At 47.4% G+C, this 57,671-nt stretch carries 49 protein-coding genes and 1 other RNA gene (2 of these 50 cut by a window edge); 5 read left to right on the top strand and 45 right to left on the bottom strand.

Translation table 11 applies throughout. The features are described 5' to 3' along the window. From ftsZ to KJS65_RS01495, 25 genes are all read right to left on the bottom strand, one after another. Positions 1 to 1,016: the 5' portion of a cell division protein FtsZ gene (ftsZ, locus tag KJS65_RS01615; protein WP_213648292.1), read on the bottom strand. The gene continues 97 nt to the left of window position 1, outside the view; only the first 1,016 of its 1,113 coding nucleotides appear in the window; the start codon lies at positions 1,014 to 1,016; the stop codon falls past the left edge of the window. 63 nt (positions 1,017 to 1,079) lie between these two features. Continuing rightward, complete coding sequence (gene ftsA, locus KJS65_RS01610; RefSeq protein ID WP_136606495.1) at positions 1,080 to 2,357, bottom strand: cell division protein FtsA; 1,278 nt, start codon at positions 2,355 to 2,357, stop codon at positions 1,080 to 1,082. 272 nt (positions 2,358 to 2,629) lie between these two features. Then, positions 2,630 to 3,400, bottom strand: coding sequence for a cell division protein FtsQ/DivIB (locus tag KJS65_RS01605; RefSeq protein WP_213648291.1), 771 nt, complete (start codon positions 3,398 to 3,400; stop codon positions 2,630 to 2,632). 58 nt (positions 3,401 to 3,458) lie between these two features. Beyond that, positions 3,459 to 4,742, bottom strand: a complete 1,284-nt coding sequence (gene murA / locus KJS65_RS01600) for a UDP-N-acetylglucosamine 1-carboxyvinyltransferase (protein WP_136606497.1) — start codon at positions 4,740 to 4,742, stop codon at positions 3,459 to 3,461. 391 nt (positions 4,743 to 5,133) lie between these two features. Then, the gene (murG, locus tag KJS65_RS01595) at positions 5,134 to 6,243 is read right to left on the bottom strand and encodes an undecaprenyldiphospho-muramoylpentapeptide beta-N-acetylglucosaminyltransferase (protein WP_213648290.1); all 1,110 of its coding nucleotides are present in this window, start codon (positions 6,241 to 6,243) and stop codon (positions 5,134 to 5,136) included. 5 nt (positions 6,244 to 6,248) lie between these two features. After that, on the bottom strand, positions 6,249 to 7,346 hold the full coding sequence (spoVE, locus tag KJS65_RS01590) for a stage V sporulation protein E (protein ID WP_213648289.1): 1,098 nt from the start codon (positions 7,344 to 7,346) through the stop codon (positions 6,249 to 6,251). 49 nt (positions 7,347 to 7,395) lie between these two features. Further along, positions 7,396 to 8,817 (bottom strand): UDP-N-acetylmuramoyl-L-alanine--D-glutamate ligase, encoded by a 1,422-nt coding sequence (gene murD / locus KJS65_RS01585; RefSeq protein ID WP_213648288.1) that lies wholly within the window; start codon positions 8,815 to 8,817, stop codon positions 7,396 to 7,398. Between the two features lie 3 nt (positions 8,818 to 8,820). Then, entirely contained in the window at positions 8,821 to 9,786 is a 966-nt protein-coding gene (mraY, locus tag KJS65_RS01580; RefSeq protein WP_213648287.1) for a phospho-N-acetylmuramoyl-pentapeptide-transferase, read from the bottom strand. Positions 9,787 to 9,807: 21 nt separating this feature from the next. Further along, on the bottom strand, positions 9,808 to 11,214 hold the full coding sequence (locus KJS65_RS01575) for a UDP-N-acetylmuramoyl-tripeptide--D-alanyl-D-alanine ligase (protein WP_213648286.1): 1,407 nt from the start codon (positions 11,212 to 11,214) through the stop codon (positions 9,808 to 9,810). Beyond that, complete coding sequence (locus KJS65_RS01570) at positions 11,211 to 12,698, bottom strand: UDP-N-acetylmuramoyl-L-alanyl-D-glutamate--2,6-diaminopimelate ligase (protein WP_213648285.1); 1,488 nt, start codon at positions 12,696 to 12,698, stop codon at positions 11,211 to 11,213. Before KJS65_RS01570 ends, KJS65_RS01575 begins: the two co-directional genes overlap by 4 nt. A gap of 53 nt (positions 12,699 to 12,751) precedes the next feature. Further along, positions 12,752 to 14,704, bottom strand: a complete 1,953-nt coding sequence (locus tag KJS65_RS01565; RefSeq protein ID WP_213648284.1) for a stage V sporulation protein D — start codon at positions 14,702 to 14,704, stop codon at positions 12,752 to 12,754. A gap of 85 nt (positions 14,705 to 14,789) precedes the next feature. Further along, positions 14,790 to 17,084, bottom strand: coding sequence for a penicillin-binding transpeptidase domain-containing protein (locus KJS65_RS01560; protein WP_213648283.1), 2,295 nt, complete (start codon positions 17,082 to 17,084; stop codon positions 14,790 to 14,792). 19 nt (positions 17,085 to 17,103) lie between these two features. Continuing rightward, entirely contained in the window at positions 17,104 to 17,532 is a 429-nt protein-coding gene (locus KJS65_RS01555; protein ID WP_213648282.1) for an FtsB/FtsL family cell division protein, read from the bottom strand. A gap of 64 nt (positions 17,533 to 17,596) precedes the next feature. After that, positions 17,597 to 18,547, bottom strand: a complete 951-nt coding sequence (gene rsmH / locus KJS65_RS01550; RefSeq protein WP_136606507.1) for a 16S rRNA (cytosine(1402)-N(4))-methyltransferase RsmH — start codon at positions 18,545 to 18,547, stop codon at positions 17,597 to 17,599. 21 nt (positions 18,548 to 18,568) lie between these two features. Continuing rightward, complete coding sequence (mraZ, locus tag KJS65_RS01545; RefSeq protein ID WP_136606508.1) at positions 18,569 to 19,006, bottom strand: division/cell wall cluster transcriptional repressor MraZ; 438 nt, start codon at positions 19,004 to 19,006, stop codon at positions 18,569 to 18,571. A 217-nt stretch (positions 19,007 to 19,223) separates the two neighbouring features. Next, positions 19,224 to 20,495, bottom strand: a complete 1,272-nt coding sequence (locus tag KJS65_RS01540) for an adenosylhomocysteinase (protein WP_213648281.1) — start codon at positions 20,493 to 20,495, stop codon at positions 19,224 to 19,226. 27 nt (positions 20,496 to 20,522) lie between these two features. Next, positions 20,523 to 22,154: a bacillithiol biosynthesis cysteine-adding enzyme BshC gene (gene bshC, locus KJS65_RS01535; RefSeq protein ID WP_213648280.1), complete on the bottom strand. Its 1,632-nt coding sequence runs from the start codon at positions 22,152 to 22,154 to the stop codon at positions 20,523 to 20,525. A 232-nt stretch (positions 22,155 to 22,386) separates the two neighbouring features. Continuing rightward, a complete protein-coding gene (locus tag KJS65_RS01530; protein WP_213648279.1) occupies positions 22,387 to 23,316 on the bottom strand; it encodes an ABC transporter ATP-binding protein in 930 nt (309 codons plus the stop codon). Beyond that, a complete protein-coding gene (locus tag KJS65_RS01525; protein ID WP_136606512.1) occupies positions 23,313 to 24,308 on the bottom strand; it encodes an ABC transporter ATP-binding protein in 996 nt (331 codons plus the stop codon). The genes KJS65_RS01530 and KJS65_RS01525 overlap by 4 nt, the downstream gene beginning before the upstream one ends. Before the next feature lie 14 nt (positions 24,309 to 24,322). Next, positions 24,323 to 25,270, bottom strand: a complete 948-nt coding sequence (locus KJS65_RS01520) for an ABC transporter permease (RefSeq protein WP_136606513.1) — start codon at positions 25,268 to 25,270, stop codon at positions 24,323 to 24,325. Positions 25,271 to 25,272: 2 nt separating this feature from the next. Then, positions 25,273 to 26,205, bottom strand: coding sequence for an ABC transporter permease (locus tag KJS65_RS01515; protein WP_136606514.1), 933 nt, complete (start codon positions 26,203 to 26,205; stop codon positions 25,273 to 25,275). Between the two features lie 204 nt (positions 26,206 to 26,409). Beyond that, complete coding sequence (locus KJS65_RS01510; protein ID WP_136606515.1) at positions 26,410 to 28,068, bottom strand: peptide ABC transporter substrate-binding protein; 1,659 nt, start codon at positions 28,066 to 28,068, stop codon at positions 26,410 to 26,412. 144 nt (positions 28,069 to 28,212) lie between these two features. Further along, entirely contained in the window at positions 28,213 to 28,611 is a 399-nt protein-coding gene (locus tag KJS65_RS01505) for a DUF3397 domain-containing protein (RefSeq protein WP_306432949.1), read from the bottom strand. Continuing rightward, entirely contained in the window at positions 28,608 to 29,588 is a 981-nt protein-coding gene (locus KJS65_RS01500; protein WP_213648278.1) for a ketopantoate reductase family protein, read from the bottom strand. The genes KJS65_RS01505 and KJS65_RS01500 overlap by 4 nt, the downstream gene beginning before the upstream one ends. Positions 29,589 to 29,790: 202 nt before the next feature. Then, the gene (locus KJS65_RS01495) at positions 29,791 to 30,441 is read right to left on the bottom strand and encodes an RsfA family transcriptional regulator (RefSeq protein ID WP_213648277.1); all 651 of its coding nucleotides are present in this window, start codon (positions 30,439 to 30,441) and stop codon (positions 29,791 to 29,793) included. A 463-nt stretch (positions 30,442 to 30,904) separates the two neighbouring features. Here KJS65_RS01495 and KJS65_RS01490 point away from each other — a divergent pair, with 463 nt between their 5' ends. Both KJS65_RS01490 and KJS65_RS01485 read left to right on the top strand, forming a co-directional pair. After that, complete coding sequence (locus KJS65_RS01490; RefSeq protein WP_136606519.1) at positions 30,905 to 31,141, top strand: DUF2626 family protein; 237 nt, start codon at positions 30,905 to 30,907, stop codon at positions 31,139 to 31,141. Positions 31,142 to 31,337: 196 nt separating this feature from the next. Beyond that, positions 31,338 to 32,438 (top strand): coiled-coil domain-containing protein, encoded by a 1,101-nt coding sequence (locus KJS65_RS01485; protein WP_213648276.1) that lies wholly within the window; start codon positions 31,338 to 31,340, stop codon positions 32,436 to 32,438. A 28-nt stretch (positions 32,439 to 32,466) separates the two neighbouring features. On the opposite strand, the gene KJS65_RS01480 is transcribed toward KJS65_RS01485, so the two are convergent. After that, a complete protein-coding gene (locus KJS65_RS01480; RefSeq protein WP_213648275.1) occupies positions 32,467 to 33,723 on the bottom strand; it encodes an extracellular solute-binding protein in 1,257 nt (418 codons plus the stop codon). Positions 33,724 to 33,907: 184 nt separating this feature from the next. Then, positions 33,908 to 35,239 carry a PhoH family protein gene (locus KJS65_RS01475; protein ID WP_213648274.1) on the bottom strand — a complete coding sequence of 444 codons (1,332 nt, stop codon included), beginning with the start codon at positions 35,237 to 35,239 and terminating at the stop codon, positions 33,908 to 33,910. A gap of 106 nt (positions 35,240 to 35,345) precedes the next feature. Here KJS65_RS01475 and KJS65_RS01470 point away from each other — a divergent pair, with 106 nt between their 5' ends. Beyond that, positions 35,346 to 35,918, top strand: a complete 573-nt coding sequence (locus tag KJS65_RS01470; protein WP_213648273.1) for a YhcN/YlaJ family sporulation lipoprotein — start codon at positions 35,346 to 35,348, stop codon at positions 35,916 to 35,918. Between the two features lie 273 nt (positions 35,919 to 36,191). On the opposite strand, the gene KJS65_RS01465 is transcribed toward KJS65_RS01470, so the two are convergent. The 5 genes from KJS65_RS01465 to KJS65_RS01445 all read right to left on the bottom strand — a co-directional run bounded on the left by KJS65_RS01465 (position 36,192) and on the right by KJS65_RS01445 (position 41,056). Continuing rightward, positions 36,192 to 37,271: an LCP family protein gene (locus KJS65_RS01465; protein ID WP_213648272.1), complete on the bottom strand. Its 1,080-nt coding sequence runs from the start codon at positions 37,269 to 37,271 to the stop codon at positions 36,192 to 36,194. A 93-nt stretch (positions 37,272 to 37,364) separates the two neighbouring features. Then, a complete protein-coding gene (locus KJS65_RS01460; protein ID WP_136606524.1) occupies positions 37,365 to 37,661 on the bottom strand; it encodes a YlaH-like family protein in 297 nt (98 codons plus the stop codon). Between the two features lie 46 nt (positions 37,662 to 37,707). Next, the gene (gene typA, locus KJS65_RS01455) at positions 37,708 to 39,549 is read right to left on the bottom strand and encodes a translational GTPase TypA (RefSeq protein WP_136606525.1); all 1,842 of its coding nucleotides are present in this window, start codon (positions 39,547 to 39,549) and stop codon (positions 37,708 to 37,710) included. Positions 39,550 to 39,716: 167 nt separating this feature from the next. Continuing rightward, on the bottom strand, positions 39,717 to 40,226 hold the full coding sequence (locus KJS65_RS01450; RefSeq protein WP_213648271.1) for a hypothetical protein: 510 nt from the start codon (positions 40,224 to 40,226) through the stop codon (positions 39,717 to 39,719). A 170-nt stretch (positions 40,227 to 40,396) separates the two neighbouring features. Beyond that, positions 40,397 to 41,056: a TerC family protein gene (locus KJS65_RS01445; RefSeq protein WP_213648270.1), complete on the bottom strand. Its 660-nt coding sequence runs from the start codon at positions 41,054 to 41,056 to the stop codon at positions 40,397 to 40,399. Positions 41,057 to 41,230: 174 nt separating this feature from the next. Between KJS65_RS01445 and KJS65_RS01440 the strand changes: the two genes are divergently transcribed. Next, the gene (locus KJS65_RS01440) at positions 41,231 to 41,926 is read left to right on the top strand and encodes a TerC family protein (RefSeq protein WP_213648269.1); all 696 of its coding nucleotides are present in this window, start codon (positions 41,231 to 41,233) and stop codon (positions 41,924 to 41,926) included. A gap of 44 nt (positions 41,927 to 41,970) precedes the next feature. Here the strand turns inward: KJS65_RS01440 and thiI are convergent, their stop codons facing one another. The 6 genes from thiI to KJS65_RS01410 form a co-directional block, all read right to left on the bottom strand. Continuing rightward, positions 41,971 to 43,197: a tRNA uracil 4-sulfurtransferase ThiI gene (gene thiI, locus KJS65_RS01435; RefSeq protein WP_213650587.1), complete on the bottom strand. Its 1,227-nt coding sequence runs from the start codon at positions 43,195 to 43,197 to the stop codon at positions 41,971 to 41,973. A 2-nt stretch (positions 43,198 to 43,199) separates the two neighbouring features. After that, a complete protein-coding gene (locus KJS65_RS01430) occupies positions 43,200 to 44,354 on the bottom strand; it encodes a cysteine desulfurase family protein (protein WP_213648268.1) in 1,155 nt (384 codons plus the stop codon). Between the two features lie 127 nt (positions 44,355 to 44,481). Next, on the bottom strand, positions 44,482 to 45,207 hold the full coding sequence (locus KJS65_RS01425) for a lytic transglycosylase domain-containing protein (protein ID WP_213648267.1): 726 nt from the start codon (positions 45,205 to 45,207) through the stop codon (positions 44,482 to 44,484). Between the two features lie 190 nt (positions 45,208 to 45,397). Continuing rightward, positions 45,398 to 45,793, bottom strand: a complete 396-nt coding sequence (locus tag KJS65_RS01420; RefSeq protein ID WP_213648266.1) for a hypothetical protein — start codon at positions 45,791 to 45,793, stop codon at positions 45,398 to 45,400. A gap of 69 nt (positions 45,794 to 45,862) precedes the next feature. Further along, positions 45,863 to 46,084, bottom strand: a complete 222-nt coding sequence (locus KJS65_RS01415; protein ID WP_136606531.1) for a DUF1540 domain-containing protein — start codon at positions 46,082 to 46,084, stop codon at positions 45,863 to 45,865. 203 nt (positions 46,085 to 46,287) lie between these two features. Beyond that, complete coding sequence (locus tag KJS65_RS01410) at positions 46,288 to 46,794, bottom strand: YpuI family protein (RefSeq protein ID WP_213648265.1); 507 nt, start codon at positions 46,792 to 46,794, stop codon at positions 46,288 to 46,290. Positions 46,795 to 47,035: 241 nt separating this feature from the next. On the opposite strand from KJS65_RS01410, the gene KJS65_RS01405 reads away from it, so the two are divergent. Further along, on the top strand, positions 47,036 to 48,925 hold the full coding sequence (locus tag KJS65_RS01405) for a S8 family peptidase (protein ID WP_213648264.1): 1,890 nt from the start codon (positions 47,036 to 47,038) through the stop codon (positions 48,923 to 48,925). Positions 48,926 to 49,537: 612 nt separating this feature from the next. Here KJS65_RS01405 and rnpB read toward each other — a convergent pair. The 7 genes from rnpB to glyS all read right to left on the bottom strand — a co-directional run. Then, positions 49,538 to 49,947, bottom strand: an RNA gene (gene rnpB / locus KJS65_RS01400) — RNase P RNA component class A. Positions 49,948 to 50,039: 92 nt separating this feature from the next. After that, on the bottom strand, positions 50,040 to 51,161 hold the full coding sequence (locus KJS65_RS01395; RefSeq protein WP_213648263.1) for a Nif3-like dinuclear metal center hexameric protein: 1,122 nt from the start codon (positions 51,159 to 51,161) through the stop codon (positions 50,040 to 50,042). After that, positions 51,137 to 51,913 carry a tRNA (adenine(22)-N(1))-methyltransferase gene (locus KJS65_RS01390; protein WP_213648262.1) on the bottom strand — a complete coding sequence of 259 codons (777 nt, stop codon included), beginning with the start codon at positions 51,911 to 51,913 and terminating at the stop codon, positions 51,137 to 51,139. The genes KJS65_RS01395 and KJS65_RS01390 overlap by 25 nt, the downstream gene beginning before the upstream one ends. A gap of 277 nt (positions 51,914 to 52,190) precedes the next feature. Then, a complete protein-coding gene (rpoD, locus tag KJS65_RS01385; protein ID WP_136606537.1) occupies positions 52,191 to 53,327 on the bottom strand; it encodes an RNA polymerase sigma factor RpoD in 1,137 nt (378 codons plus the stop codon). A 41-nt stretch (positions 53,328 to 53,368) separates the two neighbouring features. Beyond that, positions 53,369 to 55,189, bottom strand: a complete 1,821-nt coding sequence (dnaG, locus tag KJS65_RS01380) for a DNA primase (RefSeq protein WP_213648261.1) — start codon at positions 55,187 to 55,189, stop codon at positions 53,369 to 53,371. Between the two features lie 49 nt (positions 55,190 to 55,238). Next, entirely contained in the window at positions 55,239 to 55,697 is a 459-nt protein-coding gene (locus tag KJS65_RS01375) for a YaiI/YqxD family protein (RefSeq protein ID WP_213648260.1), read from the bottom strand. Between the two features lie 181 nt (positions 55,698 to 55,878). Beyond that, positions 55,879 to 57,671: the 3' portion of a glycine--tRNA ligase subunit beta gene (gene glyS, locus KJS65_RS01370; protein WP_213648259.1), read on the bottom strand. It continues 283 nt past the right edge of the window; the window shows 1,793 of its 2,076 coding nt (coding positions 284–2,076); its start codon lies beyond the right edge, outside the window; the stop codon is at positions 55,879 to 55,881.

Raw genomic sequence — 57,671 nt, 5'->3', positions numbered from 1 at the left:
CGGTTGTCTGTAGGCTCGGATGGCGCTACTCCCGGCTTGCGAGGAGGCGCGGTTGGAGCACCACGATGATCAAACCCGGTAGCAATAACCGTTACTTTAATTTCGTCTTTCATGCTTTCTTCAATGATCGCACCGAAGATCATGTTCACTTCCGGGTCTGATGCCGAAGTGACGATCTCTGCCGCCTCATTCACTTCGTAAAGTGACAGGTTGGCACCGCCCGTAATATTCATGATGACGCCGCGTGCTCCTTCAATCGAAGTCTCCAGCAGCGGACTCATGATTGCTTTACGTGCAGCCTCAGCTGCGCGGTTCTCGCCTGTTGCAAGTCCAATCCCCATCAAAGCTGAACCGCGTTCAGTCATGATCGTTTTCACGTCGGCAAAGTCAAGGTTGATCAGACCAGGAACCTGGATCAAGTCGGAGATGCCTTGTACGGCTTGACGAAGCACATTATCTGCTTCCCGGAACGCTTCTATCATCGGCGTTTTCTTGTCAACGATTTCTAAAAGTCGGTCGTTCGGAATAACAATAAGCGTATCGACCTTTTCTTTCAGACCTTCAATGCCCAGCTCGGCTTGAGAGGAACGCTTGCGTCCCTCAAAAGTAAACGGGCGAGTCACCACGCCTACGGTCAATGCTCCGCATTCCTTGGCGATCTCTGCGATCACTGGAGCAGCACCTGTTCCGGTACCACCACCCATACCTGCGGTAACAAACACCATGTCAGCACCCTTAAGGGTGTTCATAATCAGATCACGCGACTCTTCGGCCGCCTTTTTTCCCACTTCTGGGTTGGCTCCGGCACCAAGACCGCGAGTCAGTTTATCCCCGATTTGCAGTTTATGTTCCGATTTGGCCATATGCAAAGCTTGAGCGTCTGTATTCACGGTAATGAATTCCACACCTTGAACGCCATTCTCGATCATACGGTTGACAGCATTGCTTCCGCCGCCACCCACACCTATTACTTTAATCTGAGCCAAGCTCTCCATTTCAAAATCAAATTCCAACATATTTTCCCATCTCCCCCTCATTGTGCATGAATGGCCCGTCCACTAATTCATTGTGGAACCTGCTTATATGAAATCACTGAATATATTTTTCAATCGTTCAATAAGGCCTGGTTTCTGGGCAGTTTCCGGATTCGAAGCAGGACTCGCTTTAGGGCGGTTCACTGTTTTCTTGTTGCCCGCACTGCTCACGTTTGCGCTGCTGCCGCTGCGTACACGGATACTGCGGATGACGTTATGTAGAATGCCAACGCCACTGGTATAACCAGGGTCGCGAACGCCGATATAATCCGGCACGGCAATTCTGACGGATGCTGCAAGCTCGCCCTGGGCAACCTGTAATACTCCCGGCATGGATACAGTGCCACCAGTAAGTATATAACCCCCTGGGAGCTCAGCGTAACCAAGACGCTTCACTTCTTCACTAATCAGATGGAAAATTTCCTGTACACGTGGCTCAACAATCGCCGCCAAATCTTCTTGGGTAAATTCCTTTTCCACGTTACTGCCGATGCGGACCACCTTGAAAGTAACATCAGGAGCGGCATCAGCCATCAAAGCACAGCCATATTTCAGTTTGACCTTTTCTGCCTGATCCGTAAGCGTCCGCAGACCATAAGCAATATCATTGGTCACAAATTCACCGCCGATAGGCAAAGTGGAAGTTGAAACCATGGTTCCGTCTTCGAAAATTGCGATCGTTGTAGAGCCGGCGCCGATATCAACAAGTACAGAACCCATCGTTTTCTCGTCTTTAGACAAGGCAAGCTGCCCTGCCCCCAAGGACATGAGAACCAAATCCTTGATTTTAAGACCTGATTTTTCAACACAGCGCAAAAGATTATGTATAGCTGTCTTAGCGCCGGTAATGATGATGGCTTCCACTTCCAGACGGACGCCAATCATGCCGCGCGGATCTTGAATTCCCTCCAGCCCATCTACTACGTATTGTTTTGCAACTACATCAATGATTTCCCGGTCAGGCGGAAGTGCTACGACCTCTGCGGCTTTAAGCACACGTTCAATATCTTCCTCGCCAATTTCCCGATCCTCGTTCGATACTGCCACAACACCGTGGCTTGATTGAAGTCCGATATGATTCCCCGAAATGCCGACATAAACCTCCGATATTTGAATACCGACCATACGTTCCGCATGATCAACGGCACTACGGATGGATTGTACAGTCTGGTCAATATCTACAATTGCACCTTTACGTATTCCTTCCGAGTCGGCAGATCCAACTCCAATAATATTAAAGGTTCCATTATTCACTTCCCCAATAATAGCACGAACTTTGGATGTACCGATGTCCAAACTAACAATGATGTCATTGTTGCTCAACCGTGGCACCTCCTGTTTTATAAAATAACTTCCAATAAATAAAACACTCAATTCTACATATTCAACAAAGAATAATCTTTCCCTCTTTTTTCTACAAATTTTTCGGCTGCCAACATTTAGTAGAGCAGGGTAAAAATCAGAAGAAAAAAGAGGGAGTTTTCAAGATAGAACAAACCAGGGATTCCCCCTACCGATAACGTTTATCGGTATTTTGATAAACAAATTTTAGTTTATTCTATACAGTTAACCCATAAAATCAATTGTAGCATTTTTTAATTGTCATGAGTAGTGGCATTTTGGTCTGTTCCATCTTCGCCAAGAGGTTGAAAAGGTGTATACGTATCGGCTTCCAGCATCGTTATGGTTCCCGGCTGGGCTGTCTCGATGACCTGGTTCAGATATTCCACCTTGTCGCTCAAAAGCGAGATAGCAGTGATGACGACAAATCGGGATCTTGTATACAGCTTGATTCTGTCCGGAAAAGAAGCGGTCGGTGATGGAATAATCTCCGATATGTCTGAGGTCAGCTCATTCGGAATCTTCCCGAGAACTTTACACAGCTCCACCTTATTCGGATCAGATGTGTTCCATTTCGTAAGAATAGGCTTTTCTACGGCAATACCACTGCTGTTCACAGAGACCTTGGTCCCGTTCGCGAGAATTGCATCAAGATTGCCCTCAGCACCCAGTTCGTAGGCAACTGTAGGATACTCTTCTATTCTGACGCTGATTTTACCGGGAAAATGCTTGTCCACTACAGCCTTTTGAATCGATTTAATTTGTAACAGCTGACTCTCAACCTTAGACGGCGATACACCAAAATACTGGGTGCCCGTCTTCAGCCCGCTGGCCTGCAAAAGCTGCTCCCTTGAGGAAAACGTGCTGCCTGTAAACTGTATCTCCGTCACCTGGCTTACGGGTGAGCGAAAGAATAAGATTACTAGGATCGCAACAAACAAAAGCAGCAGAATAGCAATGATTCTCCGGCTGGCTCTTCTCTTGGGCTTGTTCTCTTTTAAAACGGGAATATGAGCTTTTGGCATAGGATTCTCTCCACAAAATACCTCTTATCCCCTCTGATCAGAGGGGATAAGCTTGGTGTTAATTAGCTAAATCTAATGATTTGGGCACTGGCGAAAACCGGTGAATCTCAGCCCCTAGTTTTTGAAAAAGCTGTTCAATATGTTCATAACCTCTGTCAATGTGATGCACTTGTTCAACAATTGTCTTTCCCTGGGCGGCGAGTCCGGCGATAACCAGAGCCGCTCCTGCCCTGAGATCCGTCGCTTCTACTGTAGCACCATACAGGCGCTGCACGCCGCGGATGAATGCGCAGCTTAGATCAATAGATATATCCGCACCCATTCTTGTCAGTTCATCCACATGCTTAAAGCGTCCTTCAAAAACAGTCTCTTTCATCACACTGAAACCATCAGCCAAGGACAGCAGCACCATGACCTGGGACTGCAAATCGGTGGGAAACGACGGGTAAGGTGATGTGACGATACGCTCGACAGCTTTCGGTCGGCTCATGCAGCTTACATTCATTATATCATTGCAAATACTGATTTGAACACCGGCCCGCTTGAGGACGTGGATCAAGGATGATAAATGCGCCGGATTGCAGTGGGTCAGCGTAACATTCCCCCGTGTTGCCGCGGCCGCAATCATTACGGTTCCGGCCACAATCCGGTCAGGAATAATACTGTACGAACACGGTGACAGCTGGCTTACGCCCTGGATTGTGATTGTATCCGTTCCCGCCCCGATGATGCTTGCCCCCATGGCATTCAGAAAATTTTGCAAATCCTGAATTTCCGGCTCGCGTGCCGCATTGGTTATTGTCGTTGTACCTTCAGCCGTGGCAGCCGCCATCATAATGTTCTCGGTTGCTCCCACACTCGGAAAATCAAGATGGATATCGGTCCCCTTCAGTTTCTCGGCCCTGCAAATAATTTGCTGGTCGAGCTCCTCAATTTCAGCGCCAAGCGCTTTAAGTCCCCGAAGATGAAGGTCGATTTTGCGTTCGCCGATGGCACAGCCACCAGGCTGATAGACAGCAACCTCTCCAAACCTCGCAAGCAAAGGTCCCATTAGAAAAATAGAGGAACGCATTTGCTTCATTAAGTCTTCCGGTACATGAAACGAATTGGCGGACGACGTATCCACAACAACCGTCTCCTGATCATGCAAAGTCGTGCAGCCGATCCGATCCAGGATGTCCAGCATCACTTCAATATCCAGAAGACGGGGGACATTGCTCAGCTGAACCTTGCCTGCGGCCAGCAAGCTCGCTGCCAGAATAGGCAAAGCTGCATTTTTTGCTCCATGGATACGTATGGTTCCTGATAGGGATTTGCCACCCTCAATCACCAATTTGTCCAATGTATCACCTCCGAGTTTACCCCTCAACCGCCGCATTCGACTCAGGCATCAGCTGTGATACCCGTTCAGAGCTTTATTAGCTCCGAAGCAGAATACATTGGAGTGAGAACGTCCTCTGCTGTCGTTTGACCGGTGTGAATCCAGTACAATCTCAGCGGACTTATTTTGCGTGACACATCAGGCCCGTGGGCTCCGGCATATGGATACAGCTTTTTGCGGCAAGCGGCTCGGATATCCAACCGTTGTCTACCATCCAAACGTAATGACATCCGCTAAAGCTTTAGATGGGCTTAAAGTCCAATCCTAGGGGCCGGCGATTCCATGGTGATTGTCACGATCATAGAGTATCTTATGTACTGCGTACCCGGTGTGTGACAATCGCCCAGCCCTTTCAGCGGCCTGCCGTAAGACGGCGCATTTCTTCAACGATCAGATTGGCGGAGTCTGGCTTTCCAAGACTTCGGGACTGCTCGGACATTCCCTGCTGTACTCGGATATCACCCATAATCTCCCCGATAGACTGATAGAGGCGTTTTCCCGATAAATCCTTTTCCAGAATGACTTTGGCAGCTCCCGCCTTCTCCAGCTGTCTCGCATTAGCCTCTTGATGGTTATTCGTGACATTCGGAGACGGAATGAGAATGGACGGAATACCCAGTGATGTAATTTCAGCCAGGAAGGATGCTCCCGCCCGGTTGACGATCAGTGATGTCGCTGCCAGCACTTCTGGCATGTTATGCACATAGGGAAGGACATGCAAATGGTTTGGCATGCTGCCAAGCTTGCTGCGGATCTCTTCCCGCGTCTTTTCGAAGTAATTCTCGCCTGTTACATATACAAAATGAATATGCTTCAGCTGCTCCAGCTGTGGCGCCATATCGATCATTGCATCATTGATGGCCTTCGCCCCGCGGCTGCCGCCGACAACGAGAACAACCGAACTGTTCATCGGGATGCCCAGTGTCGCAAAACCGCGTTCACGGTTAGCGGACTGCACGGTAGTAGCTCGCGGATTGCCTGTATAAATAACACGCTTCGCTTTGGGGAAGGAACGCTCTGACCCTTCAAAACTGACCGCGACCGTGCTGACATACCTGCTGAGGAACTTGTTGGTCAAGCCCGGTATTGCATTCTGTTCATGAATAATGCATGGAATGCCAAGCTTGGCCGCAGCATATACGACAGGACCACATACATAACCACCAGTACCGATGACGACATCCGGCTTAAATTCGGCCAGCATCTTCTTGGATGTTTTAACGCCTTTTAAAAAACGGATAACTGTCTTGATGTTGTCCGTAGACAGCTTGCGACGAAATCCGGTAATGTCAATGGATTGAAAAGGAATTTGCTCTTGTGGTACCAGCTTGCTCTCCAAGCCTCTTGTTCCGCCAATATATAAAAAAGTAGAATCAGGATCTTCTTCCTCACACTGCCTCGCAACAGCGACAGCCGGATAAATATGTCCCCCGGTGCCGCCGCCTGATAGAACGATGCGCATGCTGATCACCTCGCATATCGTGATAGATTAAGTAAAATGCCCAGAGCGGTCAGCATCAGCGTAAGCGATGAACCGCCATAGCTGATCAGCGGTAGGGTAATGCCCGTTACCGGCATGAGTCCGATAACAACACCGATATTAATGACAACCTGAACAGCGACCATGCCGACAATGCCTACCGCTAGCAAACTGCCAAAACGATCAGGAATCGTCATCGCAACGCGCATGCCCCGCCAGACCAGGATCAAAAACAGCAGCAGTACAATCAGCCCGCCAATGAAACCCAGCTCTTCGGCCAAAATAGAAAAGATAAAGTCCGTCTGCGGCTCCGGAACATAGCTGTACTTTTGACGGCTCATTCCGAGTCCCAGACCACCAAGCCCCCCAGGGCCGATAGCATATAGAGATTGTATAATTTGATAGCCTGCACCAAGCGGGTCAGACCATGGATCAAGAAATGCGGTTATCCGCTTAAGACGGTATGGTGCCGCAATAATGAGTCCGACAAATCCGGCGGCTCCGGCAAGCCCAAGCATACCCAAATGTCTCAGACGCGCACCAGCCGTAAAAATAATCATCATGGCCGCTCCAAGCATGACAGTGCCTGTACCCAGATCTGGCTGAAGCATGATCAAGCCGAAGGCCAGGCCAATCAGTCCCAGCGGCGGCAAAAGACCTTTGCCGAATTTGGTGACATCCCACTCTTCGCTGCTCAGCCATTTGGAGAGAAACAGAATCATGCCCAGCTTCATAAACTCGGAAGGCTGAATGCCAAAGGAACTGATACCAAGCCAGCTTCGGGCACCTCCGCGTACGTTACCGATTCCGGGTATCAACACGATAACCAGAAGCACGAAGCACACAATCAGTCCTACCTTAGCATACTTTTTCCACACGCGAAAATCCAAGCTTGCTGTAAAAAACATAGCCACAAGTCCCAATACAGCAAATAGCATCTGGCGTTTAACGAAATAGAAAGAGTCACCATAATTGTGAAAGGCCAGTACCGAGCCTGCGCTGTATACCATGATCATGCCGATTGTGAGCAAACCCAAAATACAGAGAAAAAGCCACAAATCCGGCGCCGGGCGTGTCTTGTTCATGAAGAGGCCACCTTTTGCAGAGAAAGTAGGGGCTTATCCACCCCCCTACTTAAAGATTATGCACCGCCTCTTTAAAAATGCGTCCGCGCTCTTCATATGAAGTAAACATGTCCCAGCTGGCACAAGCAGGAGATAAAAGCACGATATCCCCAGCCTCTGCAGCAGCTGCGGCTTCTTTTACGGCTGACCGGAGCGTGTTGGCGGCGTCCTCCTCATTATCGACGATGACAATATGCTTTAATCCCGCGATTTCCGCTACTTTGGCAATTTTTTGCGCTGTTTGGCCAAAAACGACAATTGCTTTAACCCGCTCGGACAGTACCGCCATCAGCTCCATATAATCCGAGCCGCGGTCCAAACCGCCGGCAATCAATACAATCGGCTCATGAAAGGAAGTCAACGCCATGGTTGTCGCTTTGGAATTCGTAGCTTTGGAATTATTATAAAAAGCGACTCCATGAAGATTCATCACATATTCCAATCGGTGTTCAACGCCGCGGAAGGAGGACAATGGGCCGCTCAAACGATCGGCAGGTGCGCCGGCAGCAATGGATATGGCGCAGGCGGCAGCCGCATTTGCGATGTTAAAGCGACCTGGAATACCGACTTCCTCCACGGGGATGATATCCGTAATTTGACCATGTTCATCACGGTATACGATTTTCCGTGATACTGAATCCTCTACATCAGGAATGAAAGGCGGACTGACATAAACACCTTCTACCAATTCTTCATTGGTAGAGAAGGGTAGCAGCTTCGCTTTGATGTAGGGAACGAGCTCACGGCAGGTTGAATCATCCCAATTGAGGACTGCGGTATCTCCTTCTCCCATGTTGGCAAACATTTTTGCTTTGGAGGAAACATAGTCTTCCATGCCTCCATGATAATCCAGATGCGTTTCTGCCACATTCAACAAGCATCCGATACGCGGTCTGAATTCCTCCGTGCCTTTTAACTGAAAGCTGCTCAGTTCTGTAACCATCCAATTGCCGGCAACCGCATTTTGGGCTGCTTCACAAAGCGGTGTTCCGATATTTCCGGCCACAATAGGACGCATTCCGACCTCTTCCAGCATTTGACCAACCCAGGTTGTCGTCGTCGTCTTACCGTTGGAGCCGGTAATCCCGATAATCGGAGCATTGCAGATATGATAAGCGACCTCTACCTCAGTCACAACTTCAATTCCAAGCTCCAGTGCTTTTTGTATGGGCTGAACCCTGTATGGAATACCCGGATTTTTGACAAGCAGAGAAATACCGGGATGAACCAGATTATCCGGATGACCGCCGCAAATGACGGAAATCCCCAATGACTCCAGTTCCCCGGCTTCGGGGCATTGTTCTCTGTCTTTTTGATCATTAACCGTTACAACCGCACCGTAACTGTGCAGAACCTTGGCGACTTGTACACCGCTCTTGGCCAATCCCAGTACGATGACTTCCTGATCCCTGTAAGACTCTGGATGCTTCATCTTCTACAACCCCTTGTTCAAGTAAAGTCCAATACCTGCAAGAATAATGCCTACAGCCCAGAACGTCATCACAACACGCCATTCGGACCAGCCGGACAATTCAAAGTGGTGGTGAATCGGACTCATTTTAAATATGCGTTTGCCTCTTGTTTTGAATGATGCAACCTGAAGCACAACGGATAGCATTTCAACAACAAAAACACCACCGATAATGATAAAGAGCAGTTCACTTTTGGTCACAATCGCGATTGCACCGATGGCTCCGCCGATGCCAAGGGAACCCGTATCGCCCATGAATACTTTGGCGGGATGCGCGTTAAACACCAGGAAGCCCAGTACGGCTCCGATCATGGCTGCGGCACACACGGCTGCGGATAGTGATGTCGCCTGCATAGCTACAAGCGCAAAAGCCGCAAATGCAATAGCACTGACTCCAGAGAGCAGTCCGTCAAGACCGTCCGTAAAGTTAACCGCGTTGCTGATCGCCAGCATCATGATAACGACGAACGGATAATAGAACCAACCGCCCCAGTCAAACGACCAGGAAGTTCCGGGAACATGAATAGCAGTGTCATGGCCATTTTGAATCAGCAGTATACACATGATGGCTGAAAATAGCAGCTGTCCAAAAAGCTTCTGACGGGCAGTCAGTCCAAGTGAGCGTTTAAATACGATTTTGATATAATCATCGAGAAAACCGATGAGGCCAAAGCCGAGTGTAGCCACAAGCAAAACATAGAAATCCGTATTAATGACGGAAAATTTCAAAAAGGACAATGTAAATGCCAAAATAATCACCACGCCGCCCATCGTGGGCGTACCGGCTTTTTTCAAATGGCTCTGCGGACCGTCATCACGTACCTGCTGTCCAAATTTCATGCGCCTCAATAGCGGGATGAGCAGCGGAGCCGCAATGACAGCCAAAATAAAAGAAACACCTATTGTGAGTAGTAGTAGTTGATAATCCATGGATTCACCCCCTCCGTATGTTTAATTATGCAAGTCTTCCTTGACAAGAGCATCCACTATTTCTTCCATTTTCATACCACGAGACGCTTTAATAAGTACAATATCCTTCGGATGCAGCTGTCCTGTTAGGTGGGAAGCAAGTTCTTTTTTATCGGTAAAATGATACACAGGCACATCAGGGCACTTGAGCTGAGCGGCTTTTGCTGCCTCTTCAGATAAAGGACCGTAAGTATAAAGCATATCCACTTTACCATCTACCGCGTACTCTCCAACCTCAGCATGAAATTCGAGCTGTTTAGGCCCAAGCTCCAGCATGTCCCCGAGCACAGCGACTTTGCGGTGGTAGCCTTTCAGGCTGTCCAGTGCATCGATCGCCGCCTTCATGGATAGCGGACTGGCATTATAGGCATCGTTGAGCAGCGTAAGCCCGCTGGGAGCCGTAATCTGTTCAATACGCATCCCCGTTAACTGAAGGCCGGAAATCCCTTCGCGGATCTTGTCACCGCTGATACCGAAATAGCTTGCAACTGCAAGAGCGGCCAGACAGTTAATAACATTATGCTGTCCCAGCAGCGGCAGCTCGAGCCCTTCTTCCGGGTGGAGATGCGAAGTGAAAATAATTCCTTTGCTGTGGAACATCATGCCTGTCGGATAATCATCATTTTTATCCTGATCCATGCCGAAGGTAAAGGTCGTAAGACCTTCAGGCTTAACAGTCTCTGGCTCACTTAGCACGAGTGGAATCAGTGGTTCATCTCCGTGGTATATCAAAAGGCCACCCGGCTTCATGCCGCTGACAATCTCCAGCTTGGCGCGGGCAATCTCATGTCTGGATCCGAGCTGCAGCAGATGAGCTTCACCAATATTCGTGATGACGGCCACCTCGGGACTCGCAATGGCGGACAAACTCTCAATTTCATGGCGTCCGCTCATTCCCATCTCCAGCACAACAATTTCCGTATCCGCCGGCATTTCCAGAATCGTCAGCGGAAGTCCGATATGATTATTGAAGTTCCCCCCGGTCTTATGAACCTTAAAGGAAGTCTCCAGCAGTGCATAGACCATATCTTTCGTTGTGGTCTTGCCATTGCTGCCGGTAATGCCGACGACGCGGCAGCCGACATCAGCCAGATAAGCCTTAGCCAAAGCCTGCAGCGCGGCAAGCGTATCCTCCACAACAATCACAGGACCTTCAGGCGGAAATCCGCGGTCACGCTGCCAGAGAACACCACATGCACCGCCTTCAAGCGCTGCCGCAGCAAAGGCATGACCGTCGAAATTCTCTCCCACGAGCGGAACAAAAAGTCTGCCGCTGACAAGCTTTCGGGAATCCGTAAAGACACCTTCCATCTGTATATCACAATCATGGTCTTGTGTAAGGACTCCTCCACACATGACCGCTACATCGCCGAGTTTCTTTGTAATCACTTGTTCATACCCCTTATCGCTTCTTTGGCCACGACACGATCGTCAAAATCATGTTTAACATGCATGATGTCCTGATAGGTCTCATGACCTTTCCCCGCAATCAATACTACATCGTCCGGGCTTGCCATTTCAATAGCCTTTTGTATAGCCTTCCGCCGGTCCACGATGAGCTGATACTTATTCTGCGGCACGGAATTCTCATGAAGTCCAGCCTCAATATCCTTCAGAATCAGGTCGGGATCTTCCGTGCGCGGATTATCTGAAGTAACCATAACAACGTCACTGTATTCCGCCGCAATCTTACCCATAATCGGGCGTTTGGTGCGGTCGCGGTCGCCGCCGCAGCCAAACACAGTAATGACACGGCCCTTGGCAAACTCATTGACGGTTTTCAATACGTTCTCCAAACCATCCGGTGTATGGGCATAATCTACAATGACCGCAAAAGGCTGGCCCTCGTCCACGGATTCGACGCGGCCGTCAACGCCCGGAACCGATTCCAGGCTCCGTTTGATGCTATCCAGCTCAAGGCCTTCCAGCAAACCGGCAGTAATCGCGGCAAGAGCGTTGTACACATTGAATTTACCGACCATTCTCAGCTGAACATCGCAGCTGCCCTGGAAGGAATCCACGTGAAAATGAGTGCCCTGCGCTGTAATTGAAATTTCCGACGCACGAACATCCGCTTTTTCATCCAAGCCGTATGTAATAACCTCTGCAGCGGTGACCTTGGCAAAATACTGCGATGCTTCATCATCAGCATTCAGAACGGCGTATTTCCGCTGATTCTTTTGATGGGTGAATTTGTTTCCGAGACGTGAGAAGAAAAGCCCCTTAGCTTCTCTGTAATCTTCCATCGTCTTATGGTAGTCCAGATGATCCTGTGTCAGGTTTGTAAAGATTGCTGTACGGAAATCGGTGCCCTTGACGCGTCCTTGTTCGAGCGCATGCGATGATACTTCCATGACGCAGCACTTCACACCGTTTGCAGACATATCATCCAGGGAACGCTGCAGCTCCAGAGCTTCCGGTGTGGTACCAGACATCGGAAACGTCCGGCCTCCATAGCGCATTTGAATGGTTCCGATCAATCCTGTATTCACACCATGGTCATTCATCATTTTTTCGATCAAGTACGTGGTTGTGGTCTTGCCGTTGGTTCCCGTCACTCCAATCATTTTCATGTGTGAGCTTGGGGAGCCGAAAAATGCATCCGCTATTACTGCCATCGCATAACGGCTGTCTTTGACGATGACCTGCGGGAGATCAATGTCAAGCTTATGCTCCACGACGAGCGCAGCGGCACCCTGCTCGGCTGCCTGCTCAGCATAGTCATGACCATCTACCGTATGCCCCGGCAGGCAAATAAACAGATCGCCCGGAGCAACCTTGCGCGAGTCGGTCTGAAGACCGGTAATGGTGATATCCCCGCTTCCTGTGATTTGTGCAATTGTTAGTGTTGAAGCCAGTTCGTTCAGTTTCATAACATATCCCTCGCTCTAATTCTATTATCGTCCACTGCTGCGATGATTAAGTCTTAGTCAGGATCTTTATTTTGCTCTTTCGCTTCGGGATCTTCTCCCATATAGATGCGGATGGTAGATCCGCGGTCTACGCGGCTTCCCGGCTTAGGAGCCTGGCTAACCACCGTATTGCCGGTGCCCGACTTAGCCAGCGTGAAGTTCATATTCAAATCCTCGTACAAATCCTGCACGGTAGCCCCAACCAGGTCAGGAACGGTAACGATCGGCGTATCACCGTATTTATACACCTTTGGTACTTGATCCTTGCGTTCAGGTACTTTCAGAACCTGAAGGGAATCCTTCAGAATATTCTGTACGATAGGTGCTGCCACCACGCCCCCGAACTGAATGCCTGCCGGATTATCAACCGCCGTGTATACCACAATTTGTGGATCATCAGCAGGTGCGAAGGCAATAAAGGATACAATATGCTCCGTTGCAGAATAGCGTCCATTTACAACAATCTGAGCAGTACCCGTCTTACCGCCAACGCGGTAGCCGTCAATAAATGCTGGCCGTCCGGTGCCTTTGGCAACGACGTTTTCCAGTGCTTCACGTACCTGCTTCGATGTCTCTTCAGAAATAACTTGCCTGACCATCTGCGGCTTCGTCTCACTGACTGTCTCTCCTGTCTCCGGATTCACCCAGGCTTTGGCCACATAGGGTTTATACAGCTTACCGCCGTTAATAGCCGCCGATACGGCAGCCACCTGCTGAATCGGCGTAACTGAAACCCCCTGTCCAAAAGCCGTGGTAGCCAGTTCCACTGGACCCACTTGGGACAGCTTGAACAGGATTCCGTTCTCTTCTCCGTTCAAATCAATTCCAGTCTTCGAACCGAAACCGAAATTACGGATATATTGAAACAGTGTATCCTTGCCCAAACGATTGCCAAGCGTCACAAAACCTGGGTTGCAGGAATTTTCCACAACCTGCATAAAGGTTTCGCTGCCATGTCCGCCCCGTTTCCAGCATTTCAATGTTGCCCCGCCAATTTTAATGTACCCAGGATCAAAAAACTGTTCGTTTTTCAAATCCACCTTCTTTTCCTGAAGTGCTGCTGCTAGAGTAATAATTTTAAAAGTGGAACCCGGTTCGTAAGTCATCCAGATCGGCAGATTACGGTTATACACTTCCGAAGCATATTCTTTATAACTGCCGGGCTCGTATCCGGGTCTGCTTGCCATCGCATAAATTTCACCGGTTTTGGGATTCATGGCAATGGACCAGGCGCCTCTGGCCTGATACTGAACCATAGCCTGATCGAGCTCACGTTCCATGATCGATTGTATGGACTTGTCAATGGTAAGCTGCAGATTAAGGCCGTCTTTGGGCGCATCATATTTCTCTGATGAGCCCGGCATATGCCGTCCGCCTGCATCCGATAAATAGGAGATGCTTCCATTCAAGCCCTCAAGCCTGCTGTCATACTTCTGCTCTACGCCAGTCAATCCCTGATTGTCTATACCGGTAAATCCAAGAATATGGCCCGCAAGGTCCCCATAAGGATAATACCTCTTATTGTCCTCTGCAACAACGATACCCGGCAGATTTAAATCACGAATTTTCTGAGCAAGCTCCATCGTAATTTTGCGTCCGCCGGGTTGAAGTTTCACACTTGATTGCCTTTTTGTAATCGTGCTTTTGATCTTCTCCTCGGTCATCCCAAGCAGTGGTGCCAGCAGCTTCGCTGTCTTATCGGGATCCTTGACCTGAACGGGAACCGCCATAATGGTTGGGGAACTGATATTGTAAGCGAGCGACACTCCGTTACGGTCCTGGATTTCTCCTCTTTTGGCCGTCGACGGAATCTCTCTCCGCCAGTTCTCTTCCGCTTTGGCAGACAACTCAGGTCCCTTGCCCAGCTGGACATACGCAAGCCTTACTATTATAGCAACAAATAGCAAGCATAGGACCATCAAGCTCACCAGGAGTCTGCGTCTTCGCGTTACGTTCGAAACCTTCACTTTTATTCCTCCCTGCCTATCCTAATTATCATGACCGTTATTCCTATCATGGTATTCGGGACAAACAGGGGTTAGAACAAGCTGTTTATTGGTCGTTTTTCGCGCCATCGGTTTTACCGGAGGAGGATTGGCCCGTTTCAGCGGAATGGCCTTTTCCCTCATCGCCTCCGGCTGTATCTGTCGATGCATCCTCCCCAGTACCTGGATCATCCGAAGATCTCAAGGAAAGCTGGACCACACGCTTGCCAGCCTGATTGGTTACCTTCTGGCTTGCTACATAACCTTCACCGCTGACATTCACGGATACTTTCATCAGAGTCAGAACATCCAGCGCATCCCGCAGAGACTCACCCGTCAGATCCGGAACCTCCATCGTTTTGTCTGTTTCAGTCAGAAGGTATATGTGCTGTCCGGGGCTCATCGGAGTCCCTTTGGCTGGAAATTGCTTCATGATCGAGGTACCTTTACCCAAGGTATCAAAAGCGATGCCGGATTTAAGCAGTTGTTTTTCAGCTTCCTTGACGTTTTTATTGACCAAATCCGGTGCAGGCGGACGATTTTGTGTTTTGATTGCATCATTTTTTTTGACATCGGTTTCCGGTTTGGTTGTGGTTGTGGTTTTTGGCACTCCCATATATTGAAGGGATTGCGACACAATCTTCTTGAAGACCGGCGCAGTTGCGGTACCGCCGCCTACCGTTGCACTATCAGGCTGGTCCATAATGACGATAACCGCTATCTTCGGATCATTCACCGGCGCGTAGCCGATAAAGGAAACGACTGATTTGGAGCTGTCATACTGTCCGTTAATGTTTTTTATTGCCGTACCGGTTTTACCCGCTACGCGATAGCCATCAATGTAAGCGTGACGTCCTGTGCCAATATCCTGGTCAGCAACGACCTGCTCCAGATATTCGCCGGTTTCCTTGGCTGCCTCGGGAGAAATAACCTGTTTGACCGTAACAGGTTTAGTAACCTCCGTTACACCTGTATTCGGATCGGTCCACTCCTTGATAATTTGAGGCTTCATAAGCTTGCCTCCGTTAGCAATCGCAGATACGGCAGCCAGCTGTTGGATCGGGGTCACGTTGACGCCGTGTCCATAAGATGCTGTTGCAACCTCTACGGGACCCGGAAGATTTACGGCCCAGGTTGTTTCACCAGGCAAATCAATTCCGGTTTTTTTCCCGAATCCGAAATCGGTAATATATTGGAGCAGGCGTTCTTTCCCCAATAACTCTGATCCCAGTTTAACAAAAGCCACGTTACTGGATCTCTTGACGCCCTCAAGATAGGTAATCTTACCCCACCCTGCTCTTTTAATATCATGTAGCACCCTTTTGGATCCTTTGACTTGAATCTGACCCGATAGATATTTCGCATTAGGATCAAACAGCTTTTCTTGAACGGCTGCAGCCAAAGTTACGATTTTAAATGTAGAACCAGGTTCATAGACCGATTTGACCGCATGGTTCATAAAATTATTGAAGTCCGTCGTCTCCCAGTATTTATTCGGATCGAATGTAGGCAAATTCGCCATACCCAGTATATCCATCGTTTTGGGATCCGCTGCGATGACTGTCATACTGATTGGATTATATTTATCAAATGCCTCTTTCATGGCGTCTTCGATATAATACTGGATTTGATCATCGATCGTCAGCTTGTAATTCATACCATTGACAGCCGGCTCGTAGATATCATTTGAATTGGGCAGCTTGTCTCCTGATGTATCTGACTCATATCTCAAATGCCCTTTGGTACCTTCCAATTTATCATTCAGATATATCTCAAGCCCGGCGACCGCTTTACCTTCACGATCGGTATAGCCCAGCACATGAGAAGCCAGGGTTCCTTTCGGATAATACCGTTTCGATTCTTTCAATGTGGCCAGGCCTGTCTCTTGAATCTTCTTCTTATTCTTGAACTGCTCTTTTAATTGGTCATTCAGCTTGTCAATTTGTGCCTTTTTGGTTTCATCGATCTTCCAGCCTTCGTTGCGGACTTCGACGTTCTTGAGGTATTCGCCTTTAGCGTCCTTCTTGTTGACAAGTGCCTTGAGCTTATCGACATCTTTACCCAGAATCTTGTTAAGTCCTTCGACTACCATGTCCTCAGTTCCGTTCGAATGAATAACACTCGGATTGACGACCACGGTGTATGCTGGGGCGTTAATAGCAAGCGGATCTCCATTTCGGTCTGATATCGTTCCCCGTTCTGCCGGAATATCCGATTCTTTGACCCACTTGGCTACACCCTTTTCATGCCAGGAATCTCCCTGGACAACTTGCAGGGCAAACATCCTGATAAGCAAAACAACAAAAAGGAGGGTGATGAATCCTCCTAGTAGCACTGTGCGAAGTTTTATTCTTTTTATCATTTTCCAACCCTCACAAGCTCTATTTTTTTGCAGTATCCGACTCGCCGGCAGTTTCATCCGTTTTCGAAGATATTTTGGAGCGCTCAACATTGATAACCTGCTGATCCGTTGGTTCAATATAGCCCATCTGTATCGCCTTATCACGGATTCCGACTTCAAGCTGCTGCTTCTGAAGCGTCAGCTGGCTGATTTCAGTCTTTGAAGTTTTAATCATTCTTTCCGTTTTCTGATATTCCTTGTTCAGTCCATAAATGTTAGCGTTCTGCCAGATGATCAGGCTCGCCACCATGACACATACCACAATAGTAAGCAAATACAACAGCTTCTCTTTGATTGGAAGATATGTACGGCGGGTAACCACCATCGTCTTCTCCCGGTAGCCGGGATATGTGCGCTTTGCAGGCTTTTGTTGTTCTTTTACTGCCAAGTTACCACGGGTGTAGGCCATGTTTTCTTCCCCTTCATCATAGTCTTACGCTTTGCAAGCATAGATTTGATATTTTAAGTATATGTTATAGTTTCTCCGCGACTCTCAGCTTCGCTGAACGTGCGCGAGAGTTTAGTTCCAATTCCTCTTCGCTTGCAATAATTGGTTTCCGGTTCACCAGCTTGAGCTCGCCTTTCCCATTGCAAACGCACATCGGGAAGTCAGGAGGACAAGTGCATCTTCCAACATAGCTGTTGAAAATATGTTTACAGATCCGGTCCTCGAGTGAATGGAAAGTAATGACCGATACTCTTCCTCCCGGTGCAAGGCAGCGAACCGCCTGATGAAGTGCCTCTTCAAAAGCGCCAAGTTCATCATTCACCGCTATGCGCAATGCCTGAAAGCTCCGCTTCGCGGGATGCCCCCCGGTTCTGCGTGCCGCCGCAGGTATACCTTCTTTAATAATATCGACCAGCTGACCTGTGGTTTGAATAGGTCCCTGCTCCCGGTGTTCGATAATGAACTTGGCAATGCGCCGGGAGAATTTCTCTTCCCCATATTGGAAAAGCACGCGCGCAATCTCCTTTTCCGGCCATTCGTTAATAATATGCCATGCCGTTAATTCAGAGGATTGGTCCATGCGCATATCCAGCGGTGCATCATGGTTGTAGCTGAATCCGCGTTCCCCTTCATCAAACTGTGGTGATGAAACGCCAAGATCAAACAATATCCCATCAACCTGCGGGATACCGTCTTTCATAGGAACAGCAAGTTCTTTTAATGTATCTTCCAGTTGACGAAAATTCGTTTTGACCAAGGAAACCTTGTCCGCAAAAGGAGCAAGTCTTTCCTTTGCATTATTCAGCGCCCAATCATCCTGATCCAGCGCAATGAGTCTGCCATATTCTCCAAGCTTTGAAGCGATCAGGGAACTATGCCCCGCTCCGCCAAGCGTACAGTCGACATAAATGCCGTCTCGTTTGATGTGCAGCCCTTCTGTGGCTTCTTCTTTAAGCACCGTGATGTGATGAAACAAGCTGCAGCCCTCCTAGACTTATTACAATTCAAAATTAAAATCAACCAGCTTTTCAGCGATTTCGTTAAATGCACCTTCAGATTGCTGAAAGTATGCTTCCCAGGTGTCCTTGCTCCAAATCTCAACGCGATTGGATACTCCCAGCACGACACATTCCTTGTCGAGCTTGGCATATTGGCGAAGATTACCCGGTAAATTTACCCTTCCCTGTTTGTCCCACTCGCATTCTGTCGCACCTGAGAAAAAGAACCGGGTGAATGCGCGGGCATCCGATTTCATTAGAGGAAGCGACTTCAGCTTCTGCTCAAGGATGCTCCATTCATTCATAGGGTAAACAAAGAGACACTGGTCCAAGCCGCGGGTGATCACAAAGGCTGAACCCAAAAGCTCACGGAATTTGGCTGGAATGATCAAGCGACCTTTATCGTCAATGCTGTGTTGATACTCTCCCATAAACATTCGGCCACTCAACTCCTTAACCCCAAATCCCCACTTTGCACCACTTTCCACCACTTAAGGATACTAGATTCGCCACCCAAAATCAAAATCCTTCCTGGCATTTGTGTTTTTTTGGATATTGTAAACGAGTGTTTTCGTATATGACAGCACGAAACCCCTTGATCCATAAGGATTCAAGGGGTTTTCCGGAAAGTAAATACCGTCCAAAAATTACCTTCTATTCATGTCCTGTCCAGCTGTCCAGATATTCAACCTGCTCGCGGCTTAACGCATCGATTTGGATCCCCAGGCTTTCCAGCTTATAGCTTGCAACCTGCCGATCAATTTCCAGTGGTACATTCAATACCTTGCTGCCAATTGTTTCATAGTTGTCATTCACGTACTTCAGGGACATAGCCTGCAAGGCAAACGTCATATCCATGATTTCCGCCGGATGACCATCACCCGCTCCTAGATTGACCAGACGTCCTTCTGCAAGAAGATAAACCTTACGGCCATCCTTGAGCTCATATTCCTCAATGTTGCGGCGGACTGTGCGGATCGAAGCTGCCCGGCTGGACAATTCGATTTTATTAACCTCGACATCAAAATGACCCGCGTTGCACAGGATCGCTCCATCCTTCATCACATCAAAGTGCTCACCGGTAATCACGTCACGGTTGCCTGTTACGGTCACGAAGAAGTCGCCCTGCTTTGCAGCCTCGATCATCGGCATCACTTCAAAGCCATCCATATGCGCTTCAACGGAACGAATCGGATCCACTTCCGTAACAATAACCTTGGCGCCAAGACCCTTGGCCCGCATTGCAACCCCTTTGCCGCACCAGCCATAGCCGACAACCACAGCGGTTTTTCCGGCAACAACCAGATTAGTGGTACGGTTCACCGCATCCCAAACCGATTGGCCTGTTCCATAACGGTTATCAAACAAATACTTGCAATAAGCGTCATTCACAGCCACCATCGGCAGTTTGAGGAGGCCTTCCTTTTCCAGAGCCTTCAGGCGTATAATGCCGGTCGTTGTTTCTTCCGCGCCGCCCCGGATGGTCTCAAGCAGGTCGGGACGCTCCGAATGCAGAATTGTCACGAGGTCGCCCCCGTCATCGATGATAAGGTCTGGCTTGGTTTCCAGAGCACGGATCAGGTATTCCTTGTATTCCACCGGATCCGGATTGTATTTAGCGAGAACCGTTACGCCATCCTCTACAAGTGCCGCACAAACATCATCCTGTGTCGAAAGCGGGTTGCTGCCTGTGATGGTTACTTCGGCACCGCCAGCCTTCACAACCTTCGCCAGATAAGCGGTTTTGGCTTCCAGATGCAGCGAAATGGTTACCTTCAGTCCTTTAAACGGCTGCTCCGCCTCAAATTGCTTACGGATTTCATTAAGAACGGGCATATGTGCCTCTACCCAATCAATTTTCAAATGCCCTTCCGGGGCCAAAGCCATATCTTTGACGATGCTGTTCTTCAATGACAGTGTACTCATGAATAGCCTCCTCTTCTCATCTTCCTATTACATTTCTATAATCTGATGTTCCGCCGTGTAGCGTGTACAGCTTCCAAGGATATCATTGATCCAGCTGAAGCCATATCGGTTTATATAGTAGAAAATATTATAAACTCTCTCTTGAGGTTTACCCATTGGGAATAAAGACACATAAATTTGCTCCCATTGACGCAGTGCCGCTTCATGCTGCTTTTCCAGCGCCTGCTTCGTCTTGCGCTCCAGATAAGAGATTTGCTCCAAAATTTTGTCTTTGTTTTTCTCCCCGAGTGGGATCAGACCATGTTGGATCGTTCCCAGCTCACGGATCAATGGCTCATACAGCTTTTCAAACGCGTTTCGTGTTTCTTCAAATCTAGGATCAATATCAAAATCAGCCTGAGCGTTCAACCAGCTTTGCCGTGCATCGTCAAAGCGGTGCTGAACGTCCTGAAAGGATAATCCGAAATGTTCCATGTACTTCCGCAGCGTTCCATGAACCAGTGTAAAAGACATTCTTGGTAACAAAATCGGCATTTTCAGTCCGAGGACCGGGAACGCATCCTTCGTAATGGCCCAGTACGAAATTTCCCCTTGTCCGAGCACGGTACAGAGAACCGGAAACAGAGACTCCTGCATCAAAGGACGGGTTAGCACATTATTGCTGAACCGGTCCGGATGATTTGTCAGCTCGCTCAGGAGTTCTTCCTTAGTGAAGTTTACGATACCCTTCCGGTCTGTAAAACTTCCGTTTTGCTTTTGCAGCAGCAATCTGTTTCCTTCATAGATATAAAAGAGATTGGCACCGTCTACCGTCACATCCGCCTGCAGCGGATATCCATGTCCCGTAATACGGGCGGCAGAAGCTTGATAAGTCGGGCCAAGTTCATCATTCTGTTTAATCATACGTTCAAAAACAGGAATCTCGAGCTGGCGCAGAGCCGGATCTGCCGAATCCAGAAGGATTAATCCCAGTTCGCCAAAAAGGCGTCCGAGCAGTTTGGCAAAAGCATCGCTCAGATTGCCCGACTCTTCCGCAGCTTGATGCAGCAGCTGAAGAATTTCCGGTTTGTTCACACTATCCGGCAGCAGGGCCGCCAATTGATCCAGTGACTGCTTCCACTTTTCAGACGTCACCTTGATATGGCTTACGGAGTTTCTAGGGCCCGGTGCTGCGTCCATTTTAACACGTGCTACCTTGAGCTCGGGCGTCATCACATAGGTATGATTAACCTCGTCCCAGTCATGATCCTCACCGGCGATCCAGAACACGGGTACGACTGGCCGCTGCAGCTTCTCCTGCGCTTCCTTTGCAGCCATAATGATCGTTAAGGCTTTATAGACGACAAGCAGCGAACCGGTAAACAGTCCGCTCTGCTGTCCGCCAACGACGGCAAGCGTACCTGTCTGCTCAAGTAACTCAAGCGATTTATGTACCTCTTTATGGTCGTTATGCTCGTTATTATATTGTCTAAGACAAGCTACCAGCGCTACTCTGTCTATACGGGTTCCTTCGGATTCGTCCAACCACTCTGCGCGGCGGTTCCAGGATTCCTCCATGCGGAAATCATCGCCGTACAAATCCTCCACCTGCGAAAAATGGTTTATATAATCATCTGCAAGAGCGGAACCGCTCTTCAGCGAATCTGAAACAACATTCATGAAGTCTGCCTCCTATTCTGTACCTCTTCAAATCACTTGCAATCGCATAAAAATCTTTCTTGATTGTAACCAAAGATAACTCTGCCGTCAAAGCAAAACAGGGGAACGGCTTTACCAGCCCTCAAATGCTTCAAATTCAGTTACAGTTTAATAATTATAACTCTTCTGGTATCAGTATGCCATGCCAAAACGAAAAAAACCGCCGGATTAACCGGCGGTCATCTTTTCAGGCTTATGCGTACGGAGCGGCAACCCAATGACCTTTCGAAACCTCGACCAGTCTTGTGTCTTCCTGCATAATTCCATTTCCGTCCTTCGCCGAATGAATCGGCCCTGACAGCTCGTCGTTCATGACGATCCGCTTTTTGTTCTCCTCAATTTCCGGATCGGGAATCGGGATCGCTGAAAGCAATGTCTTCGTATAGGGATGGATCGGATTGGAATATAGTTCTTCACTATCCGCGAGCTCAACCATTTTACCAAGATACATCACCGCTACACGGTCACTGATATGCTTGACCATAGACAGGTCATGCGCAATAAACAGATAGGTCAGTCCGAGACGATCCTGCAGTTCTTTTAGCAGGTTAACTACCTGCGCCTGAATGGAAACATCAAGTGCGGAAATCGGTTCGTCACAAATGATAAATTTAGGATTGACTGCGAGCGCCCGGGCAATACCGATACGCTGGCGCTGTCCTCCCGAAAATTCATGCGGGTAACGTGTGGCATGATCGGGATTCAATCCGACCATATCCAGCAGCTCCTCAACCCGTTTCTTCCGTTCCTTGCGACTTCCCGCAAGCTTGTGAATGTCCAGCGCTTCACCGATAATATCTGAAACGGTAAACCGCGGGTTCAGTGATGCATATGGATCCTGGAAGATCATTTGCATATCGCGGCGCATGCCTTTCATTTTACTCGGCGAGAGCTTGTAGATATCTGTACCGTTAAAGCGAACACTGCCTGCCGTAGGCTCGTACAGGCGGAGAATGGTACGTCCTGCAGTGGATTTGCCGCAGCCGGATTCACCAACCATCCCGAGAGTCTCTCCTTCGCGGATAAAGAAGTTGATATCATCGACGGCTTTGACAATTTTGCCTCCACCCACATTAAAGTACTTTTTCAGTCCTTCTACTTCAATCAAATGGTTTTCTTTCATGACGAATGAACCTCCTTCGCCATCTCATGCAGGTTCCAACAGCGGGCCATATGGGTATCGCTGAATTCCGTAGAACCTGGATTGATGCGCTCACAAACTTTCATTGCTTCATCACAGCGGGCACAAAATGCGCAGCCGATCGGAGGTTTAATCAGATCGGGTGGTGTACCAATGATCGGAATGAGAGGCTCATCCTTCTTCTGGTCCAACCGCGGCATAGAACGAAGAAGACCTTTGGTATAAGGATGCTGGGGATTTTTGAAAATCTCCCATTTCGTCCCGGTTTCAACCACTTCACCCGCATACATGACGATAACTCTGTCACACATGCCTGCAACAACACCGAGGTCATGCGTAATGAGGATGATCGAGGTGCCAAACTTCTTCTGCATATCCTTCATGACATCCATGATCTGTGCCTGGATCGTTACGTCCAACGCTGTTGTCGGTTCATCCGCAATCAGCAATGCCGGATTACATGCCAGAGCGATCGCTATCATCACCCGCTGGCGCATACCGCCGGAGAACTCATGCGGATATTGTCCAAAACGCTCCTCCGGATTTTTAATGCCGACGAGCTTCAGCATCTCGATGCCGCGCACCTTCGCTTCGGAGCTCGACAGCTTCTGATGCTTTATCAGCACTTCCGTAATTTGCTTGCCTACTTTAATCGTAGGGTTGAGGGAAGTCATTGGATCCTGGAAGATCATGCCGATATCTTTACCGCGGATATGCTCCATCTGTTTATTTGATTTCTTCAGGATATCCTGACCCTGAAAAATAATTTCACCGCTTTTGATTTGGGAAGGTGGTGATGGTATGAGGCGCATAATCGTTTGGGCGGTAACACTCTTGCCACTGCCAGACTCACCTACAATTGCCACCGTTTCCCCTTTGCCTATTTCAAAGTTCATGCCACGGACGGCTTGAACTTCTCCGCCCTTCACCTTAAAGGATACTTGCAGGTCTTTTACTTGTAAAATCGGTTCCATGATCTCACCTCCTGTTATTTCAGTTTCGGATCGAGCGCATCGCGGAGGCCATCACCGAAAATATTAAATGCAAGCATAGTCAAGCTGATCAGAATCGCCGGGAAGAGCATCCGCCAAGGATAGTACATCCAGCCAGTCAACGCGTCGTTGATCATTGAGCCAAGTGAAGCTACCGGTGCTTGTACACCGAGACCCAGGAAGCTTAGGAAAGCTTCGGAAAAAATAGCGTTCGGTACGGACAACGTCAATGTAACGATGATAGGTCCCACGGCGTTTGGCAGCAGATGCCGGAATAACAACCGGTTTGAGCCAGCGCCCATGGAACGGGAAGCCAATACATACTCCCTGTTTTTCAGCTGCATAATTTCGCCGCGTACAATCCAGGACATGTTAATCCAGCCGGTGATTGTCAGTGCCAATATGATGGTTCCAATACTTGGTTCAAAAACAACCAGCAACAGGATCGTTACCAGCATATAAGGAATGGAGTACAAGATCTCCGAAAATTTGTTCATGATAGCATCCACGCGGCCACCGAAGAAGCCCATGATACCGCCGTAGATAACACCGATCATAAGGTCAATAAGTGCCGCGGCCATACCAACAATCAGTGAGATGCGGGCGCCCATCCAGGTACGTACGAACATATCACGACCGAGGTCATCCGTTCCGAACCAGTGTACTTTGGAAGGCGCCTGGTTCGTATTCAGCAGATCATTGGTAGCTGAATCGAATTTTGAAATGATCGGCCCGATGATTGCAGCCAAAATAATGAGCACAAGCACGATTAGACTGGTCATGGCCATCTTGTTTTTACGAAGGCGCTGCCATGCATCTCTCCAGGCCGAAAGACTTTCCCGCTGAATAATCTCAGCCTGCTTTTCGTCTACGCCTATTTTACGGAAGTCCTCGGGCGATAGCTCAACATTGGTGTTTGATAAAGTTGTGTCATTAACTGCCACCGTTAGCCCTCCTTCCCGCCGGTTAATTTAATACGCGGATCAACCAGCACATAAACTATATCTGTAATGAAACGTGCAAGCATAAGCAGGACACCGTAGAAAATGGTTACACCCATGATCATGGTATAGTCACGGTTCGTAATACATTCAACGAACACTTTACCTATTCCGCCGATACCAAAGATCTGTTCAATAACGACAGAACCAGTAATGATATTGGCTGTCATTGGACCAATATAGGTGACAACAGGTAAAATGCCGTTGCGGATCACGTGTTTGAACATAATCGTAAACCAGTTCAGACCTTTCGCTTTGGCTGTCTTGATGTAATCAGCATGCAGCACTTCAAGCATGCTGGAGCGAGTCAAGCGTGCGATAAACGCAATCGGTTGGGCAGACAATGCTGCGACAGGTAAAACATAATCAAGAGGGCCATCAAAGCCCATAACATGAAACCATCCGAGCTTCTCACCGAATATAAACTGAATCAGAGATGCCAGTACGAAGCTCGGTACTGCAATTCCAAGAACGGCCAGAATCATCGCTACGTTATCAATCAGCTTCCTGTGATAGAGAGCCGCGAGCATTCCGAGCAAAACACCGATAATGACCGAAATCACGATCGCGAACACTCCGAGTTTCAGGGAGGCTGAGAAGGTATCCAGAATAATATCTGTAACTTCCTGGTTCTGGTGTTTCATCGATATACCGAAATCACCCGTTGCAATATCGCCTAGATATTTAAAATACTGTTGGTATACCGGTTTATCGAGACCGTACTGCTCCATAAGACGGGCTTGTATTTCAGGCGGAACCTTTTTCTCGGACATAAAAGGATCCCCAGGTATGGCTTTCATCAGAAAGAATGTGGCTGATATCAGAATAAACAAAGACACCAGCATGTAAAAAAACTTGTTGGCTACGTAACGAACCATGCCCGATGACCCTCCCCGCTAATTTTATTCTACAATATTCGACATATTTCGATTTTAAAGAATGATGGGTACTTTTGTCCAATCTATTTATTACTAAATGAAGAAATATCTACCACAAGGATTATCAAATGCAAAAAAAACGGGATATATATGGAGTATCCACATATATATCCCGAATTACTTATCCAAATCTACACTAGCGTTTTACTCAAAGTAAGCGCGTGTAAAGTCAACTGCACCAGCATAATCAAGAATTACACCTTTAAGGTTTGGTTTGATCAGTGCTACGTTGGTGTAATAGTAAATCGGCATTAGCACTTGTTGATCTTTGATCAAAAGAGTTTCGGCCTTAGTGAAATCATCCATACGCTTTTTGTTGTCTGCAGAAGAGTAAGCATCATTAACAAGCGCATCATACTCTTTATTTTTGAAGCCTACGTCATTGTTACCGCTCTTCGAAGTCCAAAGATCGAAGAAAGTCATCGGATCGTTATAGTCTGGGCTCCAGCCCGCACGAGCGATTTGATAGTTCAGACTTCTGCGGTTTTTAAGGAACACGCCCCATTCCTGGTTCTCCGTTTTCACTTCGACACCCAGGTTTCTTTTCCACATATCCGCTACAGCAAGAGCAATTTTCTTATGCTTGTCACTGGAATTGTAGATCAGGGTTACTGGAGGCAGCGTTGTGTAGCCTTCTTCTTGCATTCCTTCTTGCAACAGCTTCTTAGCTTCATCCATATTTTCTGTAAAGAAATCATCTTTATGTTCAGTACGGAAATCTTCCTTCTCGCCCGTAATTCCAGGCGGAACGAATCCGAACGCAGGTTTTTCTTCACTTTGCGTAACCTTGTCAACGATATCTTGACGGCTGATCGCCATCGCAAACGCTTTACGGATTTTCGCATTATCAAACGGCTTTGCAGTTACGTTAAATTGATAGTAGTAAATACCACCAATCGGTTTCAAATTCAATTCATCTTTCAGCTCTTTTTTCACAGCTGGCATTTGGTCCGTAGGAATTTCCCCGTTCGGCATGCCTGCAAAATCAAGTTGACCTGCTTTATAGCTGGACAGCTCGGTTGCACCGCTGTTGGACAGAGACATCGTGATTTTATTCAGCTTAATGTCCTTGTTATCCCAGTAGTTTGCATTTTTAGTCACTTCAATTTTTTGGCCCGTAGTCCAAGTCGTCAAAGTGAAAGGTCCGTTAGTAATCATCGTCTTAGGATCGGCTGCCCATTTTGCGTTGTCTTTAACCGATTGATGAACCGGATAGAACGTATAGAACGAAGTCAGACTCAGGAAGTATGGAGTTGGAGTTTTCAATGTTACTTCCAGCGTATTGTCATCCGTTGCTTTTACGCCCACTGTAGAGAAATCAGTGGTTTTTTTGCTGTTGTAATCTTCAGCACCTTTAATATAAAACAATTGGTATGCATATGGTGGGGCTGGTGTAGAGCTAGGATCGAGAACCCGCTGCCATGCAAAGACGAAGTCTTTTGCCGTCAAAGGATCACCATTGCTCCATTTCGCATCTTTGCGGAGGTGGAAAACATACTTCAGTCCATCAGAAGAAATATCCCATTTCTCTGCTACACCCGGGACTGGCTTGCTGTTTTCATCCAAACGAACCAAACCTTCATACATCATGTTAAGCACGGTATGAGCCTGGCTGTCTTGCGCTTGCGCCGGGTCAAATGTTGGCGGTTCTGCGCTGAGGTTAATGTGAAGCACTTGATCTTTACTCGCGGCAGTGTTTTCTTTGGAGCCGCTTCCCCCTTCATTCTTGGAGCCGCAGCCCGCAAGAACTGTTCCCACTACAAGGATCATCGTTAGTAGGGTGAATAGTGATTTCCTTCTCATGCTGTAATCCCCCTAAGGTTATTTAAGTGTATGGTTAATGATTATACAACCAGTGGTCAAAAAAATCTATACCAAAATCAAAGAAAAAACCTTGCACAGCTCAAATATAGTCTACTTTTCCTTTTATAAACAATGCATATTTACTTAAGACATTGTTATGAATATGTATTTTAAAAAACCAATTACTGTAAAAAGAAGATAGCTGAAGCTCATGATGATAAAGGACATTCTCCATATTAGTTTCGCCATTTTTTGGACGTCAATCCTGCCCTTGAGACGGTTTTGTGCACTGCCGATCAGACCAATCGCTATTAATAGAAGCAGTAATATCAAGTAAAAACCAAACCTTGAATCAAAGGTGAGATTGAATAATGCCGAAACCGAAATAATCAAAAACAGCGTCGTTACATCCATGGCAAGCTTAAGTGAGGTCTTCTTGTTATGTTTCCACCAATAATGGATAAAGTATACGAGCAAAAATGGAAAAAACGGAAGAATGCTCAGAAAGATAAATGAATTTTTCAACAAATCCAAATGATTCACACCTCTCTTATCGTGAGACCTTTAATGAGGCCGGTTAGCATTTCATGGGCCACGGCGTGCATGCCGGCCTTTTCTGCAAGAGCTGCAATACTACCATTAATCCAATCTACCTCTGTTGGGGCGCCTGCCTGAACATCCTTCAGCATGGAAGATGTGTTGCCTGCGGTCGAAGTGCACACTTCCATGATTTGTTCCCACATATCCTCTTCATAGGGAATGCCGCATGCTTCATAAACAGCGAGTGCTTCATTTAGCAGCATCTTCATGATCTGTATCCGCTTGTCTGATGCAAGCAGCTCGCCGTTTGGAATGTTCCACAGCGCGGTGAGCGGATTGATGACCGCATTGATGATTAGCTTCCGGTAAATTCTGCTATCGATGTCATTCGATAAAATGGCCGAAAATCCTGCTTTTTGCAGCGTTTTCACCATATTTTCAGCATATGGGGTTATTTCTGTCCCGACTTGTTGCTGTACGGGGACCCCAATCCATGTCGTACCTGTTCCTGCATGCCGTACTTCATACGGAGCCGTTCGCTTCGCTCCTTCAGTTGTGATAGCCGCATATAGTGGCCAGCCTGGCAAAATACCCGCTAATCGCTCCATATGGCCATATCCGTTTTGAAAACAGACAACGCCCGGAAGCTGATCTGCGGCAGACTTGTCCTTTGCGAGCTGCCCTGCAGACCTTGCGCATACCTCTTCAGTGTCCTTTTGCTTGGTCATCAAGAAAATCCACTCGCCGGGTTCCTGCATCCAATGAGCCGCAAAATCATCAATGATGCCCGCTGCAAAAGTTCCCGGCTCTGCCAAACACTCGGTTTCTCCATATGTATTCACAACTGAAATCCCCTTGGATCGCAGCTCCTCCGATTGTTGGGCGCTTCTGCACCATAAACGGACATTAACTCCCGCTGCTGCGAGCTTGCCGCCGTATAAAAGGCCCAGCGAGCCTCCTCCAACCAGATCTATAATCATCGTATCACCTGTCTTCTGTACTGTGGTGCTTATACCATCTAAAAATATTATATAGCATGTTTACGCCTTGATACGAGAAAAAAGTCTGATGAACGCTTGCAGCAAACTCCAAATACACCTATAGACACGGAAAAACCCGTTCGGAGCGCTTAAATTTCGCTCATCCGGACGGGTGTTCGGGTTTTGACTTTATGATTTACGCCTACTCAATGCGCTCGAGATTACCGTTCGCATCCATTTTAAACCGAGTCTTCAGCTCTTCCTCTTCTTCTGTTAAAAAAGCAAGCCGGCGCGCCCGGTCCATTATTTGGATCAGCGCTTTGTAATCATCGTTCACAACCCGGTAATCCGTCTGGACTTCGCTGACTTCCTTGTTCAGCTGTTCATTAACTCTTCTCAAGTTAGCCAGCTCCTCTTCCTTCTCCCGGAGCTCCTTCTCAAGCATTTTCAGCTGACGGCCATTTTCCTGCAAATTCCCTTTCCATTGGCGCAAGAAGCGAATGACTGCATCGATGGATAACGACTCTTCGCTTGCACCCTCGATCTTGAAATATCCTGCCTCAACTTCACTCAAACCACCTAGAGCTGCCACTTGCAGTGGATTCGCCGGTTGTTTTTTGTAATAGCTTCTCTTCTGCCGCTGCGTTTTGGCAAGGCTGATCGCTTCCTCATACTTTTTACGGACACAGCTGTTCCATCGGAAACCACAGGCTGCGGATGTCCTGCCGATTTTCTCTCCAACTTCCTCGAAAGCAGCGAGCTGCGTGCTTCCTTCGCGGATATGCCTTAACGTTACCTCCGCTAAAATAAGATCATCTTCTGTGCTCCATGCATCTTGTCTTACTGCTGTCATGCAACCAAACCCTCCTAACAACATCCTAAAATAACCGTCTCCATAACCCTTCTTTCCGGGCTTGAATGAGGTATAACAGCTGCTTATTTTCATTTCTATGCTTCTCATAGAGTTCATAGAATCTATTTGATACTAAATTGTATTGCCAAATTTTAAATAGCTCATACTTATTCCGGTGGAAAATAAACGTACCCAGCTTGAATACTTTCTTTAGCAATGATCACAATAATAAGGAAAGCCCGTTATTGATGTAATTCACAGTAGACGGACCACCCTTAGTTGTTGCTTTCCTTGCGATTATAGAATTATCCAGCTTTCGCTGGAATTCAATAAATTCTGTAATCTATAGGGAAACTCAAAAAATTCATAATTGTTCAAGACTTTTCGTTTACACATTTTTGGGTTAACGTTATAATGATGTGTAGTAATGCTACGACCGTACATAAGGAGAGGGGGATACTACGTGGCACGCATGTTTCGAGTACTGGGCTTCTTTACACTTGCTATCGGTTTGATGGCATTTGCCGGGAACATGGTGGAAATGGCTCTGTTGTTCTTCTTGCAGACAGCATTTTTCGTGATTTTGGGATATCTGAAATTTACGGAAAAAACCTACATTCTTCTCTTCTGGGGCTATATGATCGTGACATTTACCGGTTTCAGCTACTGGACAGTCTTTAAAATGGGTCTACCGCTGTAGTTACCGATCATTCGCTTGAAGAGTTACCAAAAAAAGACGATCCGACATCGCTGCCGGTCCGTCTTTTTTTCTTTGTTTCAACATCCCCCTCAAGGTTGAAAAGAGAGGGATGATATTTTTTAAACAAGCATATATTTACATGAGGTATGTAAAACCGTTGTCCAAGACTAGACTTGCCTGGAGGGGAGGAGGATCTGTGAAGGCCGCTAAAAAACATGTGCGCCTAATATATCTGCTTCTGCCGCTTCTGTTCCTCTCACTGCTGCATCCGGAGCATAATCTTCTTGCTGATCCCGTAAAACCAGAGAACGCCGACCAGCAGCAAATGCTGCAAAAAAGCCTCTCTATCGTAGAAATTGACCATGAAATTGAACGGATCACCCGCCAGCAGGACCAAACTCAGACAGAAATAGAAAAACTTCAGGTTCAGCTTGAAGAGAAGCAGCAACAAATCAAGAGCCGCCAGGAGCGTGCAGGAACCGTAATACGTTCCTATTACATGGGTGAAAGGGACAATCTATTTACCATTCTCTTTTCAGCCAAAAACATAAGCAATCTTTTAGAAATATACAGCTATTATGAAATGATCATGGATCAGGACGCAATGGTGCTCGATGCGTACCAGTCTCAGTACCAGAGCATTAAAGAAACACAGCAGCAGATGGAGAAATCCTACGCCCAGCTCACCACAATCAAGGACAATCTCCTGAAGCAAAGAGACCGGGTACTGGCACTGCAAAAGGATCTGGACAGCAGCATTGCGGACAGCAGCGACCCTGAGGCCATGAAAAAAATGATCAAGGAATTTACTGCATATTGGGAAAATGTCGGAATGTATGAAGTTAAGCGGTATTTCTCAGCGCTCTCATCCGCCATGAATGACCTGCCTGAATTTATTCAAAATAAAAAAGGAGCCATCCGGACGAACGGCACCACATACTCCATCGAAATCCAGGAAGATGATCTGAACGACTTTCTAAAGAGTAAAAATGAACTTTTCAATAATTTTTCTTTCCATTTCAACGACAATAAAGTCATCGCAGAGGGCGAGAGCGGTAATTTAAGTCTGCAGGTGGAAGGGCATTACAGCGTTGAGAATGAGCCTGAGAATTCGATTCTGTTCCATGTCGACAAGCTTATATTCAACGGGCTGGAGCTTCCGGATACAACCTGCCGCCAGCTGGAAAATGAATTTGACCTTGGCTTTTATCCGCAGCAAATTGTATCATTTGTCAAAGCTACAGAAGTAACCAGTACCAACCAGGTTCTTCATGTCACGTTAAAGCTGTCTATGTAGGCTAACATGCCATCATTGCACATCATCCTTATTCATTGGATGATTTCTCTTTAGGGCGGCCTTCCAGGGCCTCCCTGTATTCCTGTTCGGTACTTTTACCGGTCAAAAGAAGCTTCGCAGCCTTTGAGAAAACATCCCACTTTGATTGCAATGCACCAGCCTCTGCTGCTCCATCTGTAGGCTTCAGCAGCCGATCAAGACGCACTGGCTGCTGGAGCCATTGGAATTGATCCCCCTGATACATTTCCTTCAAAACAGGCAAATACCCCGTTGTGTCGGACCAAAGCCTCTGGGACATATCTGAAGTCATGTAGGCAATCCAATCTGCAGCATTCTGTGGATGCTGTACCTGGGCGGAGACGGCATAGGATCTCCCGCGGAGTAAAAATGGATTTTCAGCATAAAGCTGTTCAGGAAGGCGGAGCTCCAGCATTCCGTTTCCCTTTCTTTCCTTTGTCGCTGATGAAGCAGACATAGCTACCATAACCAATCCTTCATCCTTCAGGCTTGTCCATGCTTCCTGCATCTTACCCGCTTCTATAAACTGTATTCCAGGACGGAGTTTGCTTAACGATTCAAGCCCTTCATTGGTTGGATTGGACGGATCTGTTCCCATCCCCCCCATCAAAGCGGCAAAAGCATAGGCATCTCCTGCGGGAAGTGCAATCAGCTTCTTATCCTTGCGGTTTTCCTGCTTGACGAGCAGATCTTTCCATTCCTTGCCTGCTTGAGGAATCTCGGGAATTCCTATGGTCTGCAAAGCATGCGCCTGCCAAACAAGCACATAGGGATCCATATCCAGAGGGATCCCCCACTGGTATCCATTCCACTCCAGCATTTGCAAAATCGGACTGATTACATCACTGCCAGTTGTACTGCTCTGATAGGATTCTGCAGGCAGTATGTAACCACTGGAAGCCAAAGACCGAATCCAGGGGCTGTTCACTAGCATCACGTCGGGCCCTTCGCCTACTTCAAGCGCAGCAGTCAGTTGCCGGTATGCATCCGTATCCGGTATGTTCTTAATCTCAACCTGAATGCCAGTTTCGCGAATGAAATTATCATTTATATCGAGCAGTTCTTTGTAATCGGATTCATTTAGATGGGTAATTACCCGGATCGGTTGATCATCAGGATCCTGCGGAGAGGAAGGCTGCGGATTCCAAGACATTGTTTTTCTCTCTTCACTGCTGCTGTTGTCCGGCGTCATATTCTGACCCTGGGACAAGCTGGTTAACGACAGCAGCAAGATGGCGAATAAAAACCAATAATTTTTCCGCTTCAAGTCTTTTGGCCTCCTCTGGCAAATGCCTCATTCCGTACTCTTATTATTTTATCAAAAGGATAGGGCGCTTGTCCTACTTTTTATTGGAAATGTTTTACTCACACCCTACGTCGGTCATGGACAAAAGCCCTGGACCTAGAGCTCATAGAGCAAAAGTATCCAGGACTCTGATCCAATACAGGAGCTAAAGCAAATCGGCAGCCAGCTGTGCCAGTTTGGATCGCTCCCCTTTTTCCAAGGTAATGTGTCCACTGATGCCTTCCTGTTTGAATTTCTCCACAATATACGTGAGTCCGTTGCTTGAAGCATCAAGATAAGGATGGTCTATTTGCTCAGGGTCACCCATCAGGATGATCTTGCTCCCCTCGCCTACCCGGGATACAATGGTTTTCACCTCATGACGGGACAGGTTTTGTGCCTCATCAATAATGATAAACTGACCGGGGATGGATCTGCCGCGGATGTAGGTTAACGCCTCTACCTGAATGCTGCCAAGTCCCATCAGAATTTTATCAATATCCCCGGACTTTTTAGTATCAAATAAAAACTCGAGGTTATCGTAGATCGGCTGCATCCACGGACGCAGCTTTTCTTCTTTTTCCCCAGGCAGATATCCAATATCCTTTCCCATGGGTACGACAGGTCTTGCAATCAACAGCTTTTTATATTTATGCTCATCTTCCACCTTGAGCAATCCTGCCGCCAGAGCAAGCAGGGTCTTGCCTGTGCCCGCCTTACCTGTGATAGTCACAAGTGGTATGTCGTCATTCAATAAAAGCTCTAGCGCCATCCGCTGTTGTGCGTTGCGCGCACATATGCCCCAGACCGCTTCATTGCTCAAAAAGAGCGGCTCCAGCTTTGTGCCTTCCGTGTTAACCTTCAGAAGCGCCGACTTTGTACTTCCCATTTCATCCTTCAAAATCACAAATTCATGGGGATGAAGCGGATAGGAGAGGTTGAGTGGCTTGACCGGCAGAAACCGGTATGAATAAAACTCATCAATGATGGAAGGATGCACCTTCAGCTTCAGGTTGCCTGAGTAGAAGTCCCCAGGTCCGGCAGTTCGGTCTGACAAATAATCCTGCGTAGTTAACCCCAGTACATCAGCCTTAATGCGGACCAGTACGTCTTTGCTGACAAGGACCACCTGATCGGGCTCCTCTTTCACCGTTTCTTCCATATGATAATTCAAGGCCACGGCGAGTATACGGTTGTCATTGGATATTTCCCCGAACATCTCCTGGACCTTGAGAAAACTTCTGTGGTTCAGTTCAACCTTTAAGCTTCCGCCATTATAGAGCGCTACCCCGCTGTGCAGATGTCCGTTTTCCCTCAGCTGATCCAATAAACGTGATACCGTGCGCGCATTGCGTCCAATTTCATCTGCATTACGCTTCTTGGAATCAATTTCTTCGAGAACTACCGCAGGTATGATGACCTCATGCTCATCAAACGCATAGATCGCTCCGGGATCATGAAGAAGCACATTGGTATCCAGTACAAAGATCTTTCTCATACCTTCTCCCTCCACTAACTCATAATGAACACATAAATTATTCCGTCATGGACATCCTAAATTACAATTCGCATTAGAATCTATGACCTGGAAAGGACGATCACATATGAGAATGCTCATGCTTGTCGTGTTGGCACTCGCTGTCATCAGCGGCTGTAACAACAAGACTCAGGACAAAAATGCATCACCCTCTCCTCAAAATAAACAGGGAATGTCCGCTGCTTCCACTGAACACAACCGGGTATCGTTAAAATCTGCAGGGAAGTCAACCGTTCGCGCAGCGGAAGATACTACTAATTTGTCCATTAAGGATCATCTCGAAGCCATGGCCGAAAAAGTGGCAGGAGTCAAAAAAGCACATGTCGTCGTGTTTGGCAATACCGCTGTGGTCGGCATCGACGTCGACGGCAAGCTTACCCGCTCCCGGGTCGGCAATATCAAATACTCGGTGGCAGAAACGCTGCGAAAAGATCCTCGTGGCAAGAACGCGCTTGTGACTGCGGATATGGATCTTTCCAACAGAATTGCTGAAATCGGCCAACATATCAAAAAAGGCGAGCCTGTATCCGGCTTTGCATCCGAGCTGGCCGATATTGTCGGACGCATCATTCCTCAGCTTCCCAAGGATGTAAAAACAAAAACTCAGGCACCGCCAGCCGCACCAACCTCCAAGCACTGATTTAATCAGCCAGCTTTCCCCATAACTCAACAATTTCTGCATAAAATGAATAAAAAGCCTAGTGAGAAGCTCACTAGGCTTTTTTTCATACAGCATCCGGACACAAGCAAATGTGCCCTGTTCAAGAACCGGCAGGCCGGCAGCTGCAGCATTCAATTGGATAAATAATGGCTGAGTGCATGGTGCAACTGCTTCGGACATCTTCCCGACCTCCTGTACAGGTTCCAGTGTACTCTATTATATTAGGCAGCTTCGCAAATATTGCACCCAAGTTTAAGGATTTGCTTTTTCTGCACTGTCCGTCGTCGTCGCCGGCAATCCTTTGCCAGCAATTTCATCCTTCAGCGCTTGCTTCGCCTTATCCAGTTCGGCTTCATCCACATACACGTAAGGGCTCTTCCATGTACCGGTGACCGGCATGAATTTGACGTTTTCCTTATTAACCTTCCAGTACGTTGCGATCATATTCTTCAACTGATCATTTTCGATATCAGTCTCCATGTTTTTATCCATGGCATCCAGAACACCGCCAAGGCTTGTCACACCTTTGAAGGATTGCATCTTATCGATCAGGGCATGCAGGACTTCATTTTGTCTGCGATTGCGGTCAAAATCATCGGAAGCCTGCGTTTTCGGACGACAATTGGATTTGCGGTAACGCACATAATCCAGTGCATCCTTCCCTTCAAGCTTTTGCTCGCCCTTCTTGAGATTGATGTCTGTTCCGTCCGCTTTATCCCTGTAGCACATATTCATGTCCACATTGATGTCCACGCCCCCAAGAGCGTCGACCGCGTCACGGAAGCCCTGAAAGTTAAGGACCGTTGCATAATCAATCGGAATATCCATATATTTACTGAGCATGGTTTTCATTTCATCCTCAGCCTTTTTGCCGCTCTTTTTCTCTTCCGAGAGGAAAATCGGGTAGTAGGCGTTTGCCTTATTTTCCCTATAGCCTTTGAGCTCAATCTTCGTATCCCGCGGAAGTGAAACGACGGTAACTGTTTTGGTATCTGGATTAAACGCCGTCACCATAATCACATCGGATAGATGAGTACCTGTCTCTGGACGGTAGTCCGTACCCAGGAGGAGCATGGTCACTGGCTTCACCTTGGCTGATTTTTCGGCTGGAACCGGTGTGTTATTGCCAGTATCCAATACGCCGCTGTCAGCTTTGTAATAAAGATACGCAACATATCCCGCTACGGCCAATACAGCTAAAATGATGATAATCAGTACAAATTTCAGGAACGTCTTAAATCCGCTCTTCTTTTTTTTCTTTTTTGGCGGCTGTTTGCTTTGTTTGCTGCCACTTTGAGATCGTGGAGGTAGATTGTTATTGCTGGGACTCATCTCAAACACCTTTTTCATTTATTTTGAGTCATTCTCTCTATAAACGATGCCAGTCGTTAAAAAGTTGCCGAAGAGCCGGATCCATACGGCTGCTTAACCTCGTTTACCTGCTGTCTCTGCTTTTTTCTTTTGACGGGCTTCCACAAAATAGCGGACCCGTACCAGAAGCATTAAAGCGACTGCAACGAGCAGGCACTGGATGATCGGAAGCTTGTCGTGCTGAAACACAAGCAGCATGCCCGAACCAATGGCCATCAGGATATACAGCAGAATTTCTTTCAACAAAGGAAGCTTCTGTCTGACACGAAATACCTTGTTATAGACATACGTAATCAACACGAAAATGACAATGTAAGACACAAGCGAATGCGATGCAAACCAGGCTTGCACGTGCGGTACACTCCTTTCAATAACAGGTCAAGAGCCTGTACGTTCATTACAGATTGGTTTCAGCCATTTTGCGGTGCTTCTCTGCGCGTTCACGCTCACTCTTGTTCAAGATCTTTTTGCGAAGACGAATCGATTTTGGCGTAATTTCGCAAAGCTCATCGTCATTCAAATATTCAAGAGCCTGTTCCATCGAGAAGATAATTGGTGTTTTCATTCTCACCGTTTCTTCTTTGTTCGCAGAACGGATATTGTTTACCGCTTTTTCTTTACAAATGTTAACGACAATATCGTTGTCGCGTGTGTGCTCTCCAACGATCATGCCTTCGTAGATCTCGGTTCCCGGCTCCATGAACAAGGTTCCGCGATCTTCAATACCCATCATACCATAAGTTGTGCTTGTGCCGCCTTCGCTGGCAACGAGCACGCCTTGGTGACGTCCGCCAACCTGTCCGCCAATCAGCGGTCCATAGCTGTCAAATGCATGGTTCATGACGCCGTAGCCGCGCGTCAAAGTCAGGAAGTACGTACTGTATCCAATTAGACCCCGAGCTGGAATGAGGAACTCAAGACGAACCTGTCCATTACCGGAGTTCACCATATTAACCATTTCGGCTTTACGGGATCCAAGGCTTTCCATTACGGGTCCCATGCTCTCTTCCGGAATATCGATCAGAAGACGTTCAATCGGCTCCATTCTCTTACCTTCGATTTCACGTACAATAACCTCAGGCTTCGATACCTGCAGCTCATAACCTTCACGGCGCATATTCTCAATCAAAATACCCAAATGAAGCTCACCGCGGCCAGAAACAATAAATGCATCCGGGCTATCGGTTTCTTCTACACGCAAACTCACGTCCGTTTCAAGCTCTTTCATCAAACGCTCGCGCAGCTTACGGGAAGTAACCCATTTGCCTTCGCGTCCTGCGAACGGACTGTTATTCACAAGGAATGTCATTTGCAGTGTTGGTTCATCGATCTTGAGAACTGGCAATGCTTCCGGATTTTGTGGATCAGCGATGGTTTCACCAATGTTGATATCTTTAATACCTGCAATAGCAACGATATCGCCTGCGCCGGCTTCTTCCATTTCAATACGTTTCAGACCTTGGAAGCCAAACAGCTTCTCAATACGGGCTGTTTTACTTTTGCCGTCGCGCATAATAACGGTTACTGATTGACCTTGCTTGATCACGCCGCGGTTAACGCGTCCGATTGCAATACGTCCCAGATATTCGTTGTAATCCATCAAGGTAACGAGGAACTGCAGAGGTTCTTCTACGTTTTCAGTAGGATGAGGGATATGATCCGTAATGGTTTCATACAATGCAAGCATGTTATCATCCTGTTTCTCAGGATCCATGCTGGACGTTCCGTTCAGTGCAGATGCATAAACAACAGGGAAGTTCAATTGATCATCATTGGCATCGAGCTCGATGAACAAGTCCAGAACTTCATCAATTACTTCTGTTGGACGTGCTGCCGGACGGTCGATTTTGTTTACTACGACAATCGGTGTAAGGTTTTGCTCCAACGCTTTGCGTAGTACGAATTTGGTCTGCGGCATGCAGCCTTCATACGCATCTACGACAAGCAGTACGCCATCAACCATTTTCATAATCCGTTCAACTTCGCCGCCGAAGTCGGCGTGTCCCGGTGTATCCAAAATGTTGATCAGATAATCTTTATACGTAATAGCCGTGTTTTTGGCCAAAATGGTAATTCCACGCTCACGCTCCAGGTCATTGGAGTCCATGGCCCGCTCCTGCAAATGCTCGTGTTTCCCAAAAATACCTGATTGTTGCAGAAGCTGGTCTACTAGTGTTGTTTTACCGTGGTCAACGTGGGCAATAATCGCAATGTTGCGAATTTTATCTCTTGAATGCATGACTTTTATCCAGATCCTTTCCCTTTCAAATCAATGCGAATGTGTTTCACCAAAAGAAGCGCCGGGCGGTAATGCCGACGACGCTTCAACATATCCCTTATATTATAGTGAATTTTCAGAAAAAAACAAGCATTTTTACAGAAAATAGAATAAGCTGTCAAAGCGGGTTACCAACCGCCATATCCCTTTTTCCGTCCCGTTCTTCCTCTTCCCAAAATAAACCAAAGGCCCAGCACAATGAGCAGAATTGCGAGCACATAGATGGCTCCCGTATGCAGCAAGGTGAAGAAAAGCAGAACGAGTGATACCAAGCCCAAAATCAGTGCAAATGGCAGCACTCCAGCCGGTTTAGGTGATTCGAACAAATAATATTCGTACGCGCCGACAGCAATGCCTAACAGAAGCACAGGCCACAGAAATGACATCATCCCCCAGCCCCAGAGGTTGCAGATACCAAATAGGAGACCATATACCACCAGAATCCCTCCTGGTATGAGTACAGCTGCACGTGCCCTTCCGCTGAAATACAGCAAATGAATGAGCAGTCCGACCACCACAATGGCAAGCGGCCAGAGTGTGCGTCCCAGGAATCCGAACACGCCCAGTTTTCCCAGCAGAATGACAAGCCCTGCCACCACAATAAACAGACCCAGTTTTACATCGTTCTTGGAGGACATTTTTCCCCACCCTCTTTTCCAATATACCTTACACATCTGCTCCAGCAGGATACGACATGTTTTCACCTTTAGTTTATCTGAAAAAGAGCGAAAAAACCATATTCGTCCCGTAAATTTTTTACTGGCCGGAAACACCAAAAAGGCCGGTTTTCACCGGCACTTGAGAATGGTTATGAGCGCCGAAGCGGCAGCTTTTTAAAACTTCCGGCTGCCATGACCAAAATGGTCAGAAGAATCGGCAGCAGCTTATGCAGCGATGGCATGACCGAGGACAGCATGATCCCCATTCTGGAGTCTTGCAGCAGCATCTCTCCAGCTGTATAGCCCAGGATACCCGCACCCAAATACACGAGTACAGGATAGCGGTGAAGTAGACCGACAATAAGATTACTGCCGAAGACAACTATGGGTATACTAATGGCGATCCCGATCACTATAAGCGCCAAATCTCCATTGGCTACACCGGCTAGCGCCAGCACATTATCAAGACTCATAATAAAATCAGCGGCCAAAATACTCCGTACCGCTTTCCAAATGGAGGCTGACTCCCCCATTCTTACATCGTCCTTGTCATCTGCCAGCAGCCTGAATGCAATCCAGAACAGCAGGAATCCTCCAGCCGCCTGCACAAAAGGAATCTTCAAAAGAATCACGGCCGCGAACGTTAGTATACATCTAAGAACAACCGCCCCCAAAGCCCCCCACCACACGGCCTGTTTACGCTGTTTCGGCGGCAAGTTTTTGCTTGCTAACGCAATCACCACGGCGTTGTCTCCGCTCAGAACCAGATTAATCATCAGGATCTGTACAAGCAGCCATATCGATTCCAACAGTCAACACCCCCACTACTACTCCTATGCTCCTGTTGGCCAGGCTATGCTTGACTCTCATTGAAAAATTATCCTATAATGAATGCGATTTGTTATATGGTATGGACTAAAATCATTTCTTTGGTCCATTCTATATTAGACTCCGTTTACAGTCATGATGAGGAGTGACCTGATGTGGAAACATCAATACTTGCCTTTTTGGCAAAACTAGCCAATATCGTGTTTCTTGATCTTATTCTAGCTGGCGATAACGCTATCGTCATTGGCCTTGCTGCGAGGAATCTGCCATCCTCGACTCAGAAAAAGGCCATTTTTTATGGAACCGGCGGCGCCGTGCTGCTGCGTATCGCTGCTACGATCATTGTGGTCTGGCTGCTGCAAGTCCCCTGGCTGCTTCTCATCGGAGGAATCCTGCTCATAGGCATTGCTTACAAGCTTCTGGCAGACAATGATGATCATACCGATGTCAAGGCGGGACGTACACTATGGGGCGCTATACGAACCATTATCGTAGCGGATGCAGCCATGGGACTGGATAATGTTATCGCGGTTGCCGGAGCGGCGCAGCAAAATATTATTTTGGTCATCCTGGGACTCTTGATCAGTGTTCCGATTGTCGTCTGGGGCAGCACTCTATTTATTAAGCTTATTGACCGTTTCCCTTGGATTATTTATTTGGGATCAGCAGTACTCGGATATACCGCATCCAACATGATAACCGAAGAGAAAAGACTGCATCCTTTCTTCGAAGATCATCCCGCCATTCGTATCCTGTTTATTATCGTCGTCATTGTTGCCGTGCTCGTGACAGGATACATGAAGAAACGTTCGGACCAGCGGAAAAAGAGCAGCGAGAATTCTTACAGTTAAACAAAAGGACCTCCAACGCATGGTTGGAAGTCCTTTTTTATTGATTAAAACCATTCTTCATCGATTCCGTCCTCACGGTCCGCTTCAATGACGGAATCCGGGGTCAGCACAATGGTCTCCGTCCGCCCCACCGCTTCCTCCAGCATGGTTTGCAGATTGGTGATTGATGCTTCTATCCGTTCTACAATGCGAAGATTCGGATTGGTTGATGGAGACTTCGGCACAAATATGGTGCAGCAGTCCTCATAAGGCAGTATCGAAAGCTCGTACGTACCGATCTGCTTTGAGACTTCGATAATTTCGTTTTTATCCATCATAATAAGCGGACGCAGCAAAGGCAGCTCGGTAGCACGCCCGATCACGTTCATACTTGGGAGCGTCTGGCTGGCCACTTGTCCAAGACTGTCCCCCGTAACGATAGCAAGCGCTCCTTCGCGTTCTGCCAGCATGGTGGCAATACGCAGCATCGAGCGGCGCATCAGAGTAATAATCAGATTATCCTGGCCATGACCTGTGAAGGATGTCTGGATCTCCGTGAAAGGCACCAGATGTATTTTGACTTCACCTGTATATCCCGACAGTACTTTAGCCAGCTCCATGACTTTTTCTTTGGCCTTCCGACTGGTGAATGGATAACTATAGAAATGAACGCATTCCAACTCAAGTCCACGGCGCATGCTGGTAAATCCCGCTACAGGACTATCAATACCGCCGGACAAAAGCAGCATCGCTTTGCCGTTGCTCCCGCGTGGAAATCCGCCAGCAGCAGGAATGACCTCACAGTAAATATAGGTACCCTGTTCTCTGATCTCTACCCGCAGCTGCAGCTCCGGTTCCTTCATGCTTACTTTTAACGGCTCAAATTTTTTCAATATGGGTGAACCGACCAGGTGATTCATCTCATGAGATGAATGCGGGAAGGCTTTCCACACTCTTCTGGCTGTCACCTTGAAGGTCGTTTCCTTTTGCAGATCCATCTGCTCCAAAAACGACGCACTCGTTTCAATTATTTTATCGAGTTGTGATGGGCAGACGACCACCGGACTGATCGAATGAATGCCAAATATTTTTTTAAGCTCATCCGTTAATTTGCTTTGATCTTCCCCATTCAAGGCAACATACAATCTTCCATACTCTTTCTGAATTTCAGCTGCGGGATAAGAAGCAAGTATAGATTGTATATGTGTTATGATCGTCTTTTCAAAACGGTTGCGGTTTTTTCCTTTAAGTGTGAATTCTCCGAAACGGAGCAATAACATATCATAATTCAAGCTCATTTCATTCCTTCCTGTCTAAGCGGCTGCAACCGGCTCACTGCAGCATCAAGCGCCGTGAGAAGCTGCTCTACATCTTGATGTGTATTGGTCATCCCCATGCTGATCCGGATTGCGCTGGATGCTGCATCCTCGCTGCGTCCCATGGCTAGCAGTACCCGGCTTGGTTCAGTGGTTTTGGAGGAGCAGGCAGACTTGGTGGAAACCAGCATTCCATGTTCCTCCAGAGTATGGAGCAGCACCTCTGCTTTCATTCCGGGGAACGACACATTGACAATATGAGGAGCCCCTTCCTCAAAGCTGTTCGGTTCAAGACTCGGTGTTTTACTAATCCAGTCAAGCAGGGTGTCTCTATGGGCACCCACTTCCTTCATGAAAGCTTCTGTTTGTTCAGCAGCCATTCGCATCGCCTTGGACATCGCAACAAATCCGGGAATATTCTCGGTTCCCGCTCTAAGTCCTGATTCCTGCTTGCCGCCGGACAGCAATGGATGAAGATTGAGCCCTTCACGCTTATAAAGCACTCCTGTTCCCTTCGGCCCGCGGATCTTATGCGCGGACAAGGTATATAGATCGGCTTGCCACTCCTCCAAATCAACAGGCAGCTTACCGAATCCTTGTACTCCGTCAATATGGAAAACGGTTAAAGGGTTTGCTTTCTTAATAACTCGTCCAATGTCAGCAAGCGGTTGAATGGCTCCCGTCTCGTTATTGACATGCATCACACTGACAAGGATTGTATCCTTCCGCACAGCAGATGCAACATCTGCAGGGTCTATCATCCCTTTTGCATCCACAGGTAAATAAGTAATCTCATAGCCTTGCTTTTCCAGATCCAGACAGCTGTCATATACGGACGGGTGTTCAATTTGCGTCGAGATGATATGCTTTCCCCGGCCCCCATACTGTAAAGCCGTACCTTTAATCGCCAAATTATTTCCTTCGGTGGCCCCTGAAGTCAGAATGATTTCGGCTGGCTTTACATTCAGGGCACCGGCGCATACTTCTCTGGCCCGCTTGATCAGTTTCGCGGCATCCTCACCCATTCTGTGAATAGAGGAAGGATTGCCGTAATGCTTTTTCATAACCTCGGCCATCGTTTGAATGACCTCATCATAAGGCGGCGTGCTTGCCGCGTGATCCCAATATATCATGTTGATTCATCCTTCCGCTTCCGGTTTCCGGACAATATAAAAAGATCAAACAGGGGGTTAAGCTGTTAAAGTGTCCTTCATCGCTGCCATTCTCCCCATTTGATCCTATATATAATGTTCAAAAATGTTAAACTTCGTATTTCGAGCGTGCGTTGGTAATCTTGCTAATGTATTTTCTCGTCTCCAGTGGCAGCATCCCCAGTTTGTCCATCAACTGTTCATCGGTGGTTACCCCGAGCTTGGCAAGTCGGTTAGGCCCAGCATTGTAAGCTGCCAATGCCATATTCTCCTGGCCGTTAAACCGCTTAATCTGGTATGACAGATAACGGGTACCCGCGTCGATATTCTGGGCAGGATCGAATGGATCACTTACGCCAAGACCCGCTGCGGTTCCATCCATCAGCTGCATAAGTCCTTTCGCTCCGGCCGAAGATACCACATTGGGATTAAAGGAGGATTCTGTATCGATTACTGCTTTAATCAGCGCTTCATCAATGCCATATTTTTTACTGGCTTGCTGAATTAAATCATCATAGCTTGTCGGACCGGATTTCTCTGTCGAATGACTGCTGCCCACAAACTGAAGCTCGGATGCCTCCGATTCAGCTACTGTGCCCAGCTGCTGCCATAATAAGCCGTCACTGTATGTGACACCTGAAACAGTTGGCAGCACAGAGCCATCTACACTGGAGTTATCACCAGAAGATGAGTTGACAAGCTGCTGTAAAATGACGCCAAAATCAGAACTGCTTCCATTTGCTAAAATATCCTGCAGCAGCTCGTCTCTATTTTGAATACGGCTGTTATCCTGAAGTGAAGCCAGCTGCTTCGCGGTTGCCGAATCGATTTGCATGATAAAACCTCTTTTTCTTCAGAGTGTTAGTTTGATTCGTTTCCGTCATTTTACCATGTTTATGGGAGTAAGCGCCATATATCCATAGAATTATATTATACATTATCATATTGTATCATCTAATGAAAAACGCCCTTCCGCTGAATTGACAGGGAAGGACGCTCCAATGCTTTATTTAGCTGATTGAATGTTACCGGGCAAAAGGAATAAGAACAAAATAGCTGATTGTAGCCAAAATACCCAAGCCCATACCCCAAGCTCCCCATACCTTGCTTCCTTGACTGTACGCGTAGTAACCGGTCACAGCCGCGATCGGTCCCAGCACAATGGACCACATAAACAGGGAAGCAATACCGAAAGCAAGACCTACATATCCAGCTGTTCTTCCATTGGTTCTTTCCTTTTCCCGATCCTCATCATCATCTTGACTGATCTCATAGCGGCCTGATCTTGGAGGCGCTACCTCAGCGGCATATTCCTCTTCATGATCATCACGGCGCGGATAATCTCTGCGGATCCGTCTGGATGCATGCTGTCTTTCTCTTTCATGCTGCTCATGCTCTTCGTGCTCATGAAAATCGTCCATCAGAATACCTCCCTGTAATTGGTTGGTCTGAAGATACATTGATCATAGTGATGACTTTGAGATGGTTTTTTAAGAAGATTTCGGTTTGAATGTCAAGCAGCATGTGGCAGAGGAATTATCCGCATAGTCTTTGTGTTCGGCAAAATGCTCACTGCCAAATTCCTCACTGTATTTTGCAGAAGCATGCTTGTCGATCTCGATCAGGATCTGTTCTGCTTTGCACACATTCTGCTCTCCCCAATAACCGCAATTGCTGACACTGCATTTGACAATGGTTCTTGTATCACTCATTTTTAGGATCACCTCAGATACCATTGTCTCCTTGCTTTCTCCCCCCTATACGAACGGTTACCTGTCAGTTGCTGGCGGGAATTCATTATCCAAGAAGGTCTTCTAGCCACTCACCAGATGTGGGAAATCCATAGCATAAATAAAAAAAGATGCCCGGTCTGCGGACATCTTTAGCATGTATGATCAAAAAGATTTTTTATGGTTTAGGCGTGAGTGCGCTGACTTTGCATTCTACGCTCTGTCAAATAGTCGCTTTCGTAGTAAGTCAGGTCATCTCTGAGGTCTTCAAACACTTTTGTAATGTCCAGGACGATGTCCCGCACCGGGCGCACCGGTTTCGCTCTGAAACGGATTGCATCTTGTCCGGTATAAGCGTATCGGCCATCTTCGGAATAGCTTTCGCTTTTTGGATAGAAAAAGTTATTCACGCAGTGGTGATATACATGATAGAGAGCCTTCTCAGCAAATTCCGTATCAAAATTCGCACGGCGCAGCACGACTCCAAGCTTCTCTGAAGAAACTTCGCTGAAGACAAGCAGATGGCGCAAATCCGAAAGAAACCCTTTGTAAAAATGCAGTGTTTCTTCATTTGGTTCTGCCGCGAGCTGCGAAAGCGAATACTCGTTCAGAAATACCTCAAGTTTATCGATTGCATATTTCAGCTTCTCTTTCGTGGTCTCACACAATTTTTGAACATTACCTGCTGACATCGCTAATTTGCTCCCCCTTAATGGTTCCTTCAGTCCAATTGCTGACATCATACAATTAAATCGCTTTACAGCATCATTTTTCCATGTACTATCCTATCATAAAACAATGATGAGCGGTATCCCTTTCTGCAATCCCATTGGACAAATATTGGGTACTAATGTGGCGGCCATGAAATCGGGGTATAAAATAGGCCTCCTCTCCTCACGATAAAGGTAATTTCATTTTCAGGAGGTTTATCTTATGTCCCGTCGCACATGGGCAGGTCTTGGCATCGCGGCAGCAGCCGCTGCACTGATCATCATCATGCAGGTGCCTCACTCCGCCGATACCCACACCCGCAAGCAAGCTTCCGAGCCGGTCATACCGAACCCGAAGCAAGAACATCTTTCCAAGCAAAGCTTGATGGCACAGGATATTGCTTCCACGGATCATTTAACGCGCCTGGATGCCAAGCAGCACCTGACCTCGATGCTCACCAAGCTTGCGCAGGCTGGACCCGCTCAAGTCTCTGACTATGTGCGTAAGCTTCAGCAATCACATGATCACTTTACCATGATTATATGGCAGGATGCGAAAAAAGGAAAACGTCAGGAATATACGATTACGAAAAGCAACTGGAATGCTGCCGACCGGAAAATCTTGAAGGGATATCTTGATCAAGCCGAAAAGAATATCGGCAAACAGCGTTCATATGAGTCCACCTCTTTTAAAATGAGCGGCAAGGAGTATTTTGTAATCGCTGAGCCTTCAAAACAAACACCGAAGCAAGGCGTTATTGCTCTTATGAATCAGAGAATCCTGACAGAAGTAGCCAACCACCAAAAGAAAAACCTGAGACTCATCCCTTATCCGAAAGAAGGAAAATACAAGGTCGAGTCCGTTCATGCCGATACACTGCGGGATATTACAGTACGAACCGGTCATGACAACGAGAAAGCCAGCCATTTTTATGAAAATGAAATTGTAGTGCGTTTCCGCCAGGATCCGTCCCGGCAGGATCTGAACCGAATAATCAGTGAGCTTAGAGCCGAATCCTCGCGAAAGCTGGGTTATGCCTATGTGTTTCATGCCAGTGGAATGGATTACAGCCAACTAAAATCATATTTCATGAAAAACTGGAACCCACAATACGTTGAGCCCCATTATTTATACATGACCAATGACAAGGTAAAAGAGTCCACGAGCAGTCTGCCCAATGTTCCAAATGATTTGCTGTTCGCCAAATATCAATGGAATCTGCCTGCCATTGAAACAAATCAAGGCTGGGATTTATCCAGAGGCAGCAATGACGTCATTGTCGGTATCGTTGATACAGGTGTTGATATCGATCATCCGGACCTGCAGGGACAGCTTCTGACAGGCTACAACGTTATTAACCCCGACTCCGATCCATTAGATGACGTAGGACATGGAACCCATGTATCCGGAATCATCGGAGCACTTGTGAACAATAACGAAGGCGTTGCCGGAATCAGCTGGTACAACAAAATGCTGCCGGTAAAAGCGCTCGATAAATCAGGATCCGGAACAACCTATTCTGTGGCCGAAGGTATTATCTGGGCTGCTGACAACGGAGCTAAAGTCATTAATATGAGTCTTGGCAACTACGCCGATTCCCAGTTTCTCCATGATGCCGTAAAATACGCTTATGACCGCGATGTGGTACTTGTAGCTGCTTCAGGAAACGACAATACCGAGCGGCCTGGCTACCCAGCAGCTTATTCCGAAGTTCTTGCGGTTGCAGCTACGGATTCCAATATGAAGAGGGCATCATACTCTAATTACGGGGATTACATCGATGTAGCTGCGCCCGGAACCAGCATTGCCAGCACATATCCGGGCAACCAGTATGCGGCCTTATCGGGTACTTCTATGGCAAGCCCTCATGTTGCTGCCATGGCCGCTCTGATCCGCTCCCGAAATCCGGATCTTACCAACAAGCAAGTCATGGATATTATGCGAAGCAGCACGGTGGATTTGGGCCCAAAAGGAAGGGACAAATACTATGGGTATGGACAGATTGATATTTATAAAGCATTGCAGGCTGCAGGCACTACAGAAGCACCATTACAATTTTGGCCGCAGCATGTTCAGAAGAAAATGGATTCTGTCATTCAAAAAAACAAATAACATGTTAGAAAAAAAGCAATCCGGCCTTTTTAAGGCGGATTGCTTTTTTGACTGCAAAGTTTTCAGCTTCAATTTTATAAACACCGGAAAACACTCTTGTAGCATTATGTCTTCTGCGAATCTACTGCGAGACATTTTCTTATGGTGTGTTACAGATTTGATTAACGTCTGCCTCTGGCTCTAGAAACCTGCGCTCCCCGCTTCACGCTGTTAGTGGAAACGGAGCAGTTTTGATCACTTTCAACGTAGTTATATACATGTTTTGGTACGGGTACACAGTGATGTCTTTTTACCACTTGAACTGTGTGAACCACCGGTACGATTTGCGGGTAGTAATAATCCTGAACAATTACAGTTGGATCTGTATAAATCGGATCCGCTGGAGGACATTGGAAGCAATGGTTATACATTTGCAAGCAGCTCCTTTCGTTGAATTAGTACAGTTTATTATGTTGGAATCACCTTCGTTTGTACGTTTGTCCTTGGTATAGTGTTATTTGACTAAATCAGGCTCGTCTGGATATAAGCCGCCGGGTAAGCGCAAAAAGACGGCATCACCGGTTTAACGGGATGCCGCCTTGGCGGTATCATGTTTAATAATACTGTTGCAGTTAGGAAAGTTTTACGTAAGCCGGGTTCTGTGCTCTTCGCGGTACAGACGGGAACTACCCTCCCGCGGATAAGCGACAATCATCTATCTAGGCCAATCATTGCTAATTGGCTCAAGCGACCAACCCGAACGCGCCTCGGGCTAAGGCTGCTTCTCAGGGAAGCCGCGTTCCATTAGGTCTTGCTCCAAGTGGGGTTTACCAGGAACGAAGTCACCAGCGTTCCTCGGGGTCTCTTACACCTCGGTTCCATCCTTGCCTGATCCGCTGTAACAGCGGCCATCGGCGGTCCATTTCTGTGGCACTATCCTTCAACTCGCGCTGACTGGACGTTATCCAGCACCCTGCCCTATGGAGCCCGGACTTTCCTCTCGTGGCGCCTTACGCGCCACCAGCGATTGTCTGTCAAACTTTCCGGACAACATTGTATAGTATACATGGAAAAGCGAAAGGTTTCAATCCTCATCGCCTTCCAACGTTAACGGATTTTCCCTTCCGGCTCAAAATTACATAAAACGGAATGGTTCTGTATTGACGCTGGACGGGATTACCTTGGTTTCATAACGATTCTTTTCCAGTATTGCACTCATCCATTCCGCTACTTTCACCTTCATGATCTTCTCGGCATTATGTCCCGGATCAATGAGTGTGATGCCGGCGTGGAGCGCATCTTGAGCTGTGTGATAATCCACATCGCCGGTTACCAGAACATCTGCGCCACGGAAACGTGCCGCCGGATAGTAACGGCTGCCGGATCCTCCAATCACGGCCGCCTTCTTGATAATCCGTTCAGGGTCACCTACCACGCGTACATGAGGTACATCCAGTTTTTCCTTAACAATCTCTGCAAAAGCGGCAAGCGTTTGCTCCTGCTCCAGCTTTCCGACTCTTCCAAGTCCGAATGCATGTCCCTTCAGATCAAGCGGGTAGATATCATATGCTACTTCCTCATAAGGATGGGCTTTGAGCATCGACTGGATGACACGGTTCCGGCTTCCTTGCGGCACGATGGTTTCGATGCGGATTTCCTCTGCTTTCTCCAATTTCCCTACGGATCCAAGGAATGGATTCGTTCCTTCTAGAGGGAGAAAGGTACCCGTTCCCTCCACATGAAAGCTGCAGTGGCTATAGTTACCGATTGCGCCAGCTCCTGCCCCAAGTACAGCTTCGCGAACCTGTTCCGCATGGGTCTTAGGGACGAATACAACCAGCTTGAACAGCTGCTCACGCTGAGTTTCTTCAATTGGCACCGTATGATGGATGCCAAGCGCTTCTGCCATCCAATCATTCATGCCGCCTTCTGTAATATCCAGATTCGTGTGTGCGATATATACAGCGATATCATTTTTAATTAACTTTTCGTACAATTTCCCCATTGGCGAGTCTGTATTCAGCTGCTTCAAAGCGCGGAATATGATGGCATGGTGGGCAATAATCAGGTTAGCCCCAACACGTATTGCTTCATCTACCACCTCGTCGTTAACGTCCAGCGCCACCAATACGGCTTGGATTTCTTTTTGCAGGTTTCCAAGCTGAAGTCCTATTCTATCTTTATCATCAGGGTAAGCCAAATGTTTGGGAGCCAGCTGCTCCATGTACTGAATTACAGTCTGTCCTTTTGCAAACATGTGAGTACCTCCTTAATTTGGTCGATTTCCCGCTTCAATTGCCGCGATTTAACCTCTGCGGATTCCTGCTTTGATGCTGACAACGACTCGAGAATCCCATGAAGCTTATCAAGCTCGCTGTTCCATTTATCGCTCAGTACAGATGTCGGTTCCTTTAGAAGCCATGGCCCCATGCGTAAAAGAAGCTCTGATGTAACCGTGAAAGTACCTTCTCCATTACTGACGGGCCATTCCTGTTGCTCATATAACATTCGACTGCTGATCCGCTCATCTTCATGCTCGGGAACTGCCGTCAGAATCTCATAGATTTTTCCTTCTTCTTCGAGAATTTTCTCAGACGTAAGCAACCAGCCATGCTCCATCAGCCAGCGGCGGAGGATGTCTTCGCCAACGTTGGGCTGCAAGATAAGCAGCTGCACATCTCTTAGCTTGTTCAAGCTGTTATCAAGAATGCTGGCAATCAAGCTCCCGCCCATACCGGCAATCGTAATTACATCTACTTCTCCGGCTTCAATCACTGCCAGCCCGTCACCGCGTCTGACTGCAATTTGACCTTGAAGTCCGGCTTCAGCCACCTGCTTAGCTGCAGCCTTGAATGGACCCTGATTCACTTCACCTGCAACAGCCTGCAACACCCGGCCAGATTTCACTGCTGCCACAGGCAGAAGTGCATGATCCGAGCCGATATCAGCCAATCGGCTATTCTCAGGAATTAGCTCCATAATCATCTCTAATCTTCTTGATAATTTCATGTCGCACCCACATATCCATTTTATTTTTCATATGCATTTTCTACCGTAACAAATTCAGATCTCAGACTGCAAATATACATGACTTTCCCCGTCAGCTCTTGGCTCAGGCATTCCATAAAGGCATAATTATAATTTGCATTGCCCCTCAAAAAGAGCTAAAATAAAAACAAATAAAGGAAATAGTTCTAAAAGAAAGAAATACTTCCTCTCAGATTTATGTCCATTTGAAAAAAAAGACCTTGCTGCCGAAAGTCTGCAGAAGGTCAGATGAATTGTTTTATTCGAGAAAATCTTTCAGACGTTTACTGCGGCTAGGATGACGCAGTTTACGGAGTGCCTTGGCTTCAATTTGGCGAATACGTTCACGGGTTACGCCAAATACTTTGCCTACTTCCTCAAGCGTTCTCGTCCGGCCGTCATCAAGACCAAAGCGGAGACGAAGAACATTCTCCTCGCGTTCTGTCAGCGTATCCAGCACATCCTCAAGCTGTTCCTTCAGAAGCTCGTAAGCCGCTGCATCCGCTGGAGCCAAAGCTTCCTGATCCTCGATAAAGTCGCCAAGATGCGAATCGTCCTCTTCACCGATTGGTGTTTCAAGCGATACCGGCTCTTGGGCAATTTTCATAATCTCCCGAACCTTTTCTACGCTGAGTTCCATTTCGGCAGCAATTTCTTCCGGCGTCGGTTCACGCCCCAATTCTTGAAGCAGCTGACGGGATACCCGGATCAGCTTATTTATCGTTTCAACCATGTGTACAGGTATCCGGATTGTTCTGGCCTGATCCGCAATTGCGCGGGTAATGGCCTGACGGATCCACCATGTCGCATAGGTACTGAACTTGTAACCTTTTTTGTGGTCAAACTTCTCAACGGCTTTAATGAGGCCCATATTGCCTTCCTGAATCAGATCCAGGAACAGCATGCCGCGTCCCACATAGCGCTTGGCGATACTGACCACCAGACGCAGGTTGGCTTCAGCCAAACGCCGCTTCGCTTCTTCGTCACCGTTCTCGATTCGTTTAGCAAGCTCAACCTCATCGTCAGCCGACAAAAGAGGTACCCGGCCAATTTCCTTTAGATACATCCGTACCGGATCATTAATCTTAATACCCGGCGGCAGGGATAAGTCGTCGTCAAAGCTGAAATCATCACTATCATTGTTTTCGTGGTCCTCGGACGGACGGTGCATACCGTTATCGTCTTCATCATTCTCGTTGACCACATCAATCCCAATATCGCTCAGATGCTCATAAAACTCATCCATCTGTTCAGGGTCTTGATCAAATGGCGATAATTTCTCCATAATTTCTTTGTAATTTAAAGAAGATCTTTTTTTACCCTGTTCAATCAGTTGGTCTTTTACCTGATCAAGCGTAAATTCTGTCTCTAGTTCAGTATGCTGATCATTCGCCATAACTCGACTCCCTCCTCCCTAGAAACATTCAAGCCTGTTCTTTACTGTCTCTCTAGGGCTATAATCTCACTTGCAATTTGTGCAGCACGCAGAAAGTCCCCTGACCGCTCGGCAATGATCATTTCTTCTTTCTTCTTATCGATCTGCCGCTTCTGCGGAACTTTCTGTACTTCCCGAATACAATCATCCAACTCCTGAATGTTCCACTCCGGTGGAGTGTCCATCATGGAGATGGAGCTAACGGTCTTCTCCAGACGGTCATCATGTAGGGATGACATAAAACGGCTGATATCCGGAGGTTTGCCCTGTGCGTAGTAGGCATATAGATAAGCAGCAATGGCTGCATGATCATCAATGTTGAATGCGTCACCGAGCCGTTGTTCCACATAGGTTGCAGCTTCGGCATCCTGCAGCATCATGGCCAAAAGGCGCCGTTCTCCGGTATGGTATGCCGGCAGCAATGTTGGAGCAGGAACCTGCCCTTTTTTATGCCTACCATTATTCCACCTTTTGTCGTTATTATCCCCATCCGGCATGTTTTTTTGCATGGACTGGCGGATCTCGTTGCAATCCTGCTTGAGGCTTTCAAATGAAAGCTGAAGTTCGGAGGCAAGTTCCCTTAAATAAACTTCCCTCTCGGTCGATGAGGGCAGAGCAGCAATAATCGGGAGAACTTCCTTCGTATAAGCGATTTTCCCATCTTCTTCTAGCAGTATATGGTTTTTTTTCAGATATATAAGCTTAAATTTTGTGGTGGATACGGCCCCTTCTATGATTTGCCGGGTAAAACGTTCCGCACCATATTTCTGGATGAATTCATCTGGGTCGAGCCCTTCATTCAGAACAGCAATTCTGATAACGAGACCCACACTTTCCAGCAGCGGAATGGCTTTCATTGCCGCAGCTTGCCCGGCACGGTCACCGTCATAACAAATTACAATTTCGTCAGCCATCGTTTTCATGAGTGCCGCATGACTTTCCGTCAAAGAAGTACCCATTGTTGCAACACCGTTTTGCACTCCAGCCTCCCAGGCCGATATTACGTCCCCGTATCCCTCGAATAGAACGATTTGCCGCAGTTTGCGGATTGACGGTTTGGCCTGATGAAGATTGTACAATATCCGGCTTTTGTTAAACAATTTGCTTTCTGGTGAGTTTAAATATTTCGGCTGCCCGTCGCCAAGGATTCTTCCCGCAAAAGCGATAATTTTACCATTGCGGTCACTGATGGGAAACATGACGCGGCTGCGGAAACGGTCAAGAAAGTCATCGCCGTCATGTCGCTTGGACAGAAGTCCGCCTTTTTCCATCTCGTGTAATTCAAAGGATCTTTTGGTTAAAAACTGAACCAGCGTGTCCCAACGATCCGGCGCGAAGCCGATTTGAAATTGATCGATCACCTTGTCGTTAAAGCCGCGAGAGCGCAAATAATCCATCGCCGCTTTGCCGTGCTCCGTATTTTTGAGCAAAAAATTATAAAACTTGGCAGTCCATTCGTAGGCCTGAAGCAGTCGGTCTCTCTCCGGATTCGGAGGTATCACCACAGCCCCCTGTCCTTCCGGAAGTGCAATGTGACTTTCTTCTGCCATGGTCTTGACGGCTTCGGGGAAGGATAGTCCTTCGATTTCCATCCTGAATTTGATGGCATTTCCACCTTTGCCGCAGCCGTAGCAATAGAAAATTTGCCGATCCGGCGTTACCGTAAAAGAGGGGGTCTTCTCCGAATGAAACGGGCAGAGGCCCTTCATATATTTCCCCTGCTTGGTCAGATGAACGTACCTGCTTACCGTATCGACAATATCATGCTGCTCGAGCACGGCATCGATAATTTTTTCCGGAATATTACCCTGTCCGGCATTCATCTAAACCACCTTCATCTCTTTTAGGCACGTAAAATATTATTCGCTACCGTTAAACATTCTCCTGCAATACCTGCAAAAGTTTTGTCAGTTTCTGTTGAAAAATTTTCTTGTCCTCCTGGGTTATCGGCTTCGGACCCTTGCCATAGCTGCCTCTTCGCCTTGCTTTGGCCTGGTGATGACGCCGATCCAGCATGAACTCGATATTTTCACTATTGTAGCTCTGTCCCCGAAATGAAATGACATGGCAGCCTTTAGAGAGCGCAAGTGCAGCCAGACCGTAGTCCTGCGTCGTTACGACATCTCCTCGCCTAATATGGTTGGCGATGTAGAGATCGGCGCTTTGGTCGCTCCGGTCTACCTGAACGGTCTGCACGCCTTCTTCACCCTGTATAAAATGGTCATAAGAAGAAACCATCAGCACAGGAATGCGGAAGGCTCTGGCAGCTTCGCCAATCTCATGTTTCACGGGACAGGCATCCCCGTCAACGACAATCTGAATCGTATGCATATCAGCCAGAAGATCACCCTGTTATCATGGTTTACCGTACTATTATATACGAGCAAGGGAACCTAAAATCCTCTTTCTGCCGGATAACAACTTTTGACAGCTTCTGAAAAGATACGGAAGCAGGAGAACACACTTTATGTCCATCCCGCTCCGTATGTTTATACCCGTATTCAATCGATTCCTACCAAACCAACTTGTTGAAATCGGCAAACTGTTTCATGCCTTGATCAATCTGAGCCAGCAGTCCTAGACGGTTGCCGCGAATTTTTTCATCCTCAGCCATAACCATGACAGAATCAAAGAAATGCGTAATCGCTGCTTTAAGTTGTCCCAGAAGCTCCAGCGCCTTCATTCCGTCTCTTTCTTCAAGGGCGGTACGATATGGCTTTTGAACCTCAAGCCAGGCAGCATACAGTTCTTTCTCCGCAGCTTCCTGAAGGAGGCTTTCGCTGACTACAGCCTTGGAAGCTTTCGCCGCCAGATTGCTCACTCGGTTGAAGGATTCGACAGTCGTTTTGAAATCCTCACCGCTGTTCACGGCATTCATCAGGGAATCGCCGCGGGATACAACGGATAATACATCATCAAATCCTGCAGCTATTACGGCATCCACAATGTCGTACCGCAAATTCTCCGACAGAATCTTTTTGACGCGAAGACCGAAGAACTCCTCCAAGTCTTTACGGATTTCACTACCCTGACGTTTCATTTCCCGGAACTGGGCATGAACATCAATAGCAATATTAAATATCTGTGACAATGTGATTGGCATTTGCTTGGACAGCAAGATCTGAATAATGCCCTGCGATTGACGGCGGAGTGCATAAGGATCTTGCGATCCTGTTGGGATGATGCCAATGGAGAAACAACCTACAATGGTATCCATTTTATCTGCAATACTTATAATAGATCCTACTCCTGTGGACGGCAGCTCATCCGAAGCGGAACGTGGCTGGTAATGCTCAAATACCGCCTTGGCAACCGCTTCGTTCTCCCCGGCCTTGCGGGCATAATCTTCACCCATGACGCCCTGAAGCTCCGGAAACTCGTACACCATTTGTGTCACCAGGTCGAATTTGCAAATATCGGCAGCGCGGCTTACAAATTCCTGATCCGTTCCGGAAATTTGCAGTGCTTCTCCTAGACGATCCGCAATTTTGCGGATGCGGCGGACCTTATCGCCAACCGTTCCCAGCTCTTCATGGAAAACAATGCTTTCCAGCTTGGAGAGGGCATCCTTGATTTCCAGCTTCTGATCTTCGTCATAGAAGAACTTCGCATCAGAAAGCCGTGCTCTCAGAACCTTCTCGTTCCCCTTCGCGATAACATCCAGAGATGTATTATCACCATTACGGACTGTCACGAAGAATGGAAGAAGACGGCCCTGCTCATCCAATACCGGGAAGTAGCGCTGATGCTCTCTCATGGACGTTATCAGCACTTCCTGCGGAATATTCAGGAAGGAAGGATCAAACGTGCCGAAAAGAACAGTTGGTGTTTCAACGAGAAAAAGAACCTCTTCCAACAAGTCATTCTTAACAGCGATTTTCCAGTTCTTCTCTTCAGCAAGTCCTTTAATCTGTTCCAAGATCATGCTTTCGCGTTCCTTCACATCGACGATAACATGCTGAGCGCGCAGTACTTCCGGATATGCAGATGCTTCAGAAACAACTGCATCCGTTCCGAGAAAGCGGTGACCGCGTGTCACATTGCCTGACTTCACGCCGGTCACTTCCATGTCAATGACATTCGATCCGAACAATGCGACAATCCAGCGGATCGGGCGCACAAATTTATAATCATAGCTGCCCCAGCGCATATTTTTTGGAAAGGTCATCGAAGAAAGGATACCCAGCAAGCCTTCTGCTAGAATCGAAGAAGTCTCTACACCTGTACTGCTTTTTGTAACATAAATATATTCAACGCCATTCAGTTCTTTAAATGTGAACTGTTCAGGATCCACGCCTTGTCCGC

The sequence above is a fragment of the Paenibacillus sp. J23TS9 genome, assembly GCF_018403225.1.
Lineage (GTDB): Bacteria > Bacillota > Bacilli > Paenibacillales > Paenibacillaceae > Paenibacillus_AQ.
This window is presented reverse-complemented; position numbering and strand designations above follow the sequence as displayed.

What these genes read in the sequence shown, in the direction of transcription:
- KJS65_RS01540 (WP_213648281.1), bottom strand. Translation starts at nt 20,495, where the DNA reads ATGAGTACACTGTCATTGAAGAACAGCATCGTCAAAGATATGGCTTTG.
- KJS65_RS01525 (WP_136606512.1), bottom strand. Translation starts at nt 24,308, where the DNA reads ATGGAACCGATTTTACAAGTAAAAGACCTGCAAGTATCCTTTAAGGTG.
- KJS65_RS01555 (WP_213648282.1), bottom strand. Translation starts at nt 17,532, where the DNA reads ATGGCCTACACCCGTGGTAACTTGGCAGTAAAAGAACAACAAAAGCCT.
- KJS65_RS01465 (WP_213648272.1), bottom strand. Translation starts at nt 37,271, where the DNA reads ATGAGTCCCAGCAATAACAATCTACCTCCACGATCTCAAAGTGGCAGC.
- KJS65_RS01560 (WP_213648283.1), bottom strand. Translation starts at nt 17,084, where the DNA reads ATGATAAAAAGAATAAAACTTCGCACAGTGCTACTAGGAGGATTCATC.
- KJS65_RS01375 (WP_213648260.1), bottom strand. Translation starts at nt 55,697, where the DNA reads ATGCATACGATTCAGATTGTCGTTGACGGGGATGCCTGTCCCGTGAAA.
- KJS65_RS01605 (WP_213648291.1), bottom strand. Translation starts at nt 3,400, where the DNA reads ATGCCAAAAGCTCATATTCCCGTTTTAAAAGAGAACAAGCCCAAGAGA.
- KJS65_RS01420 (WP_213648266.1), bottom strand. Translation starts at nt 45,793, where the DNA reads ATGGACGATTTTCATGAGCACGAAGAGCATGAGCAGCATGAAAGAGAA.
- murD (WP_213648288.1), bottom strand. Translation starts at nt 8,817, where the DNA reads ATGAAGCATCCAGAGTCTTACAGGGATCAGGAAGTCATCGTACTGGGA.
- KJS65_RS01530 (WP_213648279.1), bottom strand. Translation starts at nt 23,316, where the DNA reads ATGAAAGAAAACCATTTGATTGAAGTAGAAGGACTGAAAAAGTACTTT.
- KJS65_RS01390 (WP_213648262.1), bottom strand. Translation starts at nt 51,913, where the DNA reads ATGAAATTATCAAGAAGATTAGAGATGATTATGGAGCTAATTCCTGAG.
- KJS65_RS01425 (WP_213648267.1), bottom strand. Translation starts at nt 45,207, where the DNA reads ATGCAAATCGATTCGGCAACCGCGAAGCAGCTGGCTTCACTTCAGGAT.
- KJS65_RS01430 (WP_213648268.1), bottom strand. Translation starts at nt 44,354, where the DNA reads ATGATATATTGGGATCACGCGGCAAGCACGCCGCCTTATGATGAGGTC.
- spoVE (WP_213648289.1), bottom strand. Translation starts at nt 7,346, where the DNA reads ATGAACAAGACACGCCCGGCGCCGGATTTGTGGCTTTTTCTCTGTATT.
- bshC (WP_213648280.1), bottom strand. Translation starts at nt 22,154, where the DNA reads ATGAATGTTGTTTCAGATTCGCTGAAGAGCGGTTCCGCTCTTGCAGAT.
- KJS65_RS01500 (WP_213648278.1), bottom strand. Translation starts at nt 29,588, where the DNA reads ATGATTATAGATCTGGTTGGAGGAGGCTCGCTGGGCCTTTTATACGGC.
- murG (WP_213648290.1), bottom strand. Translation starts at nt 6,243, where the DNA reads ATGCGCATCGTTCTATCAGGCGGCGGCACCGGGGGACATATTTATCCG.
- KJS65_RS01405 (WP_213648264.1), top strand. Translation starts at nt 47,036, where the DNA reads ATGTCCCGTCGCACATGGGCAGGTCTTGGCATCGCGGCAGCAGCCGCT.
- KJS65_RS01415 (WP_136606531.1), bottom strand. Translation starts at nt 46,084, where the DNA reads ATGAGTGATACAAGAACCATTGTCAAATGCAGTGTCAGCAATTGCGGT.
- KJS65_RS01450 (WP_213648271.1), bottom strand. Translation starts at nt 40,226, where the DNA reads ATGTCCTCCAAGAACGATGTAAAACTGGGTCTGTTTATTGTGGTGGCA.
- KJS65_RS01470 (WP_213648273.1), top strand. Translation starts at nt 35,346, where the DNA reads ATGAGAATGCTCATGCTTGTCGTGTTGGCACTCGCTGTCATCAGCGGC.
- rpoD (WP_136606537.1), bottom strand. Translation starts at nt 53,327, where the DNA reads ATGGCGAATGATCAGCATACTGAACTAGAGACAGAATTTACGCTTGAT.
- KJS65_RS01395 (WP_213648263.1), bottom strand. Translation starts at nt 51,161, where the DNA reads ATGTTTGCAAAAGGACAGACTGTAATTCAGTACATGGAGCAGCTGGCT.
- KJS65_RS01515 (WP_136606514.1), bottom strand. Translation starts at nt 26,205, where the DNA reads ATGGTTCGTTACGTAGCCAACAAGTTTTTTTACATGCTGGTGTCTTTG.
- KJS65_RS01410 (WP_213648265.1), bottom strand. Translation starts at nt 46,794, where the DNA reads ATGTCAGCAGGTAATGTTCAAAAATTGTGTGAGACCACGAAAGAGAAG.
- KJS65_RS01495 (WP_213648277.1), bottom strand. Translation starts at nt 30,441, where the DNA reads ATGACAGCAGTAAGACAAGATGCATGGAGCACAGAAGATGATCTTATT.
- KJS65_RS01570 (WP_213648285.1), bottom strand. Translation starts at nt 12,698, where the DNA reads ATGAAACTGAACGAACTGGCTTCAACACTAACAATTGCACAAATCACA.
- KJS65_RS01475 (WP_213648274.1), bottom strand. Translation starts at nt 35,239, where the DNA reads ATGAGAAAGATCTTTGTACTGGATACCAATGTGCTTCTTCATGATCCC.
- mraY (WP_213648287.1), bottom strand. Translation starts at nt 9,786, where the DNA reads ATGGATTATCAACTACTACTACTCACAATAGGTGTTTCTTTTATTTTG.
- typA (WP_136606525.1), bottom strand. Translation starts at nt 39,549, where the DNA reads ATGCATTCAAGAGATAAAATTCGCAACATTGCGATTATTGCCCACGTT.
- dnaG (WP_213648261.1), bottom strand. Translation starts at nt 55,189, where the DNA reads ATGAATGCCGGACAGGGTAATATTCCGGAAAAAATTATCGATGCCGTG.
- mraZ (WP_136606508.1), bottom strand. Translation starts at nt 19,006, where the DNA reads ATGTTTATGGGAGAGTATCAACACAGCATTGACGATAAAGGTCGCTTG.
- KJS65_RS01510 (WP_136606515.1), bottom strand. Translation starts at nt 28,068, where the DNA reads ATGAGAAGGAAATCACTATTCACCCTACTAACGATGATCCTTGTAGTG.